The sequence below is a fragment of the Ensifer adhaerens genome, assembly GCF_002940685.1.
Taxonomy (GTDB): Bacteria; Pseudomonadota; Alphaproteobacteria; order Rhizobiales; family Rhizobiaceae; genus Ensifer; species Ensifer adhaerens_E.
The window spans coordinates 112441-170111 of the sequence record NZ_PNFP01000014.1 but is presented as its reverse complement, the minus strand read 5'-3'; the positions used below and the strand labels follow the sequence as shown (position 1 = coordinate 170111).

At 59.5% G+C, this 57671-nt stretch carries 43 protein-coding genes and 2 pseudogenes (2 of these 45 only partly in view); 28 read left to right on the top strand and 17 right to left on the bottom strand.

All coding sequences use genetic code 11. From position 1 onward, the window contains the following. The 5 genes from C1A35_RS25435 to argF all read right to left on the bottom strand — a co-directional run. A protein-coding gene (locus tag C1A35_RS25435; RefSeq protein ID WP_104667039.1) for a site-2 protease family protein crosses the window boundary here: on the bottom strand, positions 1-18 show its 5' portion. The gene continues 1095 nt to the left of window position 1, outside the view; 18 of the gene's 1113 nt are visible here — the first part of the coding sequence; the start codon lies at positions 16-18; its stop codon lies beyond the left edge, outside the window. A 53-nt stretch (positions 19-71) separates the two neighbouring features. After that, positions 72-1397, bottom strand: coding sequence for a trypsin-like peptidase domain-containing protein (locus tag C1A35_RS25430; RefSeq protein WP_104667038.1), 1326 nt, complete (start codon positions 1395-1397; stop codon positions 72-74). A 79-nt stretch (positions 1398-1476) separates the two neighbouring features. Next, a complete protein-coding gene (locus C1A35_RS25425) occupies positions 1477-2028 on the bottom strand; it encodes a hypothetical protein (RefSeq protein WP_234823006.1) in 552 nt (183 codons plus the stop codon). A gap of 54 nt (positions 2029-2082) precedes the next feature. Then, positions 2083-3678, bottom strand: a complete 1596-nt coding sequence (locus C1A35_RS25420; RefSeq protein ID WP_104667037.1) for an MBL fold metallo-hydrolase — start codon at positions 3676-3678, stop codon at positions 2083-2085. Between the two features lie 73 nt (positions 3679-3751). After that, a complete protein-coding gene (argF, locus tag C1A35_RS25415; RefSeq protein WP_104667036.1) occupies positions 3752-4774 on the bottom strand; it encodes an ornithine carbamoyltransferase in 1023 nt (340 codons plus the stop codon). Positions 4775-4990: 216 nt separating this feature from the next. Here argF and C1A35_RS25410 point away from each other — a divergent pair, with 216 nt between their 5' ends. Then, on the top strand, positions 4991-5422 hold the full coding sequence (locus C1A35_RS25410; RefSeq protein ID WP_104667035.1) for a hypothetical protein: 432 nt from the start codon (positions 4991-4993) through the stop codon (positions 5420-5422). A 32-nt stretch (positions 5423-5454) separates the two neighbouring features. Here C1A35_RS25410 and C1A35_RS25405 read toward each other — a convergent pair whose 3' ends face one another. Further along, positions 5455-6195, bottom strand: a complete 741-nt coding sequence (locus C1A35_RS25405; RefSeq protein WP_104667034.1) for a response regulator — start codon at positions 6193-6195, stop codon at positions 5455-5457. 139 nt (positions 6196-6334) lie between these two features. Here C1A35_RS25405 and C1A35_RS25400 point away from each other — a divergent pair, with 139 nt between their 5' ends. The 3 genes from C1A35_RS25400 (at position 6335) to C1A35_RS25390 (ending at position 10041) form a co-directional block, all read left to right on the top strand. Further along, a complete protein-coding gene (locus C1A35_RS25400; RefSeq protein ID WP_104667033.1) occupies positions 6335-7075 on the top strand; it encodes a helix-turn-helix domain-containing protein in 741 nt (246 codons plus the stop codon). A 14-nt stretch (positions 7076-7089) separates the two neighbouring features. Then, a complete protein-coding gene (locus C1A35_RS25395; RefSeq protein ID WP_199773018.1) occupies positions 7090-8982 on the top strand; it encodes a hybrid sensor histidine kinase/response regulator in 1893 nt (630 codons plus the stop codon). A 225-nt stretch (positions 8983-9207) separates the two neighbouring features. Continuing rightward, the gene (locus C1A35_RS25390) at positions 9208-10041 is read left to right on the top strand and encodes a universal stress protein (protein ID WP_104667032.1); all 834 of its coding nucleotides are present in this window, start codon (positions 9208-9210) and stop codon (positions 10039-10041) included. A gap of 57 nt (positions 10042-10098) precedes the next feature. Here the strand turns inward: C1A35_RS25390 and C1A35_RS25385 are convergent, their stop codons facing one another. Next, positions 10099-10551: a pyridoxamine 5'-phosphate oxidase family protein gene (locus C1A35_RS25385; RefSeq protein WP_104667031.1), complete on the bottom strand. Its 453-nt coding sequence runs from the start codon at positions 10549-10551 to the stop codon at positions 10099-10101. Positions 10552-10690: 139 nt separating this feature from the next. On the opposite strand from C1A35_RS25385, the gene C1A35_RS25380 reads away from it, so the two are divergent. After that, complete coding sequence (locus C1A35_RS25380) at positions 10691-11347, top strand: BON domain-containing protein (protein WP_104667114.1); 657 nt, start codon at positions 10691-10693, stop codon at positions 11345-11347. A 34-nt stretch (positions 11348-11381) separates the two neighbouring features. After that, positions 11382-14057: a cation-translocating P-type ATPase gene (locus C1A35_RS25375; RefSeq protein ID WP_199773027.1), complete on the top strand. Its 2676-nt coding sequence runs from the start codon at positions 11382-11384 to the stop codon at positions 14055-14057. Here C1A35_RS25375 and C1A35_RS25370 read toward each other — a convergent pair. Further along, positions 14047-15297 (bottom strand): MgtC/SapB family protein, encoded by a 1251-nt coding sequence (locus tag C1A35_RS25370; protein WP_104667029.1) that lies wholly within the window; start codon positions 15295-15297, stop codon positions 14047-14049. The genes C1A35_RS25375 and C1A35_RS25370 overlap by 11 nt on opposite strands. Before the next feature lie 137 nt (positions 15298-15434). Here C1A35_RS25370 and C1A35_RS25365 point away from each other — a divergent pair, with 137 nt between their 5' ends. The 3 genes from C1A35_RS25365 (at position 15435) to C1A35_RS25345 (ending at position 20805) form a co-directional block, all read left to right on the top strand. After that, a complete protein-coding gene (locus C1A35_RS25365) occupies positions 15435-15935 on the top strand; it encodes a universal stress protein (RefSeq protein WP_104667028.1) in 501 nt (166 codons plus the stop codon). Positions 15936-16100: 165 nt separating this feature from the next. Further along, a complete protein-coding gene (locus C1A35_RS25360; protein WP_104667113.1) occupies positions 16101-18341 on the top strand; it encodes a heavy metal translocating P-type ATPase in 2241 nt (746 codons plus the stop codon). 1111 nt (positions 18342-19452) lie between these two features. Then, positions 19453-20805 (top strand): adenylate/guanylate cyclase domain-containing protein, encoded by a 1353-nt coding sequence (locus tag C1A35_RS25345; protein ID WP_234823005.1) that lies wholly within the window; start codon positions 19453-19455, stop codon positions 20803-20805. Between the two features lie 84 nt (positions 20806-20889). Here the strand turns inward: C1A35_RS25345 and C1A35_RS25340 are convergent, their stop codons facing one another. Further along, entirely contained in the window at positions 20890-21582 is a 693-nt protein-coding gene (locus C1A35_RS25340) for a pentapeptide repeat-containing protein (RefSeq protein WP_440271564.1), read from the bottom strand. A gap of 372 nt (positions 21583-21954) precedes the next feature. On the opposite strand from C1A35_RS25340, the pseudogene C1A35_RS36440 reads away from it, so the two are divergent. Further along, positions 21955-22977 (top strand): annotated as a pseudogene (locus C1A35_RS36440) (zinc-dependent alcohol dehydrogenase family protein); the annotation flags it as partial. 243 nt (positions 22978-23220) lie between these two features. Further along, a complete protein-coding gene (locus C1A35_RS36810) occupies positions 23221-23562 on the top strand; it encodes a GNAT family N-acetyltransferase (protein WP_234823020.1) in 342 nt (113 codons plus the stop codon). A 666-nt stretch (positions 23563-24228) separates the two neighbouring features. On the opposite strand, the gene C1A35_RS25325 is transcribed toward C1A35_RS36810, so the two are convergent. Beyond that, positions 24229-24558: a c-type cytochrome gene (locus C1A35_RS25325; RefSeq protein WP_104667023.1), complete on the bottom strand. Its 330-nt coding sequence runs from the start codon at positions 24556-24558 to the stop codon at positions 24229-24231. Between the two features lie 272 nt (positions 24559-24830). Here C1A35_RS25325 and C1A35_RS25320 point away from each other — a divergent pair. After that, a protein-coding gene (locus tag C1A35_RS25320; protein WP_104667022.1) for an IS5 family transposase occupies positions 24831-25594 on the top strand; the annotation gives its coding sequence in 2 pieces (ribosomal slippage) (positions 24831-25140 and positions 25140-25594; 765 coding nt in all). 60 nt (positions 25595-25654) lie between these two features. Here C1A35_RS25320 and C1A35_RS25315 read toward each other — a convergent pair. Beyond that, positions 25655-26095, bottom strand: a complete 441-nt coding sequence (locus tag C1A35_RS25315; RefSeq protein WP_104667021.1) for a universal stress protein — start codon at positions 26093-26095, stop codon at positions 25655-25657. A 332-nt stretch (positions 26096-26427) separates the two neighbouring features. On the opposite strand from C1A35_RS25315, the gene C1A35_RS25310 reads away from it, so the two are divergent. Further along, positions 26428-27234: a MarC family protein gene (locus C1A35_RS25310; RefSeq protein WP_234823004.1), complete on the top strand. Its 807-nt coding sequence runs from the start codon at positions 26428-26430 to the stop codon at positions 27232-27234. Positions 27235-27270: 36 nt separating this feature from the next. On the opposite strand, the gene C1A35_RS25305 is transcribed toward C1A35_RS25310, so the two are convergent. Both C1A35_RS25305 and C1A35_RS25300 read right to left on the bottom strand, forming a co-directional pair. Then, positions 27271-28548, bottom strand: coding sequence for a DUF2254 domain-containing protein (locus C1A35_RS25305; protein WP_104667020.1), 1278 nt, complete (start codon positions 28546-28548; stop codon positions 27271-27273). A 69-nt stretch (positions 28549-28617) separates the two neighbouring features. After that, the gene (locus C1A35_RS25300; protein ID WP_104667019.1) at positions 28618-30723 is read right to left on the bottom strand and encodes a mechanosensitive ion channel family protein; all 2106 of its coding nucleotides are present in this window, start codon (positions 30721-30723) and stop codon (positions 28618-28620) included. A gap of 308 nt (positions 30724-31031) precedes the next feature. On the opposite strand from C1A35_RS25300, the gene C1A35_RS25295 reads away from it, so the two are divergent. The 4 genes and pseudogenes from C1A35_RS25295 (at position 31032) to C1A35_RS25275 (ending at position 35015) form a co-directional block, all read left to right on the top strand. After that, positions 31032-31730: a VIT1/CCC1 transporter family protein gene (locus C1A35_RS25295; protein WP_234823003.1), complete on the top strand. Its 699-nt coding sequence runs from the start codon at positions 31032-31034 to the stop codon at positions 31728-31730. A 105-nt stretch (positions 31731-31835) separates the two neighbouring features. Then, entirely contained in the window at positions 31836-32711 is an 876-nt protein-coding gene (ppk2, locus tag C1A35_RS25290) for a polyphosphate kinase 2 (protein ID WP_104667018.1), read from the top strand. A 681-nt stretch (positions 32712-33392) separates the two neighbouring features. After that, positions 33393-33926, top strand: a complete 534-nt coding sequence (locus tag C1A35_RS25280; RefSeq protein WP_104667016.1) for a CYTH domain-containing protein — start codon at positions 33393-33395, stop codon at positions 33924-33926. Between the two features lie 886 nt (positions 33927-34812). Then, positions 34813-35015: pseudogene (locus C1A35_RS25275) on the top strand (cold-shock protein). Between the two features lie 345 nt (positions 35016-35360). Here C1A35_RS25275 and C1A35_RS37360 read toward each other — a convergent pair. Next, the gene (locus C1A35_RS37360) at positions 35361-35633 is read right to left on the bottom strand and encodes a helix-turn-helix domain-containing protein (protein ID WP_234823019.1); all 273 of its coding nucleotides are present in this window, start codon (positions 35631-35633) and stop codon (positions 35361-35363) included. Between the two features lie 117 nt (positions 35634-35750). On the opposite strand from C1A35_RS37360, the gene C1A35_RS25270 reads away from it, so the two are divergent. Together C1A35_RS25270 and C1A35_RS25265 are read left to right on the top strand one after the other, a co-directional pair. Further along, entirely contained in the window at positions 35751-36950 is a 1200-nt protein-coding gene (locus C1A35_RS25270) for an IS256 family transposase (RefSeq protein WP_104667015.1), read from the top strand. Positions 36951-37363: 413 nt separating this feature from the next. Beyond that, a complete protein-coding gene (locus C1A35_RS25265; protein ID WP_337442004.1) occupies positions 37364-37582 on the top strand; it encodes a DUF1515 family protein in 219 nt (72 codons plus the stop codon). A gap of 1638 nt (positions 37583-39220) precedes the next feature. Here the strand turns inward: C1A35_RS25265 and C1A35_RS25255 are convergent. Further along, positions 39221-44482, bottom strand: coding sequence for a fibronectin type III domain-containing protein (locus C1A35_RS25255; protein WP_104667012.1), 5262 nt, complete (start codon positions 44480-44482; stop codon positions 39221-39223). 388 nt (positions 44483-44870) lie between these two features. Between C1A35_RS25255 and C1A35_RS25250 the strand changes: the two genes are divergently transcribed. The 4 genes from C1A35_RS25250 (at position 44871) to C1A35_RS25235 (ending at position 50145) form a co-directional block, all read left to right on the top strand. Continuing rightward, positions 44871-45800: a hypothetical protein gene (locus tag C1A35_RS25250; protein ID WP_210202585.1), complete on the top strand. Its 930-nt coding sequence runs from the start codon at positions 44871-44873 to the stop codon at positions 45798-45800. 272 nt (positions 45801-46072) lie between these two features. Continuing rightward, a complete protein-coding gene (locus C1A35_RS25245) occupies positions 46073-46381 on the top strand; it encodes a hypothetical protein (RefSeq protein ID WP_104667010.1) in 309 nt (102 codons plus the stop codon). A gap of 217 nt (positions 46382-46598) precedes the next feature. Further along, entirely contained in the window at positions 46599-48770 is a 2172-nt protein-coding gene (locus tag C1A35_RS25240) for a SulP family inorganic anion transporter (protein ID WP_199773017.1), read from the top strand. A gap of 466 nt (positions 48771-49236) precedes the next feature. After that, on the top strand, positions 49237-50145 hold the full coding sequence (locus C1A35_RS25235) for an AraC family transcriptional regulator (RefSeq protein WP_158665166.1): 909 nt from the start codon (positions 49237-49239) through the stop codon (positions 50143-50145). Between the two features lie 27 nt (positions 50146-50172). Here the strand turns inward: C1A35_RS25235 and C1A35_RS25230 are convergent, their stop codons facing one another. Next, the gene (locus C1A35_RS25230) at positions 50173-50988 is read right to left on the bottom strand and encodes an MBL fold metallo-hydrolase (protein ID WP_104667109.1); all 816 of its coding nucleotides are present in this window, start codon (positions 50986-50988) and stop codon (positions 50173-50175) included. Positions 50989-50998: 10 nt separating this feature from the next. Next, positions 50999-53233: a CHASE2 domain-containing protein gene (locus C1A35_RS25225; protein ID WP_158665165.1), complete on the bottom strand. Its 2235-nt coding sequence runs from the start codon at positions 53231-53233 to the stop codon at positions 50999-51001. A gap of 24 nt (positions 53234-53257) precedes the next feature. Between C1A35_RS25225 and C1A35_RS25220 the strand changes: the two genes are divergently transcribed. The 5 genes in view from C1A35_RS25220 to C1A35_RS25200 are tightly spaced (at most 6 nt apart) and all read left to right on the top strand, a layout consistent with a single transcriptional unit that may run on beyond the window. After that, positions 53258-53566: a tetratricopeptide repeat protein gene (locus C1A35_RS25220; protein ID WP_158665164.1), complete on the top strand. Its 309-nt coding sequence runs from the start codon at positions 53258-53260 to the stop codon at positions 53564-53566. After that, positions 53563-54225 (top strand): FecR family protein, encoded by a 663-nt coding sequence (locus tag C1A35_RS25215; RefSeq protein WP_104667005.1) that lies wholly within the window; start codon positions 53563-53565, stop codon positions 54223-54225. Before C1A35_RS25220 ends, C1A35_RS25215 begins: the two co-directional genes overlap by 4 nt. Positions 54226-54231: 6 nt before the next feature. Next, a complete protein-coding gene (locus C1A35_RS25210) occupies positions 54232-55485 on the top strand; it encodes an NHLP bacteriocin system secretion protein (protein ID WP_104667004.1) in 1254 nt (417 codons plus the stop codon). Further along, positions 55482-57647, top strand: a complete 2166-nt coding sequence (locus tag C1A35_RS25205; RefSeq protein WP_104667003.1) for an NHLP family bacteriocin export ABC transporter peptidase/permease/ATPase subunit — start codon at positions 55482-55484, stop codon at positions 57645-57647. The genes C1A35_RS25210 and C1A35_RS25205 overlap by 4 nt, the downstream gene beginning before the upstream one ends. 2 nt (positions 57648-57649) lie before the next feature. Next, a protein-coding gene (locus C1A35_RS25200) for an NHLP bacteriocin export ABC transporter permease/ATPase subunit (protein WP_104667002.1) crosses the window boundary here: on the top strand, positions 57650-57671 show its 5' portion. The gene runs 2063 nt beyond the window's last position; 22 of the gene's 2085 nt are visible here — the first part of the coding sequence; it begins with the start codon at positions 57650-57652; its stop codon lies beyond the right edge, outside the window.

The following is a 57671-nucleotide window of genomic DNA, read 5'->3' as shown; positions in this document are numbered from 1 at the left end:
TTTTAAGGACCATTTCATGGTGCTTTCGCTCCGATACTCTTTTCCCAAAGCCGATCGTCGAAGAATTGCGTCTACGGAACCACAAATCGATACGCTGTGCCTGCGCGCAGGATATCGAACGAAACTTGGGCATCTGCGGCATCCATCAGGGCTTGAATCCGAGACGCCGAGACGGCTGGCTCACCGTTGATGGATGTCAGGTAGTCACCCGATCTCAGCCCAGCCGCATATGCTACGCTGTCGGACGGCACCTCCATGAGTACCGGCCCATTGGGCGTACACGCGCGCGAAGCCGATGTGTCCGGCAGACCAAGGGTCACGCTGTCCAGCACACCATGGTCCAGAGCGCCGTGCATGCTCGCGGGATCGACAAGTTTGAAGTCCAGCCGTTGTGTCCTGCCCTCCCGGCGGATATCGAGAGTGACATGCGCATCGGCCGCCAGCAGACTGACTGCATTCCTGAAGGCGGCCTCCGTCGAGACCGCGTGGCCGTTAAGCGCAGTCACGGCATCGCCGAGCCTCACCCCCTGGCGTTCGGCGGCCGAATTGCAGGAGAGCCGGTCAACGACCAGATCCCACATCGCGTCATCGCCTTCCTGCGAAAGGGTGACGGACACGCCGAGCCATCCGCGCCGGATTTCTCCATCCTTTATGAGAGCGCGAACGATCTTGGACGCGAATTCGGAAGGTATGACAAAACCGATGCCCTGGGCGCCTTCGTTCGGTGGCGGTGCCCCGCGTACCACTCCCAGAAGCTCGCCTGCTGCATTGACAAGCGCGCCGCCGGAGTTTCCCGGGTTAAGTGCGGCATCGGTCTGGATGTAGTCCTCATAGTCGTCGATCCCGAGACCGGATCGGCTAAGCCCGCTTACGATCCCGAAGCTTGCTGTCTGCTCCAGGCCGAGGGGACTTCCCACTGCGACCACGAAATCGCCAACCTTCAGAACGGACGATTGCCCCCAGTCAAGAGCAACGAGGCCCGGCGCCCCAATCTTGAGCACGGCAAGATCGGTTGGCGGATCGCTGCCAACAACTGCGGCCGGCAAAACGCGGCCGTCGTTGAGCGTGACGGCGATGTCATCGGCATCGGCGATCACGTGGCTGTTTGTAACGATGTAGCCCTCTTCGGCATCGATGATGATGCCGGATCCCGTAACGGTAGCATCGCTCTCAAGGATGAGGACATGTTCGGGCAGGCCCAGGATCTTTCGAACGTTTGCATCGTCCAGCAAGTCGTTCGTCAATACGCGGTTGGCGGTACTGCTGATACCAACAACCGCGGGCCGGACCCGAACCAGGGCACCAGAGAAGCCTGCGTAACCACTTGCAGGGGCGGCCGGCGAAGCGGTGAACACATAGATCGCGGTGGCAAGCAGGAAACGTGGTAGATTTTGCATATCCTGCACTCCTGATAATGAAGTCAGGATCTCATCTGTATGTGCGGGCGCATTGACGCGCGTCAAGGATTGTCAAATGTCAGTAGGCGAGCACCTGCACGTCAGCTGCCGCCAGACGACGATAGAGCCGACCGCCTCGACTGATGGGCCACCAGTCGTAGAGAAAAATCTCTAGCGCCCTCCAGTTTGCCACCCAACCGAAGATGACCAGGCTTTCGCTGGCAACACGCGAGAACGCGCCCTCACCCGAAATATTGGTCAGGAGCTGACTTGCAATCAAGCTGAAAGCAAGGATCGGCGCGCCAATGAACAAGGCGCGCCGCCCCTCCCTTAAAAGCTGCCGTAGCTCGCGGCTGGCTTGCCTGGCGCGGCTTTCAAAATTGTATCGTATCGCGTCCTGGACAACACGCGTCACCGCCGTGTCGGTTTCTTCGGCAGGCAACTGCACGACAATCGCAATTGGTCCATCATCGGGCGTCTCCTCAGCCCAATCGACAATGAAACGCTCGGCATCCTTGTCCAGATCGCGCTCATGAAAGGGTGTGGGGTCCAGCGAATTGAAAAGCCGAGCCAGTTGGTCGATGCGGATCCGGATTGTATGAAGTCCGCCGGCTGATGATATCTCGTCCAACGCAACGTGCCTTCTCCTGGTCGATTTCACTTCGTCGCTGGCATGAGCGACGGCTCAGGCGTCCTCGTTCAGTGCCCGGCGTACGCGGCGAATGACAACGCCGCGGGCTTTGTCGTCGGCTGCCTTGGCCAATTCCGCCTGCAAGTCGAGCACGAGCGACTGCAGATCGTTGTTCCAGTCCGTCCGGCCCGCGCGAAATGGGTCGATGCGTGGCGGGGCGACGCCTTCAACTACCTCGACGGCTCCCCTCGCTTCCAGTCGGAACGAAGCATCCAAGCGGGGACGAACCACCTTTTCCTCAGTCAGGAACGTCTGGAGCCGCTGTCTCATCCCTTGAAGAGCCGCATCCTCCCCGTGCACGAGAAAGACGCCGGCGCCGATCGGCTCGCGCGCGCGCACCCATTCCGCAAGCTCCTTACCATCGGCATGCCCGCTATAGATATCCAGCTTCCTGATGCGCGCGCGCACGCGAATGTCATCGCCTTGAATGCGCACCACAGAGGCCCCGTCCTCAAGAATGCGTCCCAGGGTACCGGCGGCCTGATAGCCGACAAGGAGCACCGTTCCCTCGTCCCGCCAAAGCCAGTTCTTCAGACGATGCCTGATCCGACCGGCCTCGCACATCCCGCTGGCGGCTATGACAATATGAAATCCCTTCATGAAATCGATTGCTTTGGATTGCTCGGGGGTCTCGGTGAAACGCACGTTCTTCGCTTGCAGAGCCTTTGCAAGCAGCTCCCCGTTCTCCAGTTCCCGCGCGTGCCGCCGAAAGATTTCGCTGGCGCGTGTCGCCAGTGGCGAGTCGATGACGATCGGACACCTCTCGATCTTGCCGGTGTCCATCAGGTAAACGAGATCGGTGAGGAGCTCCTGGGTTCGTTCCACCGCGAAGGATGGCACGATCAAGGCGCCGTTTGGATGGGTCGCCTCCAGAACTTCCGTGCGCAAAATGCGCCGTCTGGTTTCGTCGGTTGCATCTTCCCTCTCGACGTCGCCATAGGTGCTTTCACAAATGACATAATCCCAGCCCGTCGGCGCGACCGCGTCATATTGAAGAAGCTTGTGTCGTGGGCCTATGTCCCCGGAAAAGAGCAATCTAAGGGGCGTCGGGGTGGTGTCCACTTCAACTTCGACTGACGCCGAACCGAGCAGATGGCCCGCGTTCCAGAACCTAAACCGCAACCCTTCGGCCGCCGTCTCCCATTTGCCGAGCGGCACCTGCCTGAAAAGCGTGACCGCGACAGCTGCGTCGCCGGCGTCGTAGATTGGGGTCACCGGTTGGCGCCCACGACGAAGGTTCCGGCGATTGAGCTGATCGACTTCGCTTTCTTGAATATGGGCAGAGTCCGGTAGCATGACGGAGCACAGATCAGCCGTGCCCGGCGTTGCGAAAATCGGACCGTCGTACCCGAGTTTCGCGAGCTTCGGCAAGAGGCCTGAGTGGTCGATATGCGCATGCGTCAGGATGACGGCGTCGATGCTGTCGACATCGAAGGGGAACGGACGATAGTTGAGTTCCTTCTCTGTCTTCGACCCCTGGAACAGCCCGCAATCGATCAGAACTTTCGTTTCGCCGAACTCAATCAATTGGCATGAACCGGTGACGGTGCCTGCGGCTCCGTGAAAATGAAGGATCGGTTGAGTAGTCATCCGCGTAAGCCTTGTTCTGGTTGCGGGGCCATGTCCCCTGGAAATGTCTTCCGTTCAATTGCAAGTTTGTAGATCAAACCGGCGGCTGGGATCGACCCGTTCGGTCTGCAAGCGTAGCCACAAGAAGCGCCTTGATTGCAGGCATGCGATTTTCAGCCTGATCGAAGACGATCGAGGATTTGGATTCAAAGACACCGTCGCACACTTCCATGCATTCGACGCCGAAACGCTTGGCGATACGGGCTCCCGCCTCATCTTCCCGCCAATGCCAGGCGGGGAGACTGTGCATCAGCTTCGTTTGCGGGTTGTCGGTTGCCTCCATCACATTCTCTCTGACGGCAAAGGGCGCGAGCTGCCTCACACGCTCGGCCCAACGCACGTCTCCCTCGCCAAACCAAGGCGCCGTGCAGACAAAGTCTGCCCCGAGAATTCCGGTGCCGACGTGCTCAAGTACCGCTATCCGGCCGCCGCTATCCCTTGCAGCCAATGTCACACCTTCGATGAAAGGCGCCTCCGGCCAGAAACTCGTTGGTGAAACGATGCGAAGATCGATGCCGAGTTTCGAGGAAGCTACTGCCAGGGATCGAGCGACGTTGCTGCGTCCATCCCCAAGAAAGGCCACGATCATGTCATTAAGAGGCTTGTCGCTGCATTCCTGCATCGTCACGAGGTCGGCCAATGTCTGCGTGGGGTGTGACGTGTCGGTCATTCCATTCAAGACGGGCACACACGCCCATCTGGCGACCTCTTCGACGGCGGATTGGGAATGCCCGATATATCCGATTGCATCATACAGCCGGCCGAGAAAACGGGCCGTGTCCTTGACCGATTCCCGATAACGCGTGTGACCGGTTGATGGTCCGATCAAGGTCACATTGGCGCCTTGGTCGTAGGCTGCGACTTCAAAGGCGGCGCGCGCGTGAATCGAATCTCGTTCACATAAAAGCGCGACGTTCCTGGTGCTCAGTCGCTTGAGCCCGATTCCTCTCCGCTTTTCTTCCTTGAGGTCAACGACGAGCCGAAGCAGATAGTGGATTTCCTCGGCAGTCAGGTCGTCAAGGGAAAGCACGCTGCGACCACGAAGATCGATCGACATGGCGCATTCTCCTTATTGGGGCGCTCCTTCAGACAAATAAAAGGCAGATATCCGTAGCCGGCATTGATGCTCGTCAATGACGGCTCGTCGGCTCCCGGGAAAACTCGCTTCATAGTGCGCCGTGCCCCGTACCGGCGGAGAGCCTGCAGTCGCACGGCACACAGCTCTGGGCCAGGCGGGTTCATCAAATCCGATCCACTCATCAGGAAGGATATCATGGCTTGCGCCTATGTCGTCGCCCCAATCAAAGCAACACAGGTCGAACGGGCCTATTGCCTGATCGTCGCGGTGGGCTACGAGATCGGCCCTGAAGCATGGCAGCAGGTCTGTGCAGCGACTCTCATGCGCAAACACCCCTCCCCCTTTGTCGAAGAGATTGCGGCTGTCGAAGATCCGCTCGGCTACATCAGGGGTATCGCCATATCGCGCGTGAGGCATCATGAAAGACTGGGCCGCTACCTCTCGGTGCCGGTCTTTCTCGTAGCCACCGCCGGCGATGCGCGCGGCGTCTGCGACGCCCTGCTCGAATACTTGAGCGCAGCGGCATTCGATCGGCATTGCGGCGCCATTCATGTCGCAAGTCTTGCACCGGACAGGTGGCCGGTTGCCGACGGTGGGGTCGACGGAATAATCATACCGCTGCGTTGAAATCTCAGTAAGCGTATTCGAGACGGATAGCCTTAAGCGTCCTGCTTCACGGTGCGCGCACTGAACACATAGCCCACTCCGCGGACGGACTTGATCAGCTCGGGGCGGCGCGGATCTCTTTCGATCTTCCGGCGCAGCCGCGCTATTTGTGCGTCGATTACGCGGTCGAAGGCCTCTTGCGATCTGCCGCGCGTCAAGTCCATCAACACATCCCGATTGAGGACGCGGCCGGCATGCCTCACGAGCGTGCACAGCATGTCGAACTCGGCTGTCGTCAAGGCGATCTCGCACCCGTCGTCAGATGTCAACCGACGGCGGGAAACGTCGAGGCGCAAGCCTTCGAAACAGAAGGTCTCGCTTGTTTGAACGTCCGGGATCAATGCAATCGGAGGACGCCTACGTCGAAGCGCGCCCCTTACGCGAGCAAGAACCTCGCGAAGATGGAATGGCTTCGTAACATAATCATCGGCCCCGATTTCCAGCCCAACCACACGATCAACCACGTCGTCCCGGCCGGTCAGCATGATTATGGGAATATCGGAATGGGCGCGAAGCTCACGGGCCAGCGACAGACCGTCCTCTCCCGGGAGCCCCAGATCGAGCAAAACGATATCCACATGGGCCTTCGCGAGCCTGTTGCGCATTTCGCGACCATCGCCGGCAAGACTGACCCGATAGCCTTCCCCTTCGAAATAGCGTGACAACATCTGCCTTATGCGTGGATCGTCATCCACAACGAGCACAAGTTCCGGCTCGTTTCGAGCGTTTGCCATAACCTTCCCCGAAGTTGGTCTGCCCCGACATGCTGTTACATTCAGTTACACTATAGCACCAATTGTTGCAGGCGCGTCGATGCCGGTTCACGCACGCATGTTGAAATCTCCATACTGAGCGTCAGATGGAGGATGCGCGATGACCCTTCAATCAGTTGCAATCGGCGGCGGTCTTGGAGCGCTGGAGTGCTCTCTTGCTCCCCCGGATCTATCGTCGGTCTTCAGTCTTCAGCCGATCATCGAAGCTGCGCCGGGTCAGGCGGTGTTCTGGGAAGGGGACGATGCCGGTTATGTTTTTCAGGTCGAGGACGGCATGCTGCGCGCATTGCGCCTACTTGCCGACGGCCGCCGGGTCATCGTCGGGTTCCTGCATCCCGGTGATCTCCTGGGCGTCTCTCTCAAGGACCGCTATCTCTATACGGTCGAAGCGATAACCGAGGTGAGATTGCGGCGATATCCCCGCCGTCGCTTCGAAGACGAAGTGGCGCGCCAGCCGCACCTGCGAAACCAGCTCTTTTCCAAGCTGTGCGACGAAATGACAGCGGCCCAGGATCAGGCGGTGTTGCTTTCGCGACGCAGCGCCGACGAGAAGGTTGCCAATTTCCTGCTTTTTATGGCGAGAGACCGGGACGGCGAGCAGACGGACTTCGTCGATCTGCCGATGACCCGGCTTGATATTGCCGACTACTTGAACATGACCATCGAAACGGTATCTCGCACCGTAACGAAATTCGCAAGCAACGGCATTATCGCTGCGCCCGACAGGCGCTCGATCATCATCTTAAAAAGACATATGCTTCAATCGATCGCGGATGGCGACGGTTGCGATCTTCGTCCAGTCGCGGTGTCGAATAGGATTAGGCGAACTGGTTTCGCCTGAGAACGTGGCGGTTGATGATGGCGCAATCTGCAGTCGGGAAAATCGTTGGTCTCCTCAAGGACGCGAACCTGATCGTGCATGAGACCGGCGGAAGGATCAGCCACTGGAGTAGAGGCTGCGAGCGACTTTACGGTTGGCCTGAGGCTGAAGCGCGAGGTGAAGTGATCCATCACCTGCTTGCCACCACATTCTCCGAGCCCATTGAAGACATCCACGCGAAGGTTCAACGACACGGGTCATGGTCCGGAGAACTGGCGCAAAAGCGCAAGGATGAAAGCAAGGTCTTCGTTGCCAGCCTCTGGATCGGTCTCCCAAATGGTCAAAGCGATCATATCATGCGGTTTGACAGCGATATCACCAACTTGAAACACGCCCAGGCCGACCTTGTCTCGCGAGAAGCCCATCTAAGATCGATCCTCGACACCGTACCCGAAGCGATGGTGGTGATTGACGAGACGGGGCTGATCACCTCTTTCAGCGCGGCGGCGGAACGACTTTTCGGCTTTAAGGAGAACGAGGTCCGCGGCTCGAATGTTAAGATGCTGATGCCCTCTCCCGATCGCGAGGCACATGATCGCTACCTCAACAATTATCTAAGCACAGGCGAGCGGCGGATCATCGGGATAGGTCGCGTTGTGACCGGCAGGCGCAAGGACGGCACGACATTTCCCATGGAATTGTCCGTCGGCGAAGCCAGGTCCGCCGGAGGGCGGATCTTCACAGGCTTCATTCGGGACTTGACTAGCCGTCATCGCATCGATGAGGAACTGCGTCAGGCACAAAAGATGGAAGCGATCGGTCAACTCACCGGCGGTCTCGCGCACGACTTCAACAATCTTTTGACTGTCATTGCCGGCAACCTTGAGATGATCGAAAGTCGCCTTGACGATCAGAGCATCAAGGAGCTTTTGCAAGAGGCGCAGGCAGCGGCGGACGATGGTGCAAAGCTCACCGCTCAACTGCTTGCCTTCGGCCGGCGTCAGCCGCTTACCCCAAAGCTTGTCGACGTGGGCGGTCTGATCGGGACCTTCGCAAATCTTCTTGGACGCACACTCGGCGAGACAGTGGAGCTGTCAACCTTGGTTCGCGGCGCCGACAATGTTGTTCTGGTCGATGTAGCACAATTTCAGAATGCGCTTTTGAACCTCGCATTGAATGCGCGCGATGCAATGCGGGGGGGAGGACGGCTCTCCATCGAGGTCTCGAAGGCGAATCTGGACCAGGATTACGTCCTCATGTATCCGGATTCCAGGATGGGACGCTATGTGCTGGTCAGCGTCAGCGATACCGGCGTCGGCATGTCGGACGATGTTAGGCGCCGCGCATTTGAACCTTTTTTTACCACCAAGGTCACCGGAGCGGGTACCGGCCTCGGCCTCAGCATGGTCTACGGTTTCGTCAAGCAGTCGGGAGGTCATGTCCAGCTTTACAGCGAACCAGGCCGCGGCACGAACGTGCGGCTCTTCCTGCCAGCGGCGAAGGAAAAAACTCAGGCAGACGGCACAGGCGAGCCAAAGGATCTGCCCCTGCAGCCGATAGCGCAAGGGCATGAGACTATTCTCGTTGTCGAGGACGATGCCCGTGTCCGTCGCATTGTGGTCGCGCGGCTTTTGGACGCCGGCTATGGCGTCGTCGAGGCCGAGACGGGGGCTGAAGCCCTTCAGCGTCTCGCCGATCACCCGGAGATCTCTCTGGTGTTTACCGACATGGTGATGCCCGGGGGGATGACAGGCAACGAGCTCGCGCACCACGTTCGACGATTCCGCCCCGAGATGAAGATACTCGTAACGTCGGGCTACGCGGCTCCGAGCCTTGCAAAAGAAAGGCTGCCGGAAGGCGCCTCTTGGCTGCTCAAACCCTATACGGCGAAAAAACTCTCAAAACGCCTGCGAGAATTGCTCGATTGATGCGCTCAATGGCATCGAGGACAATTGCGGTGCATCGAGCGAATGCGAGGTCGGTGCACGTACATCCGTGAAAACGCCAAGGCGGCGAAACTGTGGGGTTCGGCTTCTCCATCGACGATCACTCCAGCCGACACCTGAGGATGATCTTTGATTGCCGTCAATGCCGTTTGCCGCGCTGTGCGTAGATTGAACAGGAGCCCAAACGTCAATTCGGGAGATGGAGCGATGACATACAAGACTGTGCTATTGGTTGCCGATGCCGAAAACTATGATATCGATCTGAGAACCGCAGCGGATCTTTGCGTGGCTGCGGATGCGCATCTGTCTGTTCTTCTTGTGAAGCTTGCCGCCCCTGTGCCGCTTGGCGACTACGCGGCGATGTCGGTCGCGTGGCTTGACCTGCGCGCTGGCGATACGGAAAAACTCGGCGACGCCGTGATGAATTCCCGCACAACCCTGGAAACACTTGGCATCTCGTTTGATGTCAACGGCTGCTACCCCGAAGAAGCGTGGGTGGAGGACGAGATCGGAGAACGGGCACGATACGCCGACGTGACCTTGATCGGGGCAAGCCTCAAGGCGAGTTCGCGGCTTCGCTCGCACGCCATTGAGGGCGCGCTCTTTCGATCCGCCCACCCCGTCCTTCTATCTGGCAACCGCCAATCCGTGACGCTGACACCGAAAAAGGTCCTGCTTGCATGGAACTCAACGATCGAAGCGACGCGGGCCGCACGCGAAGCGCTTGAGATGATGAAGAACGCCGACAGCGTCAACGTTGTGCTTGTCGATCCCAAGGCTGCGCCGGCAAGGAACGGGGAAGAACCGGGGGCGGATGTCGCGACCTACCTTGCAAGGCATGGCATCGAGGTCACTGTTGACAGGCTGCCAAGCGCTGGGCGTCAGGTCAGCGAGGTGCTTTTGCAGCATGCCATCGACACCGCGTCCGACCTGATGGTCATGGGCGCCTACGGCCATTCGCGGGTACGAGAGCGCATGTTCGGGGGGGTGACCAAGGCCATGATCGAAACACCGGCAGTGCCGGTGTTGATGGTTCATTGAGCGACCGAAACATAAGACAAGAGCTGCGCCGCCGTCGAGCGGCGCAGCTCTTTTGTTTCAGACCTCATTTTCACAAGACGCCCGCCCGGTCATTTCGAGTACGTCGATACTGAAGAAGAGGTGCGGGTAGTGGCCGGCTATTTCTTGCGGAGCTGGCTTCAGCCCGCCCGGTTCCCACCAGTTTGCTCTCTTTTCCAGAAGCGACCAGGCGTGCAGGTACTCGCGGTGCCATTGCCCTGTCGGGGCAAGTTCCTGATAGCGCCCGTAGATCACAACGCTTTTCCACTCGCTCCCGGAGACTGCGTCGATCTGCAGGCAGACATTGGGATTCTTGCGCATCCAGTCGATCTTTTGACCGGGCATGGAAAATGCGTAAAGGCAATTTCTGGCGTAGGCATATGTGATTGGCACGACATAGGGCCTGTCGTCGACGCAACAGGCAAGGTGAGCCACATGGCCCTCCTCAACGACGCTGCTGCATTCGTGGCGGGACATTTCCTTGACGATCATGATCCACCTCCGTGAACAGATATTTCAAGATTAATTCCTTGTGCGCGCGGGCGCTTTGACGCCCCTCAAAGACCGACAGGCGACGATCAAGCATACTGTTGGGATAAACTGGACGAGGAGACTTTTGGAGGTGATAGCCATGAGCGACATCAGTTTACGACAAGATATTCTCGACGAACTCGAGTACGAGCCCAGCATCGACGCAGCAAACATCGGCGTAGCGGTAGAGAACGGCATCGTGACCCTGACCGGTCATGTTCACAGCTTTGCCGAAAAGCACGCCGCCGAACAAGTTGCTAGACGGATCAAGGGTGTTCGAGCCATCGCGGAGGAAATCGCCGTGCGGTTGCCCGCGCACAAGAAGACCGCTGATGACGAAATCGCAAGCCGTGTCTTGAAGATCCTCGACTGGGGTGCGGCGATTTCCGATCCGAGCGATATCCAGGTGAAGGTGGAGAACGGGTTCGTTACACTCGCCGGCACTGTCGATTTCTATTTTCAACGCTCGGCGGCCGAACATTCGGTTCGCCAACTCTCCGGTGTAACGGGCATCGACAACCAGTTGAGGATCCGGCCACGGATGGATGTCGTCGACATCCGCCACGGCATCAAGCAAGCCTTGAGGCGGAATGCCGAAATCGAGGCCGAGGACATCGAGGTCGAAGTTTCTGGCAGCCATGTGACCTTGCGCGGGAAAGTGCAAAGCTCGCGAGAGCGTATTACCGCCGAGCAGGCTGCCTGGTCCGCAAAAGGGGTGAGCGGGGTAACCGACTACCTAACGGTGTCCGACAAATAGGCACTTTTCGTAGCTTTCTTCCAAGGGGCTCATGATGGCCGAACCGATGCCGCTCAGCCTCTCCCGGCGTCAAACGGAAGACAGCGGCTATATGGGGCTCACGAGCGAGGAGGCCTGCAGCCGATTGCCCATGTGCGGTCCAAACGCCCTGCCCGAACCAAGGGCAGGGTCGGTGGCCGAAACATTCGTGCGCCAGTTCCGCAGTCCACTGATTTACACTCTGCTGGCCGCAGTGCTGGTATCATTTCTGCTGGGCGATGTGAGGGACGCCTTCTTCATTGGGGTCGTTCTTGTTGCAAATGCCATCGTCGGAACCATTCAGGAACACAGTGCCGGCCAAGCGGCATCGGCGTTGCGCAAACTCGAGCAGCCAAAAGCCAATGCTGTGCGAGATGGTCAGTTGGTCGAGCTTGACGCACGACTGATCGTGCCCGGGGACCTTGTGGCTCTGGAATCCGGCGGACGCGTGCCGGCAGACATGCGGCTGACCGCAGTTGACGGACTCTTTTGCGATGAGTCCTTGCTAACGGGCGAATCCGCGCCGGTTGCAAAGTCACCAACCCCGGCTTCCGTCGCAGGCGATGAACAACGAAGCTACATGGCATACGCCGGGGCGCTCGTCACACGCGGTCGCGCCCGTGGCGTCGTCTCAGCCACTGGCAAGAACACGGAAATCGGCAAGATCGCAATCGACATCGGCAAGGCACCCCTTGCCAGATCGCCATTGCTGATCCGCCTGGAGGGCTTTTCAAAACTCATTGCCCTCGTCGTCGCAACCGTCGTGGTCTTGCTGATAGTTGTCGGGATCGCTCGCGGCATGCCGGCGAGCGAGCTTTTTATGATGGCGGTTGGGTTGGCCGTGAGCGCAATCCCCGAAGGCCTTCCGATTGCGATCTCGGTCGCCTTGGCAATCAGTATGCGTCGAATGGCCAGGAAACACGTCATCGTTCGCCGGATGCCCGCTGTCGAAGCTCTCGGGTCATGCACGATAATCGCAACCGACAAGACCGGAACGTTGACGCTGAATGAGCTGACGGTCACCGACATTCGCCTGCCTGACGGAACCGACCTTTTCTGCGACACGCATGCCGATATCGAGTCCTGCCACATCCGCGGGAGGGATGCGTCCCCCGACCAGGCACGTGATCGCGCGACGGCCCTTCTGCGGGCCGCCTCTCTACCCAATGAAGGATCGCTCGTAAGGGGTGAAGATGGGTGGACCAGTGTTGGCGACACGGTCGATGTCGCGCTCCTGGCCGCCGCCCACAAGGCGGGCCTGCCGAGACAGTCGATTGAGGATGATTATCCTTTGATTGCCCGAATCCCCTATGAGCCGGAGATCAAATATGCCGCATCGTTTCATCGACATGGCGATGTGGTGCGTATCTTCGTGAAGGGAGCGGCCGAAACCCTCATCGCAATGTCGGATCGAATGGAGATGAATGGCCGCGCGGTAACGATCGACCGCGACAGACTTCTGCGCCAGAAGGAAGAAATGGCCGCCCAAGGTTTGCGCGTATTGGCGTTTGCAGAAGGCGAAACGACGGTCGAGGACGATGGCGGATGTGGCCGGCACCTTCTCGTCGACCTGGTTTTTCTCGGACTGGCCGGCATGCAGGATCCGATCAGACCGGAAGTACCCGGCGCGATCCGCGACTGCCACAACGCGGGCGTCCAGGTCGTCATGCTTACCGGAGACGATCCAAAGACCGCCGCGGCGATCGCGGCTGATGCGGGCCTCGCCTTCACCATCGACCAGGTCATCACTGGCGAAGAGGTGAGCCGGGCCGAGGCGCAGGGGCAAGCAAGCCTCGACGCGCTCGCCCGCCGGGGGCGCATCTATGCACGCATCGCCCCATCGCAAAAACTGGCGCTCGCTCTCGCGCTTTCGCGCAACGGACACTTCGTTGCCGTCACGGGTGACGGGGTCAACGATGCGCCTGCCCTAAAACACGCGCACATCGGAGTGGCGATGGGCCGAAAGGGAACGGACGTCGCCAAAGAGAGCGCCGATATTATCATTACAGACGACAATTTCGCGTCAATCGTAAGTGCCATCAAGGAAGGTCGCGTCGCCTATGCCAACATTCGTAAGGTCATCTTCATGCTCGTCTCCACGGGATCAGCGGAACTCGTGTTGTTTCTTTTTGCTGCCACTCTTGCACTGCCAATGCCGCTTCTACCCGTGCAACTCCTGTGGCTCAATCTTGTCACCAACGGCATCCAGGATGTCGCTCTTGCAAGCGAGGGGCCTGAGGGCGATGAACTCTCCCGTGCGCCGCGCAGGCCGAATGAGCCGATCTTCGATCGGGTGATGATTCGCCGTCTCTGTCAAACGACGCTCGTCATGGGAGGCGGAGGTTTCGCGATGTTCTACCTCGCTCTACAACAGGGCTACAGTGAAAGCGATGCCCGCAATATGCTCTTGCTGCTGCTTGTTCTCTTCGAAAATTTCCAGACTTTCGCAAGTCGCTCGGAGCGGAAGTCCATTCTCGCGCTCGGCATGTTTGGCAACCCACTCCTGCTCTTTTGCATTGCCGCAGCCTTGGGTCTCCACATCACCGCAATGCACGTTCCGCTTGTCAGTAATACCCTCCAGGTTTCCCCGATGGTACCGGCCGAATGGGCAATGCTTTTGATTGCTGCCTCTTCTGTTCTTTTCACAATGGAATTCGACAAGTGGCAGCTGCGTGGCAAATCTACTGCATAGTCATGACATAGGTACTTACGCCAGTTGCAGCAGCAGCGAACGAGACGAGGCCGAGTGGCACCCAGTAATGCGCGGTCCCGGACAGGATTGCCACGAATATTCGCCCCCCCGCATTGACGAGCGCGGCTGCCAGCACCGCGGCGCCGACAGTCGGCAAGGGCATCGCTCCTCCGACGGAGCGTAACGCGGTCAGTACGGCAACGTCGACGTCGAAGATACCAGATGCGGCCGAAATGCCAATCAAGCTATTGTCGCCAATCCTCGCAACCACCGCAGCGCCAAGTGTCGCGGTGGTGGCAAACAGACTGGCAAAGACAAGGAGTGGCATCAGTTCAAAGGGATTCCGTGCTTCGACGTCTTGGCCTGCACCGGGCGCCCTATTGGCCATCAAGAGGCTTCCGCACGCGACGAATACGACGGCTGCCGCCAGCAGCGGCGCCACAACGAGTGGAAGAAGCCGGGGGGACAGTACAAGGACGATGACGAGTACGCGCAGCAGTGAAATAGCCGCAGCGACACTTGCAGCCCCGGCCAGCGGGAGAGCGGGCTCCCCGGCCCGAGCTTTTTGTCCAAAGCTTGCGGTGACCGCAGTGGACGAGACGATTGCGCCCGTAAGACCGCTGACAAGAAGCCCGCGCGTTGAGCCCAGCAGGCGCGTTGCCACATATCCGGCAAATGAGATGGTCGCACTCAGCACGGTGAGAAACCACACCTCGCGGGGATTGAAACCTCCCCAAGGGTCGATGGTCCGGTTCGGTAGAAGCGGCAAGACGATGGCGGTCATCACCGCAAGCACGAGCGCGGAGCGCAGTTCTGGCCAGGTTAGCCGCCTGAGGAGATTGTGAAGAAGTTCTCTGCTGGCAAGAACTGCGGCAAGAGCCGCACCGCCTGCAGCGGCGGCCCTGTAGTCGCCCGCAACCGCCAGCCCGCCCAGCGAAAAAACGCACAATCCCGCTACCACGCTGGTCACGCTGAAATCTTCATCCCGCCGAGCCTCACGTAACTTGAACCAGGTCAAGCTCATCGTGAACCCCAGCAGACCCGCGGCAAAAACAAACTCGTTCTGCTGGGCTTCCGACACGGCCGCAACGATACCGCCAAGAAGTCCGGAAATCCCGAAGGTTCGAATGCCGGCTGTCCGGCTGCCTTCCGGCGCATCCCTCTCGCGCCACCCCCGCTCCAACCCGACGAGAAGGCCAATTGCAAGTGCGAGCCCCAAACGAAGGATAAGCGGTTCCATTTGCACTCTCCAGGGGGCGCACACGCGCTGAGATCAACCCCATCGCATTTGTGGTCAGCTAACTTCGATCCTGTCTTTGACGACGATCAATGCTTGCGGATTGACAATGCATGACGCTGCTCTGAGAGGAGTTTTCCATGGATGACCATATCCTTGTTGCAACCGATGGATCGGACAACGCGCGCGACGCCGTCGCAATGGCCATAAGGCTTGCGAAGGCGATTGGCGCGCCCCTGACCGTTCTCCACGTTGCCGCACCAAATTTTGCAAGCGCAACAGACGGCCTTTCTCGCTCCGGGCGGGTCTTTCCCATCGGCAACATGATCCCGGGCATGCCGAGGCCGGCAGAACTTTCATGCACGTCCGGCGATGGCATCGATGACAGCGCCCTGGCGCTCGGCAAGACAATTGTGGAGCAAGCTCGAAACGAGGCACGCGGGCTCGGCGTCGAGAATGTCGCTGAGCGGCTGGAAGTGGGGGATTGCGCTCAAACCGTTCTCGACACTGCAACAGAGATCAAAGCGAGCTTGATTGTCGTCGGAAGCCGGGGTCTTGGGCGCCTCAAGAGGATGGTCCTCGGGAGCGTGTCGAAGAAGGTAGCCCGGGATGCGCACTGCTCGGTCCTTGTCGTCCGTTGAGGCTTGCGAAGAAGAAACGGTCGGCCTGGTGCAAAGGTGCCTGCGAGACTGACCGCGTTGTCGAATTGAGGAACCAGGCTCTTGAGCGCGCCGCACACAATTGCTCTTCGGTGGCCAGAAGAAGTTACGCCGAAACGTGCGCTTCTTGCCGTGAGCGCTGTCTCCCTGGCAGGGGGCGCGCTTACATGGTTTGCCAATCGTCCCGACCACAGCGCATGGATATGGGGAGTGGGAACGGCAATTATCCTTGCGACTCTGGTCACGGAGATCGGAACAAGCCTGGCAAAAGCAGAATTCGGCCTGGATTTGATTGCAGCCCTCGCCATGAGCGGCGCGCTTTTGCTGGGCGAGTATTTCGCCGGGATCATCATCGCAATGATGTTTGCAGGTGGGGAAGCGCTTGAGGATTTTGCCCAACGGCGAGCACGCCATGAACTGACGGCACTGCTAGACCGGGTACCACGCACCGCAGCGCGCTTCACAGGCAAGCAATTCGAAGAAGTCGCGATCGACGACATAGAGCCTGGTGACCGGATTTTAGTGCGCAGCGGTGAGGTCCTGGCCGTTGATGGTCGCTTGACAGGCAGCTCAGCAATGCTCGACGAGTCCGCTCTGACAGGTGAGGCCCTGCCGGTCCTCCATCGATCCGGAGAGTACTTGATGAGCGGCTCCATCAATTCGGGGGATCCTTTCGAAATGGTCGCCTCGCACGTTGCGAAGGAGAGCACCTATGCAGGTATTGCAAGGTTGGTCGAAGCTGCGAAAAGCGCTAAGGCGCCAATGTCTCGTCTCGCGGACCGTTACGCGCTCGGCTTTCTCGCGGTGACGCTTCTTCTGGCAACGATCGCGTGGGTACTTTCAGGACAGGCGACAAGGGCATTGGCGGTTTTGGTGGTTGCCACCCCCTGCCCGCTCATTCTCGCAGTTCCGGTCGCCCTCATCTCAGGCGTGTCTCGCTGCGCGCGCAAAGGCATCCTCGTGAAGGGCGGCGGTGCCCTCGAAATGCTTGCGCGCGCGAGGACCGTTTTGCTCGACAAGACGGGGACGATAACGGACGGCCGGGCCCGGCTATTGGAGACAAAGGTTCGCAGTGACCTTGCCCCGCAAGAGGTTCTACGGCTGGCAGCCTCGATCGACCAGGCGTCCCGTCACGTCGTCGCCTGCGCCCTTGTCGCCGCCGCCCACGAGCGCGGGCTCGCCCTTTTATCGCCATCCGAACTGAGGGAATCTTCTGGCTCGGGCATCACAGGCCGGATCAACGAGCGGCAGATAGCCGTCGGCGGATGGGACTTCATCCGTCCCATCATCGATGACACCGATTTCTCGCGCGAGATCGAGATCTGGATCAAGAGGGAGGGCACGGTCGCGGTCGCAGTCGCGGAGGAAGGCGTCCTTACAGGGGCGTTTCTTCTGGCCGATGAGGTCAGGCCGGAAGCCGGCACGGTTCTCAGGCAGTTGCGCGAAGCCGGCATTGGACGAATTGTGCTTGCGACCGGCGACCGGTCTGATATCGCCAAAAGCCTGGCCGCGTTTCTGGGCATCGACAACATCGTCTCAGAAATGAAGCCGGACGATAAGACGCGATTGGTTGAGACTGAGAGAAGAGCCGGGGCGGTCATGATGGTGGGCGACGGCATCAACGATGCGCCCGCCCTGGCCGCAGCCGACGTCGGAGTCGCGATGGGCGCCCGGGGGGCCGCAGCGTCGACGGAAGCGGCCGACGTCGTCATTCTTGTTGACCGGTTGGATCGTCTTGTCAGTGCCGTCCACATAGCAAAGAGATCCCGGCGGATTGCGCTTCAAAGCGTCTACGTCGGGATGGGGCTGTCGATTACCGGGATGATTGCTGCCGCGCTCGGTTATCTCGCGCCGGTCGAGGGCGCTCTTGTCCAAGAGGTAATTGACGTCGTCGCCATTCTGAACGGCCTGCGTGCGCTTGCTCACCCGGTTCGCCGATGGGGTCGAGCCAATCAACTGTCACAGCAAGAGCTCCTGGAACTGGAAGCAGAACACCGTAACCTCATGTCCGTCGTCGACGAGATCCGGCACACGACCGAACGGATACAGCATCTGCCTGAACCCGAAACGCGACAACGCTTGGCCGATTTGGATGCGCTGTTGCGCGAGAGACTTCTTCCCCATGAACGCCAGGACGACTGCGTTTTGTATCCGTTGCTGCGCCGGCGGCTCGGCGCGTCGCATGCCCTCGCCGGCATGAGCCGCACCCACATGGAAATCCAGCGCCAGGTCCATCTTCTCACCTCCCTTCGCCAGGCGATCGATTTTACCGGTCTAAACCCACAGCAACTCTACGAGATCCAACGGTTGCTTCATGGGCTCGAAGCGGTCGTAAGACTGCACTTTTCCCAGGAACAGGAAATCTACCGTGCCCTTGAAGGCGATTAACGAGAGGAAGCCCAACCGGCAAGGCCATCAGGACCGGTTGAGTGCGCCTTTGATCTCATGCATGCGGCGATCGAGGGTATGTGCCCGGCTTGCATGATATCGATATCGAACAGGTGGCCGACAACCGCAAGTTCTTTCATCAGATCACCAATAATGAGGTCGATACGTCTTGTAGCTCCCGCTCCCAACAATGACCGGTCAACAGCATGATCAGTTCCGTGCTCAAGCGCGCGGTTGAGTTCCAGGGCAGCAGCCAGAGACCTCTTCTGACATTCCGCAATGTTAGTGACCGATGCCGCACCACCGCACGCCACGGTCAGCCGAACAGCTTGTTCTGAAATTCGCTCATGCTTCGATCTCCGATTGGATAGGCTAAACCGTGACAAATGAAACTAGACTGACGGCCTCTATCGCGAACACCGAAGCAATCGAACGCCAGGTTGGCGATCCTAGGAAAGGCCAGAGCATCGCGCTGGTACCGACTGCGTTGTCCATAACCCGGGTCGAAGCGCCGAACGACGCAGAGGTTCTACCGGCCTCGACGCCGATGTTGTAGGTTAATAGGCTCAGCTGCACATCCGATTCGGTAGGGCGGATTTCCTGCAGCGCGCCGGAGAAGCCGAAGCGGTACAGCACTCAGAAGGCGAAGGAAACAACCCAAGGATAGGCTTCGGAGACGCGCATTTGTTCGTTCGTTTGCCTTCAGCACTTCGTCGATGGGTGGTGCTGCTCGACTCGAGTGAATGACGACGATCGTTTCTCGTCGCTTTCCCCTCCGTGCGGCAAGGCAGCTCCGCGATCCACCCACTTCCTGCTCAAAACATCACATGCTCTGGCAAGCTCCTCCTTGACGTAAGTCAAAATCACGCCGGCAGGCCCAATGTGCCGGCTAGTTGTCGCTTTGTGAACCTCAGAACAGAGAGGCTCGACGCTTCCGCTTGCGTCGGGCGTTGCGGCAACAAACCCAACCCCGCAACCGTCGCTGTTGTGTTCGTCGTGCACATCTCGCCGCATGTTGGCCCTTCACGAAATCGGTTCTGCCAAGCTAATCTGAGGGCGGCAACCGCTCTAGCCAGCTCGCTGCGAAGTGAGCCCTGCGAAAGATATGTCCATGTGGCAGTTTCAAAAAGCATTTCGCTCTGATCCTCACCGGCCTGACCTGACGAGTTCCTCTGTCGAAAGGGCGCTCTGGGAATCGGAGAACGAAGCCGAATACACGATCGGATGGGTTCGGATCACAGTGGGCCTTGCCTTGTTTGTGAGTGGTTTCCTCGTCTCCTCTGAAACCGCCGGCTTCGCTCAAGAATACAACTTGATGCAACTACGCGTAACGGCTCTGACTACGGTTGCAGCCTTTTTGGCCCTCGGCATCACGTCATTCCTGCTTGTGATCAGCCGTCACTTCAGGCCCTGGATGGCCTTTGCGCTCGTTACCGGCGACGCATTGATTATAGGAGCCAGTCTTTACTTTGCCCTGAACGACGTCGGCCTGGCGGGCAATTGGGTGGTGACCATACCAACTATCTGGGTCGTGCCCCTGCTCCTCGCGGTCGGTGCGCTTCGATACAGGCCAATCGTTCAACTATGGGCTACTTCAGCAACAATGATCGCCGTGGTCAGCGTTGCAGTTCAGCTTGGCTTTAGCCTGACAGGCGATGCGAACCCCGCTGAGACACAGGGAGTGAGCCGCCTTCTTTCGCTTCCTCCCTATATCATGCGGACCGTTATGCTGTTGCTGATGGGTCTGGTAACGGCGTTGGCAATGACGCGTTCTCGCCGCCTTCTGATCCGTATTGCGCGCGAGACAGCCAAGCGCGCAAACCTTGCTCGCTTCCTGCCAGCAGAGATCGTACCATTAGTAGGGGACAATGATGTTGCTACGTGGCGGCAAGGCCGCCGCCAGCAGGGCACGATTTTGTTCGTCGATATACGTGGATTCACTGCTTACGCAGAAAAACTGGATCCCGCGAGACTGTCCGTCTTTATCTCTTCCTTTCGGCGACGAGTCATGCGCGCAACCGAGGCCTCAGAAGGTGTGATCGACAAATTCATCGGTGACGGCGCTTTGATAGTCTTCGGCATTCCAGAGCCACGGCAGGATGATTGCGCTCGTGCCATAGCCTGCGCTCATCGGATTCTTTCGCTTGTCGATCAATGGAACATCAAGCGCGGTTTCGATCCGCCGATCCGCGTCGGGATCGGCATTCACAGCGGCGAGATGTACTACGGCCTAGTCGGTGACGAACACCGCCTTGAGTTCACTGTGCTTGGCGACACAGTCAATGTCGCTGCCAAGATAGAACAAGCTACCAAGCGTTTCGATGCCACGTTGCTTGCCTCAGAAACAGTTGTGATGCAGGCAGGACAACAACACGCTTGGGTCGCGGTCAGTCGAGAGCCATTGGGCGGCCGCGGTGAGCATGTGGCGCTCTTCGCGTTCGCCGGGACCAAGCCCTACGAATGAGGGGCTAAGGTAACCACCCTGAAAATTCTTAGGGTGGCAGTATCGTTCTCGCACCCGTACGGGCCTCAATGCGCTCAAACGGTCTCAATCGAACATGCAAGGCCAACTCGCCGGCGCGGAAAGGCCGGCCGGCAGCTTCGTAAAGGCGTCGCCGCAAGCTATGTCGATTTGAGATTGCCGCAAACCGGTTGCTCGTGACAAATCGCTCCCCTCAATTCGCGTTAGGAAGAGAACAGCACGGTCGAATGCAGTCGTCCCCGCGAACGATGTGCCGGTGAAATCGGCTCGAGACAGATTTGCGAGCGAAAATCGAACGTTTTCGAGTTTTGCACCGGTGAGTATGGCGCGGCCAAGCTCCGCTTTCTCGAAGTTGACATCGATCAGCCGCGCGAGGCTGAAATCGGCGCGCTGCAATTCGGAGCTGGTAAATGAGGTACGTTCAGCTGAAAAGCGAACGAAGCTCGCGCGGTGGCCTTCCACCCGCGTAAAGTTTGCTGTCTTCGCGGTGGCCCCGGCGAGCGAGGCTCGCACTAGCTTCGCTTTCTCAAGATTAGCTCTGCTTAGGTTAGCACCACGAAGATCTGTCAGGCTAAAATCAGTGCCAGATAGGTTTGCGCCCTCCAGATCTGCTCCTTCGAGCATAAGGTGGCTCTTATCGCAGCCGCTCCAGTTCAAACCGGGCATCGGCCAGCTCTTGCAGTGCGACGCTTGTGCAGTGCCTCTGGGAACAAGAGCCGCCATTGCCAACCCGAGCACCAAGGTAAGCGACATCGGCATCAAGCCCCGGCGCGTTCGGAAGGTGTGCCCCGACGTCATTCCGACGCAAAGGGTGGGCACGGTTTCGATCTTAAAGTTGTTGTGTCGCATCACGATCCCGTGACTCTTGCCACATCCCGCGCCCTCGAATCGACCCGGGATAATCCAGAACCCATTTAGCGGACATCGATCCACGTCTTACTGTTACCAAGCTTCGTTCGCTTGGACATTGACGCGGATCAATGGGCCCGGTCGGCCAAAAGTGCAGTAGCCGCCTGCCGCGCAATGCCCGCCCTTCGTCCGGTCTTTGATGCGCGTCAAAGCCGGGTCGCAGCAGCACGTGCACAATCGTCAATGTTTGCGACCCCAGTGAACCTTGCGAAGGAGAAATCGATGAAGGCTCTCGTCTATGAAGGTCCGGGACGCAAGTCACTCTTGGAGCGGCCGATACCGACAATAGCCGCTGCAACCGACGCCATCGTGAAGATCACGAGGACGACGATCTGCGGGACGGATCTGCATATTCTCAAAGGAGACGTGCCGAGCTGCACGGCCGGCCGCATTCTCGGTCATGAGGGTGTGGGGATCGTGGAAGAAACAGGGACTGCTGTAAGCCAGTTCAAGAAGGGCGACCATGTCCTCATTTCCTGCATCTCGTCTTGCGGCAAATGCGACTACTGCCGTCGCGGAATGTACTCCCATTGCACCACTGGCGGATGGATACTCGGTAACACCATCGACGGCACCCAAGCCGAATACGTCCGCATTCCGCATGCCGACACCAGCCTTTACCCGATCCCGCAAGGCGCTGACGAAGAGGCCCTTGTCATGCTGAGCGATATTCTTCCAACCGGCTTCGAGTGCGGCGTGCTGAATGGAAAGGTGCAGCCTGGCGGAACGGTCGCCATAGTCGGCTGCGGGCCGATCGGACTGGCGGCGTTGCTGACCGCGCAACTCTACTCACCAGCCGAACTCATCATGATCGACCTCGACGAGAGCCGCCTCACAGTTGCAAGCCGCTTCGGCGCGACCCAGACGATACAAGCAAGCGGTGAAGATGCCTCGCGACAGGTGATGACACTGACAGAGGGCAAGGGTGTCGATACGGCGATTGAAGCGGTTGGTATCCCCGCCACGTTCGAGCTTTGTCAGGACATCGTCGCACCGGGGGGCGTAATTGCCAACATCGGGGTTCACGGCGTCAAGGTCGATTTGCATCTGGAGACGCTGTGGTCGCGAAACATCTCCATCACCACCCGGCTTGTCGATGCGGCGACAACGCCGTTGCTTTTAAAGACGGTGCAATCTGGAAAAATCAACCCGAAAAACCTGATCACACATCGTTTCAAGATTGCCGTTGCCTACGAGACCTTTGCCGATGCTTCGCGCACGAAAGCTCTCAAAGTGATTATCGAGACCGATCTCGCTCAACCTCTTAAGTGGGGCAGCACGGCGGAGTTAGAGACCGAAGGCACATCCCCGGCCGACGTCTGGAGTTGCGATCTTCTGACGCGCAGCGGTCTTGTCCTTCATGTTCGTCCAGTGCGTCCTGATGACGATGTGCGCCTGGCAGAGTTCTTCGGTCATCTGACGCCTCAAGACCTGCGCTTCCGCTTTCTGGGAGGTGTCAGGGAGGTCAGCCGCGAGCGTCTCCTTTCCATGACGAAGGTCGATCACCGCTCGACCGAGAATTTCCTTGCCTTCGGCGAGGATAGAGAGGCGATCATCGCCACCGCCATGGTAGCGTGCGACACGTCTACGGAAAGAGCAGAAGTCGCGATCTCCGTTCGTGCCGAGCACAAACACATGGGTGTCGCCTGGGAAATGCTGCGCCATGTCGCCCGCTTTGCGGAGGCCTCTGGCGCCAGATCCCTCGAATCGCTCGAGAGCCGCGCAAACCATGAGGCAATCGAACTGGAACAGGAACAGGGTTTCGTTGCAGTTCCCTATGCGGATGATCCGACCCTCGTCCTCATTCGCAAGGAACTGCGACAAGGCTAGTGCACAGCAGCCAGTCGGCGGCGGCCATCGACATCGCGGATCAAAATGAGCCGATAAAGAAGGAGGTCACGGACACAGCGACCGCGATGGATCGGCGAGGATAAGCCACTGGACTGACGTTTGGCATCCTGCTGCGATCGCCGATGGCTAAAATGTTGCCTGGGCCGATCGGCGACGTCGTTATCGTTTGACAAGGGACGGCTTGCCCGCTTCGATCCGTGAGGTGCGCTCCGATGCGTCTTGAAATGATCCAAGTTTTGGCTGGCTTTAGGATATCCAGAACCGAGAACAATGGCTGCAGGCCATCATGGTCTGCCTCTCCATTGTTGGGCCTCAAGCGCCAACGCCAGGATATGCCGAACGACGTCGATGACGGTTTCCGGCGTTTCGGGGCGGCCGGGCTCGAATGCCAGGCGGATCACCGCGCTCTCCGGACGCCGTTTCGACGGGCCAGAATTCGAGATGAGACTCCTGTTCCGAGTACACATCGGCAAGCTGGTGCGTTCCCGTCGCCGCGGAAGACTGCGCCGCATCGAGGCCCGCCTCCGTTAGTGCAATGTCACCGCTAATCTCGGAGCACGCCACCTTGTCCCCGGTCACGAGCATGGCGACCGCCGGAACTTCAAAGAGCGTCGCAAGCACCTTCGACGTCCCCCTTCACAGTCATCAATGTGCAAGTTCCCGTCCCCCCAAGCTGAGTATATAGGCCGAGATGTCCTGAACATCGGTCTTCGAGAGTACTATGTTCGGCATGGTCGGATGGTCCTGGGCCGTGAGCCAAACGTTAAGCGCCGCTGCGGTCATTCCCGGTGTCGCAGCAACCGTCTCGAAGCTCGGTGCTTCAGCAATGGGCGATTTCGATTGATCTGCGAGGACGGCGTGACAGGCAGCACAGACCTCAAGCGCGATTTGGCGCCCCTGCTTGATGTCCTGGGCCTGGACCGTCGGAACCGTTGCAATGATGCCGGCAATCATTAAGACGATCGTTGTCCACATTGCGATCTCCTGAACCAGATGAAGCGTAGCACGATGCTTTGTAAGGCTGAGATCACGTCGATGGGACGGTTTATGCAAGGCATGCTGATCTGCCCGCCACGAGGCCATAGTACCTGTTGAGAGCCTGCTGCACGATCAGGGGAACGATAGATGGCATGCCCGTGAGCGCACCTTGTGGTTTGGCCTTGTCATCCCTGCACTAGGTTCTGTACTCATAAATGGGATTCCCTTTGAGGTCGGTTCGTGATTCAAGCTCCTGGGCAGGAGTTTGAATGGCACGGTTCGACCTTACAGATCGGGAATGGGCGCTGATCGCGCCGCTGCTTCCCAACAAGCCACGCGGTGTGGCACGAACGGATGATCGGCGCGTTCTGAACGCGATTTTCTACGTTTTGCGAACAGGCTCGCCGTGGCGCGACCTTCCAGAGCGTTACGGCCCGTACACGACGGTCTACAATCGCTACAACCGATGGGCCAAGGCGGGCGTGTGGCTGCGGGTCTTCGAGGCTCTCGCGGCAGCGTCCCCTCAGTCGATGCAACTGATCGACTCCTCCATCGTCCGCGCCCATCAGCACGCTGCCGGCGGAAAAAAGGGGGCCCGGATCACGCCATCGGCCGTTCTCGTGGAGGACTGACCAGCAAGATCCATGTGGTGGTCGACGAACGTGGGCTGCCGGTTCGCCTCGCTCTCACGCAAGGACAGGCCTCTGACAAAGCCGTCGCACCTGACCTGCTCGAAGGACTGCCGGCATCCCTCGTTGTTGCGGACCGCGGTTATGACTGGCAGCACTTGATCGACCTGGTTCGCCAGCGCGGCGGAAACGCGCACATCCCGACCCAGCGCGATCGCAAGGTCCAGAGATCGGTCGATCCAAGCCTCTATCGCCAACGCAACCTCGTCGAGCGTTTCTTCTGCAAACTCAAACACTTCAGGCGCATCGCAACACGTTATGACAAGCTCGCAAGCAACTTCCTCGCTGCTGTCGCTCTCGCTTCGACAAGGCTATGGCTTCGCGCTTATGAGTCCACCACCTAGTAAGTCCCGCAGAGACGGGCGATGCACACCTTTCCGGACGATTTTGTCTCAGTCTTCATGCTATTTCCTATATATCAGGACGGGGATGGTCGAATGCGTAAGAACTTTGGCGGCGACGCTGCCGATGATCAAGGCGCCCACACCGCTGCGGCCGTGCGAAGCCATGATGATCAGATCGGCGCCGATATCCTGCGCTTTTCTGATGATCTCGAGGTAAACCTCATGAGCGCTGGTTTGATCGGTCACACAGCGAACCCCGGCCGCCTCGGCCCTGCTCCGAGCGGCGCGAAGCGTCTCGGCAGCGTGCACTTCGGAAAGCGCCTCATATTGCGCCCGGGTGTTGCTGAGTTGCTCCGCATCCAGAGAAATGAGGTGAAAGGGCTCCGTCACGATAAGGATGGTGATCTTCGCACCCACTTCCTTTGCGAACGTGATGGCGGCATCCACGGCCAGCGTCGCGAGCGGTGAGCCGTCGGTGGGTACGAGGATGTTGCGGAACATGAGAGCCTCCAGATTTCAACCGGAATCAAGGTACCCGTGTCGCCCTAAGCCCGCCTTGACCCAGATCAATTAATTTAGCCTTCACTTATTTATTCAGTGGGCAAGAAAAATACAGCTCGGGTCATGGGCCTGGGTTAAGCCGACAGCGAGCGAACTTCTGAAAAGGTCGTTTTCAGACGTCGCGTTTGTGGGCTCACAACCTGCGTAGCGTCAATTTCGAGAGACTTTGCCCGATGTTGAAGCCAGAATTGATCAAGCACGTTCTTTTGAAAACTGACGCGAATCGAACCTGGCGACTCCATAGAGACCCTCGCCGTGTCGGGAGACGATCGATGATCCCATGGCTGCGGAAGATCACTGCCAAATTTGCAACAACGCCTGCCTGCAATACCTGCTCGCCTGCATTCCACAAACAGCGCCACTTGCCCTGTCCAATTGGTCTGATCACCACACTGATTGTGATGCTGGTCTGCTTCCCGGTTCAGTCTTTCGCGCAAGCGCCAGAGGGTGCAGCGATGCCAGACGTTGAGTTCGGCGCACGAAAAGTGTTCTTCATGCTTTTTCTGATGCTTGGTCCGATCAAGATCCTGGTGCCGTTCGTGACGATAACCAAGACTTGGGAGCCAACCCTTCGACGCCAGGTCGCCCAAAGAGCAATATTCTTCTCGGCCGGCGCGCTGGCGGTCGCCGGCCTTCTTGGGCGCACCATGCTCGAGAACTTTGAGATTTCCCTGCCAGTTCTAGCCATGACCGGGGGAATCATTCTTTTCCTGGTGGCGCTACGAACCATATTGCAGCAATCGGCAAGCCTAACGGATCACTCTTTGACACCTGACCGCGCGCCGGACATAAAACTGGCCTTCTCGCCGCTGGCTTTTCCAACGATAGTTACACCCTACGGGATCGCGGCGGTAATCGTCTTTGCGACACTCGCAGGGAATCGCCAAGCGGAAGGCCTCACCGTGGCCGCTATCGTCTTGTCGATCCTTGCGCTCGATTGGCTCGCGATGCTGTTCGCCGATGCCATACTAAAATGGGTTGGAACCTCGCTTCAGGTCTTGGCGGTGGTGCTCGGCGTCACCCAAGCAGCACTCGGTCTTCAAATCATCCTACATAGCTTTAACATGATGGAATGGTGAGCGTTGCCCACTGATCCGCCGTATACTCGACTGCAGTTATCCCTCCACAGAGCCCCCCAACCCCTGCGTATCGGCAATGCGTGCCAAAGCAGCGTCCTCAGGTAGGAGGTAGGCCTTGTCGATCATCCGGTCGAGCAGATCGCGCTCCGCCCGCAGCGCCTGTTTCCGGATCTCGGGCAGCACGTTTTCGAGATTGTCGATCATGGCACGAAGCCTCCTCGCGATCTGAAGATTCTCTGCTCCATAAATCCTGATCTCGCGACAAGTGAGCTGTACGAAGTCTTCCCAGTCCGGTGTTGGATACACCACACGCAGGCGTCCGCTCCCGTCGCACAGAAATTCATTGCGCAGATCGCGTCCGCCAACGCTGCCCAGTAAGCGATGCAGCTGGTCGATTGCCAGCACGGCTGTCGTCGCATCGTTGATCGCTTTTGAGAGTGCCTTCGTAGCAATATCGACAATGACCCTGAAAGCGAAAGTTGGGTCCTGCTCGATGGTTCGCTCACGCCCAAACGCTACGCTACTCCCAAGGTCGTTGGCAGGGATTGTCCGAGCACCACCATATAGCCGAAACAAAGGCTGGCCACATGCCACGAAGTCGCCGACGCGCGCTGCCAGCTCAACGACACCGTCCGCCTGGGTTGCTTGGATCAGCAGGGACTTCACGTCGACAGCAAGAATGATATCGGACGAACCGGCATGTAAAACGACCTCGTCTGGCTTTCCAAGCGTGTCACGCGCCTGAAGTTTGCTCACGGTCTCCTTCCAGCACTCAGGATACACGTTCTCGATGACGGTGAAGCCTTGCTCGGCGACACTGTGAATGATGCTGATGGGGCGCAACAATCGAGCCGAATAATCAATCAAGTAAAGAAATGCTGCCAGCGAGAGGACGCCAAGGGCCGCGGAGATCCACACTATCGAGGCCGGAGCCGACGCATTCACGCGACTTATCGCGCCGATGGCGAAGAGCAGCGTAAAGATGAACAAGCCGACGGTAAACCGGATAACATTATCTCGCAGCAGCGTGGTCGCGATGATCCGCGGCGTAAGCTGTCCGCTTGCTATTTGTATCGCAACAAGCAGTGAGCCGAACGTGAAAACGAGAAACGAAAGCGCCAAGCTTATAATCGCCTGCATTGCAGCAACCGTGCCATCGGTCCCCAAGGGCCAAGGCGGGACCCACGGTGTCCATCTCTCGGAAGTAAGAACTGCACGAAAAAAGGCCTGCTGCGCTATGAGCGCAAAAAATGGGATGATCCACAAGGAGGCACGCATATAGCTCTTGAGAGCATATAACTTATTCCAGCTCATCTTTTGACATGGCCTCCCTTGGACCGACGAGCCTCCGGCGGCGGTTACCCACGAGATTGACGAACGTACTCAAGCCACGGCTTGGCCCGCCGCCTCGGCAACCTGTGCCGCTTTTGCCGACTGCTGAACCTGATGGGCGGCCGCAGCCGCAGATTCGCCACTTCCTTCCACATGGACTGTAGGCACGGCGATCTTGATGCCATTTTCATCGAAGACCTTCTTGATCATCATGAAGGCGCGCCGCTTGATGGCAAACTGTGCGTTGGGCTTGGTCATGAGTTTGAGCCTCAGGACGATCGCGAAATCCCCGAAGCTATCGACGCCCTGCATTTTCAAGGGCTGCAACGTGTCTGCCGCGAATTCCGGGTCCGCGGCCAATTCCTGACCGATCTTCTTTATGAGCTTGCTGGCCAACTCGATGTCGGAATCATAAGTGACGTTGATCGTCATTTTGTCGATCACCCAGTCTCGGCTCATATTCTCGACCGCACCAAGTTCTCCGAACGGGACGGTGAAAATAGGTCCGCGGTGGTGCCTCAATCGTACCGACCGTAGACTGAACGACTCGACGGTTCCCTTGTAGCTGCCGCTCTGGATGTATTCACCAACGCGGAATGCGTCGTCTAGCATGTAGAAGACCCCGCTGAGGACATCCTTTACAAGGGTCTGCGAGCCGAAGCCGATAGCAACACCAAATATGCCGGCGCCGGCAAGAAGGGGCGCAATCTGCACGCCCAATCCAGACAAAATCGTCAATATGGCGATCACGCCGATCAGCACTGCCAAGGTATTGCGAAAAATAGGGAGCAAGGTCCGCAACCTGTCACTTCGGGCTAGATTGTCTCCGGTACCGCTGGAATGCTCCGCAAGATCCATGCGGTAGGCGATGAGCGCTTTGGACGACTGCCAAAACAAGTCGGCCACGAGGAGGATGACGATTGCGTTCGATGCGCCATTGACCACAACCTTGCCGACTTCGCTACCGGTCAAAGCTGCTGCACTGAATCGCCAGGCATAGGCAAGCCATGCCACAGCTGCGGCGATCACCAGCGCACGCGCGCCTCTGACGATCACCACGTTCAACAAGACCCCTAAAGCGCCGCGCAATTGCGCCCTGCTTGCCAGGGCTTGGGCCAAGCGGCCGACGCTGCGAATAACACCCGGTAGGACCAGAGAATAGATACCGACAAACAACAGCCCGAGAAGTCCGCCGACCCAAGCAAGCCAAAGAAGTACCATGTACACAGACAGCAGAGATCGGACGATGACGGAGGTAGTCACCCTTGGTCGCCGCCAAACCACCTCGATCCCGATCCCAAGGATGCCTAACCCGAACACGAATGCGGCGAGCTTTGTGACCTCCGCGGAAAAACCCAAGAAGGACATCACGTTCACAACAACCCAGCCGGCCAATGTCAGACCAGCGGCGAGATCGATACGGCGAAGCCAGAACCGAGCTACCGTACCGACTTGAGAGACGAATGACTGATTTGCGGGTTCTTCGTCAACGCCGTCAAAAGCCAGCAGCAATCGGGCGATGCCGTGGATCAATCGAAATAGCATGAACGCAACAAGCAGCAGCAGGATCGTCTTGCCAAGCAGGGGGGGCCAATCGAGCAACAGGTAAAGACCAATGGTTGCCAAGCAGAATGTGACCAGAGCGACGGCGCGCGACATGGTCCCCTGAACCGGATCCGCGCTCGACCAGTCTGTGTTGCGGCTGGCGAGCACACCCAAGATTAGCCGCTCGGCGCCGAAGCCGACGGCAAGCAAGGCTCCAAAGATGATTAGGACCAGGCCGGGCCTGCCGGCGTTTACGTCACGCACAAATACTGCGGAAGAACTCGAGATCTCGTCTGGCACTCGATCGATTGCACCGACGACAGCAGCAACTCTGCCCTTAACGGCTGCTCCCCAATCGGAGATCACGTCCGCAATCGAAGCTTCCGCGACCGGAGTTGGCACAGCGACCTTACCCTCCAGCCACGATTTGACCTCCGGGTTGTTTGCAAGATCGAGAAACTGCCGCACTTTCTCGGGCGGCGGGTCCGTCTCCCCAACTGATAGACTGGTTGCTCCCAACGAGATTTCGGGCGTAACTGAAAAAACGACCACCGCAATAAGGGCGATCCAGATACCCCGGCAACACGGAAAACTGGGCACAATTGCCTTCATGTTCAACGTACCTGAATTGTTGTCGCTTCCAGCGGCAGGACCTGGTTTGTTCCTGAACTGAAACCGCCGGACGGGTATCGGCAGTCGAAATCGACGGCGCCATGTACGACCTCGTCTCGGCCGCCGCGATCAGCTTCACGACCAACGCACGAGACCGACAGACGCCACACGTGTTTCTAAAAAAGATATTTCGAAAACACAGACCGGACATTGACGAGGATCAATTTAAGCGCGCGCCGTCGAAGGCATAGTAGAGTCAACTAAAAGTCTGATGGCTTTACCTCCATTTTTGACGGTCGAGGCTCGCAATGAACGACGGTGGCAGACAATCAGTCATCGATACCATTGCAACACCCAAGAGCGGGTGGCCATTCCGACGCGTGCTCAATCCGGTCGACCGCGCAGCTGAGATTCTTTTCGGATTGATCATGGTGATGACATTCACAGGCTCGCTTGGGGTCGCCCAGGCTGGCCGCGCGGATGTCAAGGCGATGATCATCGGAGCGCTCAGCTGCAACCTGGCATGGGGGATTATTGACGCAGTGATGTTCTTGATGAGTTCGACAGCAGAGCACCGACTTTCAAAAAGAACCGTTGAGGCAGTTCAGACGTCAGCGAGCGCATCAATCGCACGATCGGTCATTGCAGGCGCCTTACCGCCTTTGGTCCTGCCAGCGCTCTCAGCCAGCGACCTCGAGCGGATCCGACTGTATCTGAATAGTCTGCCCGCCGACAAAACGCGAATTCGAGTTCAGGCACAGGACTTCGCCGGCGCCTTGGCTGTATTCGTGCTCGTCTTTCTGCTCACCTTTCCGGTCGTAGCACCCTTCTTTGTCATAGGCGACGCCACAAACGCTCTGCGTCTATCCAATGGGATCGCGATCGGTCTGCTATTCGTTACCGGTTATGCCCTGGGCCGCCATGCGGGAGCGCCGCTGCGCATTGGGTTTTTGATGGTTGCGGTTGGCCTGGTCATGGTGGCGATAGCCATAGCCCTAGGGGGATGAGGCTCGCACCGCGCAAGGTCTGAGGCATTTAGCGCCGCCAGTCGCCGCTGGCCTGTCAAGCGGCTGTTTCAGCAACAGGATCACGTTAAAGGAGGAAATGAAACCATGTCAAAGAACGGCAAAGGAAAGAACAAAGACAGGTCGAAGAAAGACGGCCGGGCAGTGCGCGAAAAGCTCGAAACCGCGCCCTTCGGGGAAGTAAGGGGCTCCGCAGCGGCTGCCGATTATGGAAAGGAGCTGCATCGGCTGCAGATGGAGATCGCACATCTGCAGGCTTGGGTGAAGAAGTCAAAGGCACGCGTTGTTATCATTTTCGAGGGGCGCGATGCGGCGGGAAAAGGAGGGGTGATCAAACGCATTACCGAGCGCGTCAGCCCACGCGTATTCCGCGTCGTTGCCCTGCCGGCGCCGACCGATCGGGAGAAAAGCCAGATTTACATGCAGCGTTACATACCGCACCTGCCTGCCGCTGGCGAAGTCGTCATATTCGATCGTTCCTGGTACAACCGCCCAGGGGTCGAACGTGTCATGGGCTTCTGCAGTGAAGAGATGGCACGGCGCTTTCTCGAGCTCGCTCCGCGTTTCGAAGCTGCGATCGTCGAGAGCGGGATCATACTGCTCAAGTACTTCCTGGATGTCAGCGAGGACGAACAAGAGCGGCGGTTCCGTCAGCGCATCGGCGACCCGCTTCGTCAATGGAAGCTCAGTCCAATGGACGTCGAATCCTATCAACGCTGGTGGGACTACAGCATTGCCTACGATGAGATGATCCGGATGACTGACACGGAATACGCCCCGTGGTGGATTGTTCGATCCGACGACAAGAAGAGGTCGCGCATCAACTGTATCTCGCACATCCTTTCGGTCATCCCCTACGATAAAGTGAAGTTCGTTGAACCGGAATTGGGGAAACGTCAGAAGCGGCCCGACCACTATGTCGAAAGTCCACATCTGCGTCGATATGTGCCAAACGCCATATAAGCAAGCGTAGCGCACCGAGTAAGGCACCCGCCTTCAGTCCGGGCAGCCGCGGGGCAATAGTATCGCACAGTGACGGTGCCAACCTCCCCGTCGGCGTCCAAGGCGATGTTGGGTTCTTTCTGGACTGGGCGCCGAGCCAGGTTTAAATGACCTCGACGAACGAGTTCTCGAACACCACGAGTTTCGTAGACAGTTGCGTGACGCGAAACTCGACGTATGTCCAACAATCGTCCTTTTGGGAGCGCCATTTTCGCCATCTGTCACCCAAAAGACGAGGCCGCCCAGGTGCTACGACTGCCACGACAGACCACCAGCCGTCGACCTCAATGATTTGCTCAGCGCCCATGCACAAATGTCTATGTTTCGCGACATCAGCCGCGCGACGCCTGCGACAATCACCCCCGACCAACCGCTGCCACTGCTAAAAACGAAATGCTTTTCCGACACAGGCAGAAACAATGTGCTCGTCGTCACCTTTAGGCAGCCCGCCGTGGCACATCCGTCCCTTTAGGTTGCAGTGTCGCAACCAGACAGCCGACCAGGCGTCTTATCTTGCGGATCAAGACCATTTTTGACGGGGATCAATGCGGACGGACAACGAAGGCGCAACGTTGAAGTAGAGATAAGCAAGCTCCGAAAATCTGGAGCTAATGTAACGGCACCTTCATCAATGAGGCAGCCATGACCGCAGAAATTGAGCGAAAGTTCCTCGTGCTTGACGATCGCTGGCGGGAGCACGCTTCAGAAGGGTCTGTCTTACGGCAAGCCTATCTTGTGGCGACGAAAAACCGAACCGTGCGGGTTAGGACGATCGATGCCCAGACAGCTAAGTTGACGGTAAAAATTAGAAGCGGTCAAGGCAGACGCGAGGAGTTCGAATACGACATCCCCTACGCCGACGCAAAGGAGATGTTTCAGTACGCACCAGGCGCCATCGAAAAAGCGCGCTTCGAAGTGGAACATCAAGGCCACACCTGGGAGGTGGATGTGTATTCCGGCCGACATCGCGGCCTCGTTATTGCAGAAGTTGAATTGTTGGACCACGCCGACAATCCAGTGCTCCCCGATTGGCTCGGACCCGAGGTGACCGGCAACTCACGTTTCTCGAATCGTGTCCTGGCAGCAACCCATGGCAACCCAGAGGATACGAGCGTGGCTGCAACAATCGACCAACGTCGTTCTCTCCGGTTGTTTGCCGAGACGCGCAACAAATAATACGTGCACATAGACAGCCTGATGAAGGGGCCCGCGACGATTGTCGAAGATAACTACATGTACACACAGATAGGGACTCGTTATGCATTCCCCCAGGCAGCGTATAGGGCATCGGGTTGTTGCAGGAAGGCCCGCTCCACTCCCCCCGTTGCCGTGCAGTGGGGCTGCCGACAACGACCGCCTCAGTAGCTCCAACGCATTAAGCAAGCTGTGTGCCAGGGAGGTGCGACAGCGGCCCGGCAGGGCGCTTAGAGAGAAGGTGGGCCGAGCAGCACATGGCTCCTGGAAGCGAAGGAATGGAACATTCCGCTGGCTCACTGATCGGCGACGTCGCTGCTTAAGGGATCCCAAAAGCTTCCTCAGCTGACACGTTCCCGCCCCCCGCAAGACTCGCTCACCGGCCTCTAGCTGCTCGATGATGCGCTGGGTGATGCGTTCATAGATATCGCTGCTGCTGGTAGTAGCCGTTGCGTTTGCCTTGGCCATGTCCTTGCCCTTTCCCTTAACCTCGCGAAGCGGGAGCCTTTCGCTCCTGCTTCCCGAGCTCGGGCGGACCAGCGGGGGATTGGGGTTAATGCGCCTGCGCGGGTAACCGGCTGCACGGGTCGAAACGGCAGTGGAGTGGAGGAAGCTGGGCGGCAGGTGCTTGAAGTGGCGAAGGGACAGCGCCCTCCCGGCCCCTCCCCTTCATGTCAAATCCTGCGGCTCCAGCCGCAACATCAAGGGATGCGCGCGACTGAGGGCATCCCGGTTGAGCCGAAAAGGAAGGGAGCTCGACTGCGGTGCTAGCCCGCCGCAACTTCACCCACTTGCGTGATTGCAGGAGCTGAATGCGTTGAATAGGCTCCGCAGCATTGCGGAAACCCTAGAGCCAACGAGGATGATGATGACAATCGGTACGGTTAAGTTTTTCAATCACGACAAGGGTTACGGCTTCATCTCACCGTAGAACGGCGGGACCGACGTGTTTGTACACGTGTCCGCGGTCAATGGCGCAGGTCCGCTTCACGATGGTCAAAAGGACAGCTACGACGTCGGGCAAGACCGAAGACCGGAAAATCGAGGGCCGAAAACGTCAGGGGAGCCTAAGAGCACAACCCGCCATCGCAGTCGATCCCGCCTCACGGCGCGAGGCACTCCTCGCATATGCCGCAACCGTCTGCATCCATTCGTGAGGCCAGGCGCTTTTTTTGACAACAGATGCAAACCGCCGTCGCTTGCGCGTCTCGTTTGTCGCGCGTGGGCGGAAAGATTTCGATCTCGAGATCTGAAACTGCGTTCGTTGCCACCTGGTCCATCTCGGGGCTCCATGTCGAGGATGGCCACTGAGATAGGAAGCCTCCAGGCGCGTACAAGATGGCCAGCCGCGACCTGTTCTCAATGTTTCATGGCGGTTGCCGATGTTGATCCAAGCGACCATTGCGGACGCGATAGCTATCGTGCGGAGGGCGGTAAATTCGGCTTGTTGATCTTTATCCCGAAGCCGCCATCATCGTCCGAAATGAACTCGATTCCCGCAGCCTCAAATACCTGCGCTATGCCGTTTAATGTACCTCCCCACAGTTGTTCGCCCCTCTCTAAGCGACTTATCGTCTGCGTTGACACCTGCGCCGCTTCAGCCAGCTGCCGAACGCCCCACCGCAATGCAATACGAGCGAGCTTGCACGATCGTGTCCCACCGAGTGGTGTAGTTCGGCGGTAGCACAGCCGCTCGCGAGCGCGCCCCCAATCGCGCTGTAGCGAGTGAGGGGCTGTGCGGGCGGCCATCAGTGTTTTCCGCTAGGGTCGGGTTGTTCAAGACACAACCTGACGGAAAGATCACTGATGACCACTGACATGATGAACGTGCGTTCGCTCGTTGAGAAGAGCGCTGATGCCGATTTGTTGCGCGAGATGATCGGCTTTGCCGCTGAACGGCTGATGGAGCTGGAGGTCAGCTCAGCTACGGGTGCAGGGTTCGGGGAGAAGAACCCGATGCGGCTTGCACAGCGCAACGGCTATCGTGACCGCGATTGGGAGACGCGAGCTGGCACGGTCGAGCTTCGCATTCCGAAGCTGCGCAAGGGCAGCTACTTTCCAAGCTTCCTCGAACCGCGCCGCATGGCCGAGAAGGCTCTGACGGCTGTTATCCAGGAGTTGTATATCCAAGGAATATCGACGCGCTCGGTCGATGATCTGGTCAAAGCCATGGGGATGAGCGGCATCTCCAAAAGCCAGGTGTCGCGGCTGTGCGAGGAGATCGACGTCAAGGTGAAGGCGTTCCTTGACCGCCCCATTGAAGGCGAATGGCCATATGTTTGGGTGGACGCGACCTACCTCAAGGTCCGCCGTGGCGGCCGGATCGTCTCAGTCGCCGTCATCATCGCGGTCGGCGTCAACAGCGACGGTCGGCGCGAAGTCCTGGGTATGGAAGTCGGCACATCGGAAGCTGAGCCAATCTGGACGGAGTTTTTGCGTCGGCTGACACGGCGAGGTCTACGTGGGGTGAAGCTGGTTGTCTCCGATGCGCATGAGGGCATCAAAGCTGCCGTTTCCAAGGTTCTCAACGCCACATGGCAGCGGTGCCGCGTTCACTTCATGAGGAATGTGCTGGCACATGCCGGAAAGAGCGGGAGGCGAGTTGTTTCCGCCTTCATCGCTACAGCCTTTGCCCAGGAGACGCCGGAGGCGGCCAGCGCTCAATGGCGCAGCGTCGCCGACCAGATCAGACCAAAAGTGCCGAAGCTCGCCATGATCATGGATGACGCTGAAGACGATGTGCTCGCCTACATGACCTTTCCGAAAGAGCACCGGGCGAAGTTGCACTCGACGAATCCGATTGAGCGTCTCAACGGCGAAATCAAACGCCGCACCGAGGTCGTCGGCATCTTTCCCAACGATGAAGCCATCGTCCGTCTCGTCGGCGCATTGCTCATGGAGGCGAACGATGAGTGGACCGTCCAGCGAGGCAGATACCTGACCCTTGAGACCATGGCTCAAATGAGCGATGATCCCCAAATCAGCTTGCCCGCTGTGGCCCGCTGATAATCGCTCCGACCTGGGGCGGAAAGCACGGCAATCAGCCGCCAGCTACACCACCTACGTGGACACGATCGCTTGCACTGCACGGCGTTGCGAAAAGCACACGCAAGAGAAGAGATTCGTGCTGATTTTATTGCCGCGCAGTTCCTCAATTTCAAGAGAATCGCACCTCGATTGAGCCTCCGCCCCCTGCGAAGGTTCAATCATTTTGTGGGTGTCCGAATTCTCTCAGAGAGGACAGGGCCCCTTCACCTTCTTGGCCGCGTCGGGACGATCGCCATACCTCAAACGAGTGATTTCGAATGATTTTGGGGTGCGAAATCGGCTGAGGCTTGTGCGGAGGATGGCGCGGGGCAAGCAGCCGCTTCAACGTTACTCAGGCGATGCCTGCAGAAGCAAAAGGAAATATCCCATAAATAGAACAACGTTCCTCGCCTAAGCGAGGCGCGCGCCTCCTGGCGGTCGCCGTCGGAGCAGACGTCGCGGAAATGAAGCCAGTGACCGACGAAGTCAAGCGCGGGAAACTTATGGGCATCGGAGCGCTCGGAGTCACAGGCATCTCTGCTATGGCCCTCGGCGTGAGTTTCGCCGAGGCCATCAGGCGCATAGTGCCCGTGATCACTGGGAAGGGGTGAGTGCTACCGGCTGATTTAACGGAGCCCGCTTTTGGGCGACCGAGCCTCGGCAGGAAACCATTGAGGCTCGGCGTGATCCCCGTCGAGATGACTCATCTTCGACACCGAGCCAACCCGCTGCGGCATGAAATGTTCCGGACGATTCGCAAAAACCTTCCACCAGGGCGGAATGGCTATGATGCAAACCGATCCGGTCATCAATGTCGTGTAGTCTCGGACGCAAGCTCTATGTATCGACCGACTGACCAGAGGTAGGCGATAATCTCCAGCCTGAGTGGGTCACGATCCCCGTATCTCTCTGTTATCCGATGGACATGTTCTTTTGCGGAACCCGTCACCTCGCCTATCACGTACATCCCGTGGCCAACTGCTGTGATGTCGCACCCAGCCGCGATCAACTCATTCACGAAATCCGGAATTTCTTTCGATGTCATCGTCGAGATCACATTAAACCGGTGATACTCAACCAGTAATGGCAGAGGACGTGAGATCTCACAACGGATTAGGACCTTTGCGGAGGGGCGTAAGACTTAAGTCCGGGGGCGCTTGCCCAAAAAATTGGCGGGGCCAATGCAGAGGTACTACAGGCCCTCCATGGAGAAGAGACGAAAAATTCGGGCTCGCATGGTCAACCGCTGTTCCCGCGACTGGTTCCATGCAGACGGCAGCCTACGCGAACCAAGAAAGAATTGGCTGGGGCTTTAGGGGGCAATTCCTATGCGCTCCACAGGGCAAACTGTAGAACCTCGGAGCAGGCTATTAACCGCAGGCGGACGCATGGAGTTCCAATGAAAAGCGTTGGGCCCGTGATTCGAGCACAAGAGGAGCCCCACCTCCGACGGCACCGAAATGGGGCTCTCTACCTTGATCCGGAGGGATCCTAGATCATCAGCAAACTCCGAACGCGGACGCGTGCGAAAGGTTCCCCAAAGCCGATCCAAGCCTCAAGGATTCAGCGACCGCGCGTTTCTACCGGAGGGTTGTTTCGGTCCACCCGCGTCGGCGCGCCTCTTCCTCGATCTTCAGCCAGATAGGGTCTTCCGATCACGCACCGGCGGGCGAGAGAGCGGCTGCGGCCAGATAGAGCATCAGAAGGTCGTCATCGCGGAGTTCGGTGAGATTAGATCGTCGTCTATATCAGAACCTCCCTTTTCGCTCCGGAGTATCAGGTCCGAAACGAGCAAAAAATGCTCTCGCGCGACGAGGCCAGAGGCCCTTATCGAGGAGACTTTACTGGGGGATATTTGTGAAGCCTGGGCCCGACCCAGATGGGGGAAACGAGGCCGGCTCAGGTTGGAACGCTTGTTATCGGGGATTGGTTCCGGCCGTGCCCCCAAAAAAAGCGGCCCCGAAAGGCGACTGCGGGGCCGAGATAGGTGTGCCTATCGTGTGCCAGGAGGATGAACGCTGAGCCCCCGTGATGAACCGGCGAGAAAGTGATTCCTTGCCAGCTTGGTTTTCCTGGTCGCGACCGGTCGCCGGAGTCCACGAGTAAGTTGCAATCTAGATCGCCATGCCAGTAAAGGGACCTTTCGAGCGACGATAGGTCAAACCTGTCACGAAGCGTATGTATAGCCTTGTCGAGCGGCGGCGCGTTCCACTGCGCGCTGCATTAACCGACCGCGGCCACGCCAAGCATCAAAAACGCACCTGCACACCGGCCTTCGCTCCAATCGTCTGCTCTCCCTTGCTCTCAATGCCATAAAGCAGCGAGAGGTCGAAATCCCAGTTGAGGTTGTTGGAGAGGTTCAATCCGGCACTGACTGTTCCGAACGCGCCGCTGCTGTCCAATGCTGCAAATCCGGCCGTGCCGCCGAGGCGGGGGGTCAGCATCATGCCGTTATCGAGTTGGTAAGACCGCTCCAGTTCCGCCCCGATGCTGAACCGCAATTGATCCTGTGTGAACCCTTGCAGATCGACTCTGCTACCGTCGTCATTCGAAACGCTGTAGTCGTCGACTTCTTCGTTGAGGAAGACGGCGCGCAGCGCAGGCGTCAGCACGGTCGCGTCCCCGAGTTGCCAATGCCCCTGCAGCTTCGTGTCCCACATGACCCGGCGCGTTTCGAACGAGCCGTCGAAATACTTCGTGTCGACGTCGTTCCAGGAACCGCCGTAAAGCAGGCTGGTATCGAGGAACACACCGGAGCCGAGCTCGAAAGAGGCATAGGGGCCCGCCAGCCAGCCGTTACCGGTCAGTTCGGCAGCGACGTCGGTCGGATCGGTTATGCGATCAAAGTGGAACGACAGGCCGACCAGCGCCTTCTCCGACAGCAGATAGTCGGCGCCGGCAGAGATGAGACCGAAACTACCCCAGCGTCCGCCATTCTCATCACGTTTGTGCACCGCCACAGTTCCGTCGATCCAAGCATTGAACGGCGACACTGCCGCCGCGCCATCGCCCCCCTCTCCTGCCTCATCGGCAGAACGAAGTTGGGCCAGACTGGTCGAAAAGCCGAGAGTCATTCCGTCTTCTGAGGGCGACATACTGGTCGAGATCGGGTCGCTGCCCGCTCGGCCCATCTTGCGACGCTCGATCAGGCCCGGCACCTCAATCGCTGCCGACAGAAGATTCTGCCGTGTTCGCACGAAGTCTCGCACCAGCCCGTCGATCTCCGCTGCGACCTTATCGCCATTGTGCACAATCGCGTAGCTGATCGTGCCGGTATTGGATGCGCCAAGCGCGCTTTCCAGCCTGTATCCGACGACCGCCGTCCCGAAGAAGCCGGGATTGGGTGTGAACTTCAGGTAGTAGCCGACCGGTACGAAGCTCCCGCTTGCCGCAAGCTCGCCTTCAATGATCTCGGCCTTGCCGGCATTGGAAGGCCTGACAAAGGCGATCCCGGCGCCGTTGAACGGTCCGCCTGTGGCGCCTGCGTTCAGGTAGACGTTCCGCGGAGCTTCACCTTCCTGCAGCGTGTAGGACCGGTTTGTCACAGTCACACCCCGCGCCTTGACGGCCAGGCGATAACTCGCCTCTCCGGTATTGCCCGTCGGATCGCGCGCTGCGATCGCAAAACTGTAGGTTTTGACTTCCGCGTCAGCGGGCAGCGGGCCGGTAAGCTCACCCGTGGACACGTTCAGTACCATGCCCCTCGGCAGGTCTCCGCGCGTGTGGCTGTAGAGAATGCCACCCTGGCCTCCCTTGGCGGTCACCATCGCCGAATAGGCTTCTCCGGCCATGGCGTCAGGCAGATCGCCGCCCGATGGCGAGAAAATGAGCTTCGGCGCCACGACGGTGATATTCACTGTTGCCGGCGCCGAAGCGCCGGTCGTGTTCGTCGCCGTATAGGTGAAGCTGTCCACACCGGAATAGTCAGGATCCGGCGTATAGCTGATCGCCATGCCGGAAGCGGTAGCTGTCCCATGCGACGGGGCGGCGGCGACCGCGACACTGTCGGCCACGCCACCGGAAAGCGAGAGCGTGACCAGATTGGCTGTCGAGTTTGCTGCGACCGTTGTGGAGACGTTGCCGACGGCAGGAACCTGCCGGCCGATCGAGAGTGTATAGCTGGCCGCACCGATGGCCCCGTGCGCATCGGTTGCCGCGATCGTGAAACCATAGGTGCCTTCCGTCGTCGGGGCTCCCGTGATCGCGCCGGACGACGTGTCAAAATGCAAACCCGAAGGCAGAGCACCGGTCGAAATGGCGTAAAGGTAGGGTGCTGTTCCGTTCGCCGCGCTGATCGACTGGCTGTAGGCGCTGCCGACCGTTCCCGCGCCGAGCGCGCCGGCGGCGGGCGTGAAAGCAAAGGTCGGCGCGCTGACCGTGACGGTAACAGTCGCCGGCGCCGAGGTGCCGGTCGCGTTCGTCGCCGTATAGGTGAAGCTGTCCGCACCGGAATAGCCGGGATCCGGCGCATAGCTGATTGCCGTGCCGGAAGCGGTCGCGGTTCCATGCGACGGAGCGGCTGTGACCGCAACACTGTCGGCCGCGCCACCGGAGAGCGAAAGCGTGATCGGATTGGCCGTCGAGTTTGCTGCGACCGTTGCGGAGACGTTACCGGCAGTTGGAAGCGGCGGGTTGATGGCAAAGGACTGGGTGACGGTCGGCGCGGCAAGATAGGCCGCGTTGCCGGGTTGGTCGACGCTGATCGTGCAGGTACCAACGGCAACCGGTGTCAACGTCGCACTCCCGGTGATGGCGCAAACGCCAGGCGTACTCGAGGTGAACACGGGCGTCAGGCCGGAACTGGTCGTCGCGGTCAATGTCGAGACAATTCCGACCGTCTGCGAGCCGGGATTTGCGAAGGTGATGAACTGCGCCGCCACCGGTGTCACCGCGTTCGACGCCGCGGAAGGCGCCCCCGTCCCGGCCGCGGTGGTCGCGGCGACGGTGAAGGTGTAGGCCGTACCGTTTGTCAATGCGGTGGCGGTGATGGGACTGGATGGACCAGTGAAGGTTGCGCCGCCCGGATTGACCGTCACGATGTAGTCGATGACCGCTGACCCGCCATCGGATGCGGGTGGCGTGAACGTGATCGTGGCCTGCGTGTCACCAGCCGTCGCGCTTCCAATGAGTGGAGCACCGGGTATCACCGGCTGGACCGCGAAGGAATGGCTAACCTCTGCCGCTGGAAGATAGGCCGCGTTGCCCTGCTGGTTGGCATTGATCGTGCAGGTGCCCACGGAGGCAAAGGTCAATTGCCCGATGCTGGTGATCGTACAGACGTCCTCCGTGCTGGACGTGAAGGTCGGTAGCAGCCCTGAGTCCGACGTCGCCGTCAGGATCGGCATGGTGCCAAAATCCTGCCCGCCGGGATTGACGAAGGTAATGGTCTGGGCTGCCGCCGGCGTGATCGAATTCGACGCTGCCGATGCGCCGCCCGTTCCAACTGCGTTGGTCGCCGTGACGGTAAAGGTGTAGGCGACACCATTTGTCAGTCCGGCGACAGTGACGGGACTTGATGCACCGGTTCCGGTCGCCCCACCTGGGTTCGCCGTTACAATATAGGTTACCGGCGCGCCGCCGGTGTAGGCCGGCGCTATGAAGCTGACGTTGGCCTGCGTATCACCCGCCGTCGCTGCGCCGATCGTCGGCGCGCCGGGCAAGGCCGGATTGACAGCGAACGATCGCGTGACCTGCGCCGGATGATAGGCCTCATTGCCCTCTGCGTCCGCGTTGATCGTGCAGGTACCCGCGGAATGGAACGTCAGCTCGCCATACGACGTCACCGTGCATATGTCCGGTGTCGTCGAACTGAAGACCACCGGCATTCCTGAAGTGTTCGTCGCCGACAGAATCGGCGTCGTGCCAAAAGTCTGGGGCCCCGGATTGAAGGCGATAAAGTGATAGCTTTTCGGCGTGACAGCCTGCGATGCCGCTGACGCCGGACCAGCCCCCGCCGCGTTCTTTGCCCTCACCGTGAAGGTGTAAGATGTCCCGTTCCACAGCCCGGGGACCACGATCGGGCTTTGCGTGCCGACACCGGTCTTGCCGTGTGGACTGGACGTTACAACGTATTCGGTGATCGTCCCGCCGCCGGTGTCGGCCGGCGGCGTGAAATAGACATAGGCCGCTTCCGGATCGAGCGGCGTTACCGTTCCAATCGTCGGCGCGCCGGGCAAGGCCGGATTGACAGCGAACGATCGCGTGACCTGCGCCGGATGATAGGCCTCATTGCCCTCTGCGTCCGCGTTGATCGTGCAGGTACCCGCGGAATGGAACGTCAGCTCGCCATACGACGTCACCGTGCATATGTCCGGTGTCGTCGAACTGAAGACCACCGGCATTCCTGAAGTGTTCGTCGCCGACAGAATCGGCGTCGTGCCAAAAGTCTGGGGCCCCGGATTGAAGGCGATAAAGTGATAGCTTTTCGGCGTGACAGCCTGCGATGCCGCTGACGCCGGACCAGCCCCCGCCGCGTTCTTTGCCCTCACCGTGAAGGTGTAAGATGTCCCGTTCCACAGCCCGGGGACCACGATCGGGCTTTGCGTGCCGACACCGGTCTTGCCGTGCGGGCTGGACGTTACAACGTATTCGGTGATCGTCCCGCCGCCGGTGTCGGCCGGCGGCGTGAAATAGACATAGGCCGCTTCCGGATCGAGCGGCGTTACCGTTCCAATCGTCGGCGCGCCGGGCGGGACAACCAGATAGTTGAAGCCGCTTGCAAGCGTCACCGTCCCGCTGCCCGTCGTAACCACAATGTCCGCGGGACCAGCCGCTCCTGCCGGCGCGACCGCCGTGATCTGGGTGGCGCTGTCGACGGTGAAGCTTGTCGCAGAGGCGCTGCCGAACTTGACGGATGTGGCGCCAGTAAATCCAGACCCCGTGATGGTCACCGAGGTTCCGCCTGTTGGCGAGCCGGTTGTGGGGCTGACGCTGCTGATGGTCGGGAAGGCGTTCGGCAGAGTGACTGAGATTGTGTTGGTCTGGGGGGCTCTCACGACGCTCCCGTCGTGCGGTGCTCCGCCCGCGTCGTGACTATAAAGCACGATCGTGTCCGATGTCGCGACCGGGTTTAGGATTTCGAGCAGCCTGATTGTGTCGGTGCCGGTGGACGAGTCGAAAGTGAAGCCGTAACTTGCAATTGCTGTACCAACCGGGTCGTCAGGCTTGGGGTTGCGGAACGTACCGTCGTCCACAATCCCGACCGGAGGCTGATAGTCCGTATGCGTTCCTTGGACTTTGTACGGTCCGGCCCAGATCGGGGGAGTGTCGTTAAAGACGACATCACAGGAGTTGAAGTTTTTTGCGACCATCAAACCGACGCTCGAAAAGGAAATGCTCGGCGTGCACGGAGCAGCCATCGCCCCGCCTGCCGACCCGCACATCACAGCCACACCCACGACAAGCATCCGCAATGCCCGTGGCGCGCGGAAACACAGCTGCAATAGTCTGAAAACCATCATCGGCAGGGCGGCATCGGCGAAAGCGGTGGCACACGGCAGGCTGTTGAACATTCGATTTTGCCTCGAGGGGGCGTTGTTGCCGGATCAATCGACGGACGAGGGCAGCCCTCCCCATGACATCGTCATGGGACGCGCTTGAATTCTGGACGGGCAAGTTCGGTCTGCCGGTTGGAAGCCTCCTAAGAAACAGCCAACAGCCGACCTCGGTAGGGCGGTCGTTCAGACCGCGCGCAGGCGACAGAGAATTGATTTCATGATGCTTCCCCCAAAAACTGGTCACTGATAGCGACAGGGGAAGATCGTGATCAACAGGAGAAGCAGACTGCGGGTGGGTGCACCCAAAATTGAGTCACCCGGGCGACGCGGCGACATACTGAGGCAAGACTGGGTGGGTAGTGATGCCGGGGATGCCATAACCTGCGGTGCGACAGACACAACCATGCCTTTAGGATCGCAAGACGATTTCAGTCCGATGACTTCGAGTGGCGGGGCCGCATTCTTTGCCGTCTTGCGGGATGCGGCCAAGGAGCTGCTCGCGATGCACGATGTCGCGCCAAGGGTGGTGCGCTACGTCGCCAGCATGCAGAAGTGGCTGATCACGCAAGCAATCGTTGCCCTTCATTTTGAGCGAAAGCACGATGAAACGCGTCCGCCTCTTACGGCCGGGGCGCTCATCGAATTCTTTGCGGCAGAGCTGCCCTTCAGCAAGAACACGCTTACGGCCCATCTGGCCGAAATGGCGGCCTACGGCTTGCTTGTCCCGCAGGAATGCCGGGACAGGCGCGTCAGGCCAGTGCAGTTGAGCGCATATGGCGAGACGATGATTGGCCAATGGCTGGCAAGCCATCTTTCGGCCCTCGACCGGCTCGATGGAGGTGATCGGGCCTCCAGTCTAGGCAGCGACCAGCGCCTGCTTGCGCGCATCCATCCTCTGACTGTTCGGTCCCTTGTTTTTCACCCGGATTGGGCACAGCCGCCAGCGAGCGTCAACCTCTTCGTCCGCACGGAATCGGGAAGCAATATCCTGCATGAGCTCATCTGCCGGATGCCGGCCAGCCTTGAGGGCATTGATCAACAGGTCTGTCTCGGACCGCTCCCTGCAAGTGACATCTCGACCCGACACACCCTGTCGCGCGGCCATGTGCAAAGGGTATTTTCCCGGGCAAAATCGGAGGGACTTCTCGTCTGGAGCCTTCCTGGCAATCGTGGCGACTTGTTCGTCTCCCAAACCCTGCTCCGGGACTATGTCCATTGGCAGGCTATCAAGTTCCGCGCCATTTCCGTGGCCTACGGGCAGGCGCAGGAGGACTTGAACGGGAGAAGCGACGCGAGAGCGCATATCCGCGCAACTATGCTGTCGATTGCGTGAGCACCCCGGCAGAGCCGGTCTCCCTACAGACGTGAGCCCCTCAAAGCCACTGGGATGGGACGCCGATGCGGCCCTTTCGCAAACCATAAAATCGTCGATGCAGGTATGAACCCGTCTCCCGCGTACCGGAATTCATAGCCGCTGCCGTACTTGCCATAGCGCCGCACGCTTTCATGAATGACTGCTTTCCCCGAAGATCGGGACATCGAAAACGGCACGTCTCGGCATCGCGAGGCGGCGCCGGATAACCCTGGATCCTGAGGAAAGATACTATGAGCGATATCCAAGCAATCGAATTTTATTCCACTCTTCGCAAGGACGCAGAGGCACTTGGCCGTCTCGCAACTGCGTCAAACGAAGCCCAACTGATCGAGTTGATCCTGGATGAGGCTGGGGCCCGGAACATCATGTTGGATGCCTCACAGGTCAAGGCCGGTCTTGCCGATCTCGGCAGCCTCATCGGCAAAGCCGCTGGAGGCGAAGAACTTCAGGACTTCGAGCTGGAACTCGTCTCGGGCGGTATCGAATCGGCCTGGGAACAATGGGAACGCGCCAAAAAGGAGAACGCTCCGTGCAAGTAAGCTAAGCGCGCCGGCATTCAGCCCACAGCTGAAGATCGCACTGCGCCACCGCAAACCGTGGCGATGGGTGTGATCTTCGCAGTCGGGTGCGCGCTGATCGCGGCAAGGCGTGGGTCACCATGGGCACCTGCCTTTCGCAAGACACACTTCGCCCGTCGATCCTCTCAATTTGGCAAGTCGAATAATGTTGAAGGCCGCAAGGGCGAAGGTGAGCGCCGTGACCGGAAAGCCCATATCCTCAGTCATGTTCGGCCTGGTTGCCGGTATCGACGGCCTCGGCACGAGCGTTGCCTTCGCAGCGCTCGTCTTCTCCGGCACGCTTGCCGCCGGCTTCGGAGCCGGCGTCAGCGTCATGCTCTTAAGCTGCGTGATCCTCGCGGTCTACGTGTCGCTATTCAGCCGATTGCCCACCAGCGTGGCGCAGGTCCAGGAGACCAGCATCGCCATACTTGCCTCGGCTGTGGCGGCCGCGACCGGATCGATGATCGCCGCCGGTCCGGAGGAGAAGATCGCCACGGCTTTCGCAATCCTGGCTGTCAGCACACTGGCGACGGGCTCCATCTTCTACCTCTCCGGCCGCTTCCGCTTCGGCGCGTTGGTGCGCTTCCTGCCCTACCCGGTCGTGGCGGGCTTCCTCGCCGGCTCCGGCTGGCTGCTGATCGATGGCGCGCTGGTGATGATCGGCCCCGGTACCGATCCATCAAGGATCCTCCAGTCCCTCGCCGATCCCTCGGCTCTCTGCATCCTCGTCCCGGCGCTGATCTTTGCCGTGGCGCTGGCCGCCACCCTTCGTCTTTTGCCGAGCCCGATCGCGGCGCCGACCGTCATGCTGGCCGCCATCGCCCTCTTCTATGGCGCCCTTTTTCTGGCCGGCATGCCGATCGAAACGGCACGCGCGTCGGGATGGCTGCCGGCGATCTCGGACTCCGGCGGCCTTGCCCTGCCCTCTCCGCTCTGGATCGCCTCGGCCGCAGACTGGTCGGCCGTGCTGTCGGTCGCGCCGATGCTCGTTTCGCTCCCGCTCATCTCGATGACCGGCATGCTTCTCAATACGAGCGGCCTTGAGGCCGCCGTCGGTCGCGACATCGACGCGAATGCCGAACTACGCGTCGCTGGCCAGGCGAACGTGGCCGTCGGCCTCATCAGCGGCGCCTCGGGCTTCACCGGCCTCGGCATGACGCTGCTGGCGCGCCGGTTGGGGGTCACGGATCGATCCGCCGGCCTTGCAACCGCGGCCATCATGGCGCTCGCTCTCCCCTTCGCCACCGCGCTTGCCGCCGGCATCCCGCTCTTCGTCGCCGCCGGACTGATGATCATGCTCGGCTCGGAACTCCTCCATGACTGGGCGGTCGCGACGCGAAGGGCGCTGCCCCGGCTGGAGTGGGCCGTGGTGCTTTCGATCGTCGCATCGATGATGGCCTTTGGCTTCATGGCCGGCATGGCGGTGGGACTTGCCGCCTCGCTGGCAACCTTCGTCTACACCTATGCCCGGCTCCCCGTCGTCCGCCTTGCCGCGAGCGGACGGGATCGGCGCAGCCGCACCGACCGTTCGCACCTGGCAAACCGCATTCTCGACGAGAACGGCGATCTCATCCACATCCTGGAACTCCATAACTATCTCTTCTTCGGGACGATGGGACAGGTGGCCGATGCCGTGAAGCAGCGTATCGACGACGATCCGCCGCCCCGCTTCCTGATCCTCGACTTCCGACGCATCTGCGGGACGGACTCTGCCGCGGTTGCCGGCTTTTCGCGGATCTTCAGCCTGCTGGCGGCCGAAGGGATTTCGGTCACTCTCTCGTCACTTCCGCCGGCGGTGAAGACCATGCTCGGCCCTGCCCTGAGGTCCAGTCCGGGTACCGGCAGCGTGACGTTCGCCGTCGATCTGGACCACGCGCTCGAAGATTGCGAAGAGCGGTTGATCACGGCCGAATGCCACGAACATGGCGAGAGCGATGTCGCCGCCCAGTTTGTCAAGGCACTCGGCCATCATCCAAGGCTTGCCGCGCTCATCGCGGCTATGGAGCGCCTCGAACGGAAGGTGGGAGAACGGCTGATCACGGCCGGAGATGAGGCAGACGACATCTTCCTGCTGGGGCGTGGCGCGGTACGGGTACAGCTCACCCTGCCCGACGGACAAATCCTGCGCCTGCGCAGCATGACATCCGGGGCCGTGCTCGGCGAAATCTCCTTCTATCTCGGCGGAACCCGCACCGCCGACGTGTTTATTGAAAGGGAAGCGATCCTTTTCAGACTGACCCGGAAAACGCTCAAGGCTCTGGAGAAGAACGACCCGGAACTGGCCGTTCTTGCCCATCGGCTCTTCGCCCGCACCCTCGCTGATCGCCTGACGGTCGCCAATCGCATGGTTACAGTGGCGAACGCGTAAGAGCCGCATTGAAGGGATATCGTTCGTGTCGCTTGACGGGCCGCTCCTTCCAGGACGCGCCATCGGCGCAGGACTTCACTGTGTCGGCCTATGCTCGGCAAATGCTCGCGCAGTATGCTGGCGGCAATTTTCTGTGCGATGCCGATGGCTTGGTGCCTCAATCTTCAGTCGTTCGCTCGACATTCGTCGGGTGCTTCGTTCAGCTGAAACCGCCCCTTATTTCGGCGGACCAAACAGTCAATCCTGCTTTCTTGCCAGCCACGAGACCACAAGCACATCGCCGATGTTTGGCACGGATTGCCGGTTCCGTGGCATCTCCAGACAATTCGCGCATTCGAAAAAACCTAATTGTTGCAAAGCGTTGCCCTTTCACCTCAAAGGTTCTCCAGCCGTAACGGGAACATCAGAACCCACCTCAGTTGTCGACGGCGGTTTGTGTCTTCACGTTGCATTCGGAGATCGGTCGATGCGGATTGACGCCCTGACGCTCGATGGTTCGGCGGCTTTTTCTCCGTACCATCAGATCCGTTCCGCTGACGGGGTTACCGGGCTTGTGCATCACGGATGCAAATTCGAAGGACTTGAACTCTACATCATCCTCGTCGAAGCGGACCAGGACGGAAGACTAGACCTCTTGTGCGGCGCTCAGGAAGCCTCGCTTGCATGTCTCTTTGCGCTTACCGGTCACGTGTCCCTTGGCCCACTTCGGCTCGACGCAGGTTTCGGTTGGCACAGTCATGGCCCGGGCGCGGTGCATATGCACTTTCCGGCAAGGACACGCACATTGATCGCAGGTTACCGGGCTGCGGTTTCCTGCCTGGCGCGGCTGACCAATCTTCCGGCACATACGCTGGAACTCGAGCGACCCGCACTGCGCCGTACGCCGGACCTATTGGCCGCGAATCTCAACCTTCTGGCGACACCGCCCATTGCCGGCCACGGGAGCGATATCTATCGCTGGGGCAAGCTTCTGGAGATATTGGCACTGCACACGCCGACACTCGCATTTGACGAGGCGAGAGACAGTGAGGAGAGCCTCAGCGTGCGTGAGCGCGAGGCCGTTGCGCGCGCAGCACAGATACTCTCCTCCAACCTGGCCCAACCGCCTTCGCTTTCGGAACTTGCGGAGGCGGCAGGCCTGAGCCAGCGACGGCTGACGCAAGGCTTTCGCGAGAGCTACGGATCGACGATGTTCGGTTATCTGCGTGAAGCCCGCCTCTCCGCCGCACGTACGATGCTTGAGGAAACGGACATGCCTCTCAAGCAGATCGCCTTCCATGTGGGCTACGGGCATGCGAACAACTTCATCGCTGCCTATCGCGAACGCTTCGGAAGCTCTCCGCGCCGTCATGCGCGAAAACTGGCGCATGGGTGAGTGCAAAAATCCGACTTGGATAAGCGGCTACAGGACAATGTTCGCGCTCTCTCGTGCGGCCGACGCGTGGGGCCACCTGTCTTGAGCTTCCCGCTCGATCCTATCCATGATCGCGTCGTCATGCGCCGCATCGTGGTGGATCAGGACGAGCTTCTTTGCACCAGCAACTCTCGCAAGCCGCACTCCGTCTTGCCAGGTGGAGTGGCTCCATCCCTTGCGACCTTCGTCTGCTTCTGTGTAGGCAGCATCAAAAAGAACGAGATCGACGTCCTGCATCACTGCAAGTGCAGGATCGTCCGAGCCTGGCCGCACTTCGTTGTCGGTTATGTAGGCGAGGCTCTTGCCCCTCCATTCGAGACGGTAGCCGGTGCAGCCACCCGGGTGATTGAGGGGCGCGGTTCGCACCGTAACTCCATCGCCAAGAATCAAAGTTTCACCTGGGTCGAAATCGGCAAAACGAATATCAGCTGCCATCGCCGACAGTGGCACAGGGAAATAGAGCGCTGACATCTGCCTCATCAGGACCTGCCTGACACCACCATTAGCGGACATGTTGCCCGCATGCACGTGTATGCGCCAACGCGGGTCGTAACACGGCGCGAAGAATGGGAAGCCGCCAATATGGTCCCAATGGGCGTGGGACAGAAGAAGATGACAGGCTGCGGGTTCTGCTCCAGTCATACTGCGTCCCAATGGCATCAGCCCCGTACCCGCATCGAGAATGAAGCTTGTGCCTCCTATTTGCGCCTCCACGCAGGCGGTGTTCCCACCATAGCGAGCAAATGCATCGCCCGAACAGGCAATCGACCCGCGCACTCCCCAGAAAGTCACGGAAAAGGTCATCTGGTCACAATCACTTTGAGGTCGCTCGAAACACGCCATCCCAATCCTCAGGCGGCGGCTGAAGTCTCAGATCGGCAACGCGCTCAGCGTAGAGCGCGTAGAGCGTCGAGAATTCCGGATAGGTGGCGCTCAAGCGTTTCAGAAGCGCCTGGGCTTCCTTCCACGCCCGGGCGCGGTAGGCTGCGAGCATGGCGTCATGCTCCTCCGGAGGCTCTCCCAAGGTGAAGATTCGTACGGCCTCCTCTTTGCCCTTGACCGCGATCAGGTCGAGTTCCACGCCGGCAAGCCCGGTCCGGCGAAGTGTCTCCTCGCTCAACACCACCGTCACACCGTAGGTCTTCGATTGCCCCTCAAGGCGTGATGCGAGATTGACCGCGTCGCCAAGCGCAGAATAGTCAAAACGCCGTTCGGAGCCCATGTTGCCGACCACGCAGGTGCCGGTATTGAGGCCAATGCCGATCCCGAGCTTGACTGGCAGCTGCGCGTTCAGGACCTCAAGTTCGGCCATCATTCCACGCGCAGCCGCGCACGCGTGAACGGCGTGTTGAGGATCGTCGAGAGGAGCATTCCAGAAGGCCATGATACAATCGCCCATGTACTTGTCGATGGTACCGCCAGCGGCGAGGATCACGTCGCTCATCGGCGTCAGAAAGCGGTTGATGAGGCTGGTCAGCTCTTGAGGGTTTCCGCGGAAGTGCTCGGAGATAGCGGTAAAGCCCCGCACGTCACAGAACATCAGCGTAAGCTCCCGTGTCTCGCCTCCAAGGGCCAATTGCCTCGGATCAGCGGCGAGCTTCTTGACCAGTGCGGGAGAAAGGTACTGGCCGAAGGCGGCCGTGACATGCCGGCGTTCGCCCTCAACCTTCAGATAAGAGGCCAGCGACCCCGCCAGATAGACGAAAAGGCCCGCCAGACCCGGCGTCACGGGATCGAGCAGCAGTCGCTCGGCGACGTAGAGGTGCCAGGAGGCTCCACCGGCGACAAGGATTGCCGCCAACCCTGCGATCGCACCCCAGAAAGCGTTTGCATAAAACAGCAATGCCATCAGCAGAAGTCCGAGCAGCAGCGTCACCAACCACTCTGCCCCCTCCGCCCAATCCGGCCGCTGCAGGAAGGACTGCAGCAATATCTGCTCGATTGCCTGGGCATGAGCTTCGACGCCGGGCATCGTCGGATCAAGACTGGAAGCACGGATATCGTTGAGGCCGGTTGCCGAGGTGCCGATGAGCACGATATGTCCGGCAATCAGTTCCGGTGGCGCGCTTTCGGCGAGCAGTTTCCAGGCCGAAAGGTAGCGCACGCCCTCGGGACGGGAGAAGTGCATGCGCAACTCGCCGCGCGCAGTCAATGGCACGGTAAGCTCGCCGATGCGCATATCCGTGAGCGCGCCGTCTTGCGCCTTCAGCGTGTAAGAACTGGCGCCTTGTGCCACCCGAAGCAGTTCGGCAGCCAGGCTGGGGTAGAGCTTACCGCGCAAGGCATACACCATCGGCACAGCACGCACGATCAACCCGTCGGAAGGATAGAAGTCAAACGCACCTGATCCTGCCGCTGCTTCGTCCAGCTTAGGCAGATTGACGATTGCACGTTCAAATTTGGGTAGGAAGGCGGCGGGATCAGGACCCGAAAACGCAAAGCCGGCCTTCATGGCTGGTGTCGCCTGATTGGCATCCATCGACAATCCGTAACCCATCACGACGTTGCCGGCGCGCGCGATCGCATCGGCAAAACGGTCGTCGGGATCAGGCAGCCCGGCGAGCGCTTTGATGTCGGGATAGGCTTGCGCCAGGAACTTCGGGGCCGTGCGATCTTCCTCGGCAAACAGACTGTCGAAGCCGATGGCCGCCGCCCCCATTTCATCGAGCCGGTCGGTGATTTCGGCGAGCACTCGGCGGGGCCAGGGCCATTGGCCGACACGCCGAAGACTTTCGTCATCAATGTCGACGATGCGGACAGGTGCGGCTTCGAAGCTGCGCGGCTGCAGCCTTGTGTAGGCATCAAAAACCATCACCCTCGCCCGAACGAGCAGTTCACCGGGGTCGAAGGCCCTCCAGACGAGAATGAGGGTGAGCAGACAGGCAGGAGCCAGCAGAATTTTCAGGCGCGAGTACATGGAACTGACTGTGAGGACAGCTACAGGCACTGCCAATGTGATCGATCCGAAATCCATAGTTCTTGAGGCTCGCGCATAGTTTTCACGCGTTGAGCCGGGTAACGCCCGTCGCTTAAGTTGCTTGGCAATCAACCCATGTGACGGAACCTCATGCGTTTGCGCAGCCTGTTCTTGGCCCTGCTAGTGGCTACCCCCGCCGTCGCCGAAGAGGCACTCTCTGCCGCTCGGCGTTTTGAAGCGCGCCAGGATCCGGAAGGTGCAATTGCCGTCCTGGAACGGCGCCTGATCGCTGCGCCGGGCGACGCAGGCGCGCAATTGAAACTCGGACAGCTCTACGAGAGCATTCGTTCAGAGAAGGCCGCTCGGGTCTACTACGCGACAGTCGCCCGGAACGATGCGGCTCCCGCCTCGCTCAAGCGTGTTGCCCTCGATCGGCTGCGCATCATCGATCGGTCGAAGCCATGAAGCGGCACTATGTCTGCGTATCGTTGCTGCTGTGGCTCACCCAGCCAGTTGTGGCGCGTGACATCGGCACTGCGGCTGCCGTTCAACCAACAGTGATCGGTGAAGGCGAACGGATCATCCGTGTGGACGCCGCCGTGCGTGCCAATGAGCGGATCGTGACCGGAGCGGAGGGGCGCGCGCAGTTGCTTTTCGCCGACGGAAGCGCCTTCTCGATCGGTCCCGGTAGCGACGTCGTGCTCGACACCTTCGTCTACGATCCCGACCGAGGCACCGGTAAAATTGCGCTGTCGGTTACCAAAGGCGTGTTTCGTTTTGTCGGTGGCAAACTCTCCAAGGAGCAGCCGGTTACCATTTCGGCGGGCACCGCGACGATGGGAATTCGCGGCGGCATTGCCTTTCTGACGGTTCAGCCCGATCAATCGGTCTCGGCCGCCTTCCTCTATGGCGAAGAGTTGACGCTGCGCCGTAATGGGGTCACGCGTTCGACGCGTAAAAAAGGTACGGCTATCGACGCTGAGCCGGGCCACGCCCCCCGTACGGCTCGACCCCTCTCCCCCATCGAGATCGATGATCTTCTCTGCCAGTTCGATCGCGGACCGAAGAAGACCGATCAATTGGCGGAGATACCGATCGATCGCAGCAAGTTGCCTGCGAGATAAACCTTCATGTCCCGACAGATCTTTCGTCAGGCGGCCCTTGACCGCCTTTCCTCCCCTGAACAGTTGGACACGGCGCTCCCACTGGTGAATGCCAGAGGATGGGCCGGCATCACCGTCTTGGGCTTCCTCATTCTATGCGCCTTGTTGTGGGGCATCTTCGGCTCCTTGCCGTCCAATATCTCGGGCAAGGGAATTCTGGTCGTGCGTGAGGGACGCGTACAGGAAGCGATGACGCTGGCATCCGGCGTCCTCACGGAGATAGTGGCGGCTCAAGGTCAAATCGTCTCCAAGGGACAGGTGGTCGCCCGAATTGAACAGGCTGGCAGCGAACGCCAGTTGCTGAACCTGGATCAGGAGATCGAGGAGAAGCGGGGGGAGCTCGCCCGGCGGCAAGCCTTGTTCCTGGCCGAAATGCGTAGCCGCGAGGCCATCAAGACCGAACAGGAAGAGGCTCTTCGTACCAACCTGGATGCCTCCCGTCAGCACGCAGAGTGGCTGGCGAAGTCGATGCCCGGTATCGAGAAGCTTCAAACCCAAGGCGTCGTGTCGGCTCGCGGCCTTCAGGATCAGCGCGTGTCCCTCGCCAACGCTCAAAAGCAGGTGAGCGACGTCGAACTCGCGCTTTCCAAGCTTGATAGCGAACTCGCCGAACTCCGGCTTTCTCGCGAAACCGCCTTGAAGGAGCTTGAGGCTGCCTACAACGATGCGATCCGGCGCAGGGCCCTGACCGAGGCGCGAATGCAGCAGGAAAATCTTGTGACTGCACCCGTTGCAGGGCGCGTGGTGGCGGTCAAGCAAGCGGCGGGATCCGTCGTCGCGGCCGGAGCGCAAATCGTTTCGATCGAGACGAACGGGGGCGGGCTGGAAGCCCTCGTCTTCCTGCCGACTGCCGACGGCAAGAAGGTGGTTGCGGGAATGAAAGCTCGCATCACGCCCGATGCCGTGCGCAAGGAAGAATGGGGCAGCATCCGTGGCGAGGTCCTGGAGCGCTCCGACTATCCGGTCGCGGCGAACGGATTGGAAGCCTGGCTGTCCAATCAGGCGCTGGTCCAGCAATTGGCGGCTGGGAGCCAACCTTACATAGCCCGACTGAACCTTCAGGTTGGCGAGGACGGTCGATGGCTATGGACCTCGGGCAAGACGCCGCCCCTCACCATTACCTCAGGCACCACCGTCGCATCCGAGATCACTTACGAGCGTCGTCGTCCGGTCGATCTGGTGCTCCCCGCACTGCGTAAATGGATGAGCGTGGAGCCATGAGGCGATGGCTGGTCAACGGGAAGCGCGCCAACACCGGACTGACCGCGAGGACACCGACTATCCTGCAGATGGAGGCTGTCGAGTGTGGCGCCGCCTCGCTTGCGATGGTGCTGGCACACCACGGATGCTGGGTACCACTGGAACTGTTGCGGGAAGAATGCGGGGTCGCTCGCGACGGCACCAATGCGGGTAACATTCTCAAGGCCGCGCGCCGCCACGGCTTCACCGCCAAAGGCTTCCGCAAGGAAGTTGGCCAGCTGCCAGAGATCCGAACACCGGCCATCTTCCATTGGAACTTCAATCATTTCGTTGTGTTCGAAGGCATAAAGCGCGGCAAGTATGTCATCAACGATCCGGCTCAAGGGCGGCGCGTTCTTTCGCGTGAGGAAGTGGACGCGGCTTTCACCGGTGTGTTGCTTGCCTTCGAGCCGGGTCCCGACTTCGTGCGGAAAGGCGCTCCGTCGAAGCTCCTACCCATGCTGAGCGCACGCCTCGCTGGTGCTCGAGACGGACTGTCAATGGTGCTTCTTGCAAGCCTTCTGCTGGCGATCCCGGGTCTCGTCATTCCTGCCTTCTCCAAGGTTCTTGTCGACGACATCTTCGGCAGGCAGGCACAAAGCTGGCTTGCCCCATTGCTCCTTGCCATGGGACTGACGGCTCTTATCCGCGGCGGGCTCACCTTTGTGCAGCAGTTTTACCTCGCGCGGCTGGAAGCCAAGCTCGCGGCCATAGCATCGTCCCGCTACTTCGAACGTTTGCTCCATCTCCCGCTTGCATTCTTCCTGCAGCGTCAGCCAGGTGACCTGATGAACCGGGTCGAGGCAGGGGAGCGCATGGCACGGCTCCTTTCAGGTGATCTTGCCACAAGCGCTTTCAATCTGATCTCAGTCATCTTCTTCAGCGCGGCCATGCTGCTCTACGATCCCGTTCTGGCGGGATTGGCAATCTGGCTCTCGGCCGCAAACGGTGTTGCCATCTGGTTCAACACCACGCGCGCCGAAGAGGATAGCGCCGCTGTCGCCTCCGCGGCTGGAAAGTTGCAAGGGGCAACGGTAGGCACGCTTTCGGCGATCGAGACGCTCAAGGCAAACGGCGAGGAGAACGACGCATTTGCTACCTGGTCCGGCTACCAAGCCAATGCGCTCAAGACCGTCCAGAGGCAGATGGCCGCGTCGCAACTCATCCAGGTCATCCCGAAACTTCTCTCGGGTCTCACCACCGCGCTCGTTTTGATGTTGGGCGCGTTTCGGGTCATGGAAGGCGCGATGACCGCAGGCGACCTCGTCGCGTTCCAGACATTGCTTGGAAGCTTCGCCACGCCGATCGCACGCTTGACGCAGCTGTCCACGCAGGTGCAAGCCGCCAAGGCCGATCTTTCCAAGCTCGAGGACGCCTTCCGCTATCCCCTTCCCGAACCGTCCTCACCCGTCAGATTGACCGCAGCGCCGCAGGGGCGGCTGACGATCGAAAACATCTCCTTCGGCTACGCTCCCTTGTCGGCACCGATATTGGACAATTTCTCGCTCGACCTCCATCCCGGAACACGCGTCGCCTTGGTGGGAGGGTCCGGCTCCGGCAAGAGCACCGTCGGGCGTTTGGCAGCCGGCCTTACGGCCCCGTGGACAGGCAAGATCTGCGTTGACGGTCATCCGCTGGCAACCCTCGACGCAGCAACAAAGGTTGGGCTCATGGCCTATGTCGATCAGGACATTTTTCTGTTTGATGGAACAGTGCGTGACAATCTTACGCTTTGGGATGACACGCTCTCCGACGATGTCTTGATGGAAGCGTTGAGCGACGCCGAACTGCTCGCGGAGGTCATGGCACGTGGCGGGCTTGAGGCGCGCGTCCTCGAGGGTGGAATGAACTTCTCAGGTGGCCAGCGACAACGGCTGGAGATCGCCCGCGCGCTCACCCGCAACAGCCGCCTCCTCGTTCTCGACGAAGCCACCTCAGCGCTCGACGCTCTTACGGAAGAAATCGTCGACGCCAATCTTAGACGACGCGGCTGCGCCTGCCTCGTCATCGCTCATCGACTTTCCACAATCCGAGACTGCGAGGAGATCCTGGTTCTGGAGCGTGGGCGTGTCATAGAGCGGGGAAGTCATGACCGGCTCATGGCGCTTGCAGGTGCTTATGCGGACCTGGTTCGGAGCCAGTAATCATGTCGATCGCCAATCTCGCCG

What these genes read in the sequence shown, in the direction of transcription:
- C1A35_RS25205 (WP_104667003.1), top strand. Translation starts at nt 55,482, where the DNA reads ATGAGGCGATGGCTGGTCAACGGGAAGCGCGCCAACACCGGACTGACC.
- C1A35_RS36810 (WP_234823020.1), top strand. Translation starts at nt 23,221, where the DNA reads ATGACGAAGGTCGATCACCGCTCGACCGAGAATTTCCTTGCCTTCGGC.
- ppk2 (WP_104667018.1), top strand. Translation starts at nt 31,836, where the DNA reads ATGTCAAAGAACGGCAAAGGAAAGAACAAAGACAGGTCGAAGAAAGAC.
- C1A35_RS25430 (WP_104667038.1), bottom strand. Translation starts at nt 1,397, where the DNA reads ATGCAAAATCTACCACGTTTCCTGCTTGCCACCGCGATCTATGTGTTC.
- C1A35_RS25380 (WP_104667114.1), top strand. Translation starts at nt 10,691, where the DNA reads ATGAGCGACATCAGTTTACGACAAGATATTCTCGACGAACTCGAGTAC.
- C1A35_RS25245 (WP_104667010.1), top strand. Translation starts at nt 46,073, where the DNA reads ATGAGCGATATCCAAGCAATCGAATTTTATTCCACTCTTCGCAAGGAC.
- C1A35_RS25375 (WP_199773027.1), top strand. Translation starts at nt 11,382, where the DNA reads ATGGCCGAACCGATGCCGCTCAGCCTCTCCCGGCGTCAAACGGAAGAC.
- C1A35_RS25405 (WP_104667034.1), bottom strand. Translation starts at nt 6,195, where the DNA reads ATGGCAAACGCTCGAAACGAGCCGGAACTTGTGCTCGTTGTGGATGAC.
- C1A35_RS25215 (WP_104667005.1), top strand. Translation starts at nt 53,563, where the DNA reads ATGAAGCGGCACTATGTCTGCGTATCGTTGCTGCTGTGGCTCACCCAG.
- C1A35_RS25410 (WP_104667035.1), top strand. Translation starts at nt 4,991, where the DNA reads ATGGCTTGCGCCTATGTCGTCGCCCCAATCAAAGCAACACAGGTCGAA.
- argF (WP_104667036.1), bottom strand. Translation starts at nt 4,774, where the DNA reads ATGTCGATCGATCTTCGTGGTCGCAGCGTGCTTTCCCTTGACGACCTG.
- C1A35_RS25340 (WP_440271564.1), bottom strand. Translation starts at nt 21,582, where the DNA reads ATGCCGATGTCGCTTACCTTGGTGCTCGGGTTGGCAATGGCGGCTCTT.
- C1A35_RS25250 (WP_210202585.1), top strand. Translation starts at nt 44,871, where the DNA reads ATGCCTTTAGGATCGCAAGACGATTTCAGTCCGATGACTTCGAGTGGC.
- C1A35_RS25370 (WP_104667029.1), bottom strand. Translation starts at nt 15,297, where the DNA reads ATGGAACCGCTTATCCTTCGTTTGGGGCTCGCACTTGCAATTGGCCTT.
- C1A35_RS25295 (WP_234823003.1), top strand. Translation starts at nt 31,032, where the DNA reads ATGAACGACGGTGGCAGACAATCAGTCATCGATACCATTGCAACACCC.
- C1A35_RS25310 (WP_234823004.1), top strand. Translation starts at nt 26,428, where the DNA reads ATGATCCCATGGCTGCGGAAGATCACTGCCAAATTTGCAACAACGCCT.
- C1A35_RS25235 (WP_158665166.1), top strand. Translation starts at nt 49,237, where the DNA reads ATGCGGATTGACGCCCTGACGCTCGATGGTTCGGCGGCTTTTTCTCCG.
- C1A35_RS25385 (WP_104667031.1), bottom strand. Translation starts at nt 10,551, where the DNA reads ATGATCGTCAAGGAAATGTCCCGCCACGAATGCAGCAGCGTCGTTGAG.
- C1A35_RS25390 (WP_104667032.1), top strand. Translation starts at nt 9,208, where the DNA reads ATGACATACAAGACTGTGCTATTGGTTGCCGATGCCGAAAACTATGAT.
- C1A35_RS25420 (WP_104667037.1), bottom strand. Translation starts at nt 3,678, where the DNA reads ATGACTACTCAACCGATCCTTCATTTTCACGGAGCCGCAGGCACCGTC.
- C1A35_RS25365 (WP_104667028.1), top strand. Translation starts at nt 15,435, where the DNA reads ATGGATGACCATATCCTTGTTGCAACCGATGGATCGGACAACGCGCGC.
- C1A35_RS25325 (WP_104667023.1), bottom strand. Translation starts at nt 24,558, where the DNA reads ATGTGGACAACGATCGTCTTAATGATTGCCGGCATCATTGCAACGGTT.
- C1A35_RS25280 (WP_104667016.1), top strand. Translation starts at nt 33,393, where the DNA reads ATGACCGCAGAAATTGAGCGAAAGTTCCTCGTGCTTGACGATCGCTGG.
- C1A35_RS25255 (WP_104667012.1), bottom strand. Translation starts at nt 44,482, where the DNA reads ATGTTCAACAGCCTGCCGTGTGCCACCGCTTTCGCCGATGCCGCCCTG.
- C1A35_RS25345 (WP_234823005.1), top strand. Translation starts at nt 19,453, where the DNA reads ATGTGGCAGTTTCAAAAAGCATTTCGCTCTGATCCTCACCGGCCTGAC.
- C1A35_RS25210 (WP_104667004.1), top strand. Translation starts at nt 54,232, where the DNA reads ATGTCCCGACAGATCTTTCGTCAGGCGGCCCTTGACCGCCTTTCCTCC.
- C1A35_RS25230 (WP_104667109.1), bottom strand. Translation starts at nt 50,988, where the DNA reads ATGACCTTTTCCGTGACTTTCTGGGGAGTGCGCGGGTCGATTGCCTGT.
- C1A35_RS25315 (WP_104667021.1), bottom strand. Translation starts at nt 26,095, where the DNA reads ATGTTCCGCAACATCCTCGTACCCACCGACGGCTCACCGCTCGCGACG.
- C1A35_RS25300 (WP_104667019.1), bottom strand. Translation starts at nt 30,723, where the DNA reads ATGAAGGCAATTGTGCCCAGTTTTCCGTGTTGCCGGGGTATCTGGATC.
- C1A35_RS25305 (WP_104667020.1), bottom strand. Translation starts at nt 28,548, where the DNA reads ATGAGCTGGAATAAGTTATATGCTCTCAAGAGCTATATGCGTGCCTCC.
- C1A35_RS25270 (WP_104667015.1), top strand. Translation starts at nt 35,751, where the DNA reads ATGACCACTGACATGATGAACGTGCGTTCGCTCGTTGAGAAGAGCGCT.
- C1A35_RS25400 (WP_104667033.1), top strand. Translation starts at nt 6,335, where the DNA reads ATGACCCTTCAATCAGTTGCAATCGGCGGCGGTCTTGGAGCGCTGGAG.
- C1A35_RS25395 (WP_199773018.1), top strand. Translation starts at nt 7,090, where the DNA reads ATGATGGCGCAATCTGCAGTCGGGAAAATCGTTGGTCTCCTCAAGGAC.